The 56,040-nt window shown below is 44.2% G+C and carries 61 protein-coding genes and 2 pseudogenes; 39 read left to right on the forward strand and 24 right to left on the reverse strand.

Going from position 1 to position 56,040, the window contains the following annotated elements; translation table 11 throughout:
- Window positions 1–105: 105 nt before the first annotated feature.
- The gene (locus tag ACED53_RS12650; protein ID WP_016787092.1) at window positions 106–375 is read right to left on the reverse strand and encodes a helix-turn-helix transcriptional regulator; all 270 of its coding nucleotides are present in this window, start codon (window positions 373–375) and stop codon (window positions 106–108) included.
- A gap of 151 nt (window positions 376–526) precedes the next feature.
- On the opposite strand from ACED53_RS12650, the gene ACED53_RS12655 reads away from it, so the two are divergent.
- The 20 genes from ACED53_RS12655 to ACED53_RS12750 all read left to right on the forward strand — a co-directional run bounded on the left by ACED53_RS12655 (window position 527) and on the right by ACED53_RS12750 (window position 12,828).
- Window positions 527–1,123 (forward strand): hypothetical protein, encoded by a 597-nt coding sequence (locus ACED53_RS12655; RefSeq protein WP_102579973.1) that lies wholly within the window; start codon window positions 527–529, stop codon window positions 1,121–1,123.
- Window positions 1,124–1,653: 530 nt separating this feature from the next.
- Window positions 1,654–1,893, forward strand: a complete 240-nt coding sequence (locus ACED53_RS12660) for a hypothetical protein (RefSeq protein WP_102562117.1) — start codon at window positions 1,654–1,656, stop codon at window positions 1,891–1,893.
- The gene (locus ACED53_RS12665; RefSeq protein ID WP_102562116.1) at window positions 1,883–2,350 is read left to right on the forward strand and encodes a hypothetical protein; all 468 of its coding nucleotides are present in this window, start codon (window positions 1,883–1,885) and stop codon (window positions 2,348–2,350) included. Before ACED53_RS12660 ends, ACED53_RS12665 begins: the two co-directional genes overlap by 11 nt.
- Window positions 2,340–2,828 (forward strand): hypothetical protein, encoded by a 489-nt coding sequence (locus ACED53_RS12670; RefSeq protein WP_102579972.1) that lies wholly within the window; start codon window positions 2,340–2,342, stop codon window positions 2,826–2,828. Before ACED53_RS12665 ends, ACED53_RS12670 begins: the two co-directional genes overlap by 11 nt.
- Window positions 2,797–3,516: a type IV secretory system conjugative DNA transfer family protein gene (locus tag ACED53_RS12675; protein ID WP_242441557.1), complete on the forward strand. Its 720-nt coding sequence runs from the start codon at window positions 2,797–2,799 to the stop codon at window positions 3,514–3,516. The genes ACED53_RS12670 and ACED53_RS12675 overlap by 32 nt, the downstream gene beginning before the upstream one ends.
- A 105-nt stretch (window positions 3,517–3,621) precedes the next feature.
- On the forward strand, window positions 3,622–3,753 hold the full coding sequence (locus ACED53_RS12680) for a hypothetical protein (protein WP_016787086.1): 132 nt from the start codon (window positions 3,622–3,624) through the stop codon (window positions 3,751–3,753).
- Between the two features lie 11 nt (window positions 3,754–3,764).
- Window positions 3,765–4,586, forward strand: a complete 822-nt coding sequence (locus ACED53_RS12685; protein ID WP_017100413.1) for a major capsid protein P2 — start codon at window positions 3,765–3,767, stop codon at window positions 4,584–4,586.
- A gap of 9 nt (window positions 4,587–4,595) precedes the next feature.
- The gene (locus tag ACED53_RS12690) at window positions 4,596–4,865 is read left to right on the forward strand and encodes a hypothetical protein (protein WP_017100412.1); all 270 of its coding nucleotides are present in this window, start codon (window positions 4,596–4,598) and stop codon (window positions 4,863–4,865) included.
- Between the two features lie 147 nt (window positions 4,866–5,012).
- A complete protein-coding gene (locus ACED53_RS12695; protein ID WP_016787082.1) occupies window positions 5,013–5,219 on the forward strand; it encodes a hypothetical protein in 207 nt (68 codons plus the stop codon).
- 127 nt (window positions 5,220–5,346) lie between these two features.
- Window positions 5,347–6,144, forward strand: coding sequence for a hypothetical protein (locus tag ACED53_RS12700; protein ID WP_241797662.1), 798 nt, complete (start codon window positions 5,347–5,349; stop codon window positions 6,142–6,144).
- Entirely contained in the window at window positions 6,141–7,040 is a 900-nt protein-coding gene (locus ACED53_RS12705; RefSeq protein WP_102579970.1) for a hypothetical protein, read from the forward strand. Before ACED53_RS12700 ends, ACED53_RS12705 begins: the two co-directional genes overlap by 4 nt.
- Window positions 7,037–7,480 (forward strand): hypothetical protein, encoded by a 444-nt coding sequence (locus ACED53_RS12710; RefSeq protein WP_102579969.1) that lies wholly within the window; start codon window positions 7,037–7,039, stop codon window positions 7,478–7,480. The genes ACED53_RS12705 and ACED53_RS12710 overlap by 4 nt, the downstream gene beginning before the upstream one ends.
- 47 nt (window positions 7,481–7,527) lie before the next feature.
- Window positions 7,528–7,956, forward strand: coding sequence for a M15 family metallopeptidase (locus ACED53_RS12715; RefSeq protein WP_048666316.1), 429 nt, complete (start codon window positions 7,528–7,530; stop codon window positions 7,954–7,956).
- Window positions 7,953–8,363: a hypothetical protein gene (locus ACED53_RS12720; RefSeq protein ID WP_102579968.1), complete on the forward strand. Its 411-nt coding sequence runs from the start codon at window positions 7,953–7,955 to the stop codon at window positions 8,361–8,363. The genes ACED53_RS12715 and ACED53_RS12720 overlap by 4 nt, the downstream gene beginning before the upstream one ends.
- Entirely contained in the window at window positions 8,363–8,557 is a 195-nt protein-coding gene (locus tag ACED53_RS12725) for a hypothetical protein (protein ID WP_102421148.1), read from the forward strand. Before ACED53_RS12720 ends, ACED53_RS12725 begins: the two co-directional genes overlap by 1 nt.
- A gap of 301 nt (window positions 8,558–8,858) precedes the next feature.
- Window positions 8,859–9,602 carry a hypothetical protein gene (locus ACED53_RS12730; RefSeq protein WP_133153732.1) on the forward strand — a complete coding sequence of 248 codons (744 nt, stop codon included), beginning with the start codon at window positions 8,859–8,861 and terminating at the stop codon, window positions 9,600–9,602.
- 12 nt (window positions 9,603–9,614) lie between these two features.
- Window positions 9,615–10,091, forward strand: a complete 477-nt coding sequence (locus ACED53_RS12735) for a hypothetical protein (protein ID WP_102579966.1) — start codon at window positions 9,615–9,617, stop codon at window positions 10,089–10,091.
- A 146-nt stretch (window positions 10,092–10,237) separates the two neighbouring features.
- Window positions 10,238–11,272: a DUF4062 domain-containing protein gene (locus tag ACED53_RS12740; RefSeq protein ID WP_102579965.1), complete on the forward strand. Its 1,035-nt coding sequence runs from the start codon at window positions 10,238–10,240 to the stop codon at window positions 11,270–11,272.
- Between the two features lie 132 nt (window positions 11,273–11,404).
- Complete coding sequence (locus ACED53_RS12745; protein WP_102579964.1) at window positions 11,405–12,355, forward strand: hypothetical protein; 951 nt, start codon at window positions 11,405–11,407, stop codon at window positions 12,353–12,355.
- Entirely contained in the window at window positions 12,352–12,828 is a 477-nt protein-coding gene (locus ACED53_RS12750; RefSeq protein ID WP_102579963.1) for a Panacea domain-containing protein, read from the forward strand. Before ACED53_RS12745 ends, ACED53_RS12750 begins: the two co-directional genes overlap by 4 nt.
- Before the next feature lie 24 nt (window positions 12,829–12,852).
- On the opposite strand, the gene ACED53_RS12755 is transcribed toward ACED53_RS12750, so the two are convergent.
- The 7 genes from ACED53_RS12755 to ACED53_RS12785 all read right to left on the reverse strand — a co-directional run bounded on the left by ACED53_RS12755 (window position 12,853) and on the right by ACED53_RS12785 (window position 17,968).
- Complete coding sequence (locus ACED53_RS12755) at window positions 12,853–13,155, reverse strand: type II toxin-antitoxin system RelE/ParE family toxin (protein ID WP_102579962.1); 303 nt, start codon at window positions 13,153–13,155, stop codon at window positions 12,853–12,855.
- Complete coding sequence (locus ACED53_RS12760) at window positions 13,152–13,394, reverse strand: type II toxin-antitoxin system ParD family antitoxin (protein WP_102579961.1); 243 nt, start codon at window positions 13,392–13,394, stop codon at window positions 13,152–13,154. The genes ACED53_RS12755 and ACED53_RS12760 overlap by 4 nt, the downstream gene beginning before the upstream one ends.
- A gap of 113 nt (window positions 13,395–13,507) precedes the next feature.
- Window positions 13,508–13,684 (reverse strand): hypothetical protein, encoded by a 177-nt coding sequence (locus ACED53_RS12765; protein WP_116927997.1) that lies wholly within the window; start codon window positions 13,682–13,684, stop codon window positions 13,508–13,510.
- Between the two features lie 25 nt (window positions 13,685–13,709).
- On the reverse strand, window positions 13,710–14,132 hold the full coding sequence (locus tag ACED53_RS12770) for a phage protein (RefSeq protein WP_016787066.1): 423 nt from the start codon (window positions 14,130–14,132) through the stop codon (window positions 13,710–13,712).
- Between the two features lie 446 nt (window positions 14,133–14,578).
- A complete protein-coding gene (locus ACED53_RS12775; RefSeq protein WP_009846704.1) occupies window positions 14,579–16,303 on the reverse strand; it encodes an ATP-binding protein in 1,725 nt (574 codons plus the stop codon).
- The gene (locus ACED53_RS12780) at window positions 16,303–17,487 is read right to left on the reverse strand and encodes an FIST signal transduction protein (RefSeq protein WP_017100384.1); all 1,185 of its coding nucleotides are present in this window, start codon (window positions 17,485–17,487) and stop codon (window positions 16,303–16,305) included. Before ACED53_RS12780 ends, ACED53_RS12775 begins: the two co-directional genes overlap by 1 nt.
- A 115-nt stretch (window positions 17,488–17,602) precedes the next feature.
- The gene (locus ACED53_RS12785) at window positions 17,603–17,968 is read right to left on the reverse strand and encodes a hypothetical protein (protein ID WP_009846706.1); all 366 of its coding nucleotides are present in this window, start codon (window positions 17,966–17,968) and stop codon (window positions 17,603–17,605) included.
- Between the two features lie 252 nt (window positions 17,969–18,220).
- On the opposite strand from ACED53_RS12785, the gene ccoN reads away from it, so the two are divergent.
- The 10 genes from ccoN to uspE all read left to right on the forward strand — a co-directional run bounded on the left by ccoN (window position 18,221) and on the right by uspE (window position 27,205).
- Window positions 18,221–19,654 carry a cytochrome-c oxidase, cbb3-type subunit I gene (ccoN, locus tag ACED53_RS12790; protein ID WP_009846707.1) on the forward strand — a complete coding sequence of 478 codons (1,434 nt, stop codon included), beginning with the start codon at window positions 18,221–18,223 and terminating at the stop codon, window positions 19,652–19,654.
- A gap of 11 nt (window positions 19,655–19,665) precedes the next feature.
- Window positions 19,666–20,286 (forward strand): cytochrome-c oxidase, cbb3-type subunit II, encoded by a 621-nt coding sequence (ccoO, locus tag ACED53_RS12795; protein WP_004742292.1) that lies wholly within the window; start codon window positions 19,666–19,668, stop codon window positions 20,284–20,286.
- A gap of 9 nt (window positions 20,287–20,295) precedes the next feature.
- Window positions 20,296–20,472 (forward strand): CcoQ/FixQ family Cbb3-type cytochrome c oxidase assembly chaperone, encoded by a 177-nt coding sequence (locus ACED53_RS12800; RefSeq protein WP_009846708.1) that lies wholly within the window; start codon window positions 20,296–20,298, stop codon window positions 20,470–20,472.
- Entirely contained in the window at window positions 20,472–21,446 is a 975-nt protein-coding gene (gene ccoP / locus ACED53_RS12805) for a cytochrome-c oxidase, cbb3-type subunit III (RefSeq protein WP_009846709.1), read from the forward strand. The genes ACED53_RS12800 and ccoP overlap by 1 nt, the downstream gene beginning before the upstream one ends.
- Before the next feature lie 85 nt (window positions 21,447–21,531).
- Complete coding sequence (locus ACED53_RS12810) at window positions 21,532–22,011, forward strand: FixH family protein (RefSeq protein WP_009846710.1); 480 nt, start codon at window positions 21,532–21,534, stop codon at window positions 22,009–22,011.
- Window positions 22,012–22,016: 5 nt separating this feature from the next.
- A complete protein-coding gene (locus ACED53_RS12815; RefSeq protein ID WP_017100383.1) occupies window positions 22,017–24,389 on the forward strand; it encodes a heavy metal translocating P-type ATPase metal-binding domain-containing protein in 2,373 nt (790 codons plus the stop codon).
- A complete protein-coding gene (gene ccoS / locus ACED53_RS12820) occupies window positions 24,389–24,625 on the forward strand; it encodes a cbb3-type cytochrome oxidase assembly protein CcoS (protein WP_009846712.1) in 237 nt (78 codons plus the stop codon). The genes ACED53_RS12815 and ccoS overlap by 1 nt, the downstream gene beginning before the upstream one ends.
- On the forward strand, window positions 24,615–25,289 hold the full coding sequence (locus tag ACED53_RS12825) for a sulfite exporter TauE/SafE family protein (RefSeq protein WP_009846713.1): 675 nt from the start codon (window positions 24,615–24,617) through the stop codon (window positions 25,287–25,289). Before ccoS ends, ACED53_RS12825 begins: the two co-directional genes overlap by 11 nt.
- An 86-nt stretch (window positions 25,290–25,375) precedes the next feature.
- Window positions 25,376–26,122, forward strand: coding sequence for an FNR family transcription factor (locus ACED53_RS12830; protein ID WP_009846714.1), 747 nt, complete (start codon window positions 25,376–25,378; stop codon window positions 26,120–26,122).
- 132 nt (window positions 26,123–26,254) lie between these two features.
- Window positions 26,255–27,205 carry a universal stress protein UspE gene (gene uspE, locus ACED53_RS12835; RefSeq protein WP_017097864.1) on the forward strand — a complete coding sequence of 317 codons (951 nt, stop codon included), beginning with the start codon at window positions 26,255–26,257 and terminating at the stop codon, window positions 27,203–27,205.
- Window positions 27,206–27,310: 105 nt separating this feature from the next.
- On the opposite strand, the gene ttcA is transcribed toward uspE, so the two are convergent.
- The 4 genes from ttcA to ACED53_RS12855 all read right to left on the reverse strand — a co-directional run bounded on the left by ttcA (window position 27,311) and on the right by ACED53_RS12855 (window position 30,975).
- Entirely contained in the window at window positions 27,311–28,204 is an 894-nt protein-coding gene (gene ttcA / locus ACED53_RS12840; protein WP_009846716.1) for a tRNA 2-thiocytidine(32) synthetase TtcA, read from the reverse strand.
- A 289-nt stretch (window positions 28,205–28,493) separates the two neighbouring features.
- Complete coding sequence (locus ACED53_RS12845; protein ID WP_017097863.1) at window positions 28,494–29,144, reverse strand: DUF2987 domain-containing protein; 651 nt, start codon at window positions 29,142–29,144, stop codon at window positions 28,494–28,496.
- A 123-nt stretch (window positions 29,145–29,267) separates the two neighbouring features.
- Complete coding sequence (locus ACED53_RS12850) at window positions 29,268–30,116, reverse strand: glucosaminidase domain-containing protein (protein ID WP_029225442.1); 849 nt, start codon at window positions 30,114–30,116, stop codon at window positions 29,268–29,270.
- Window positions 30,109–30,975, reverse strand: coding sequence for a membrane protein (locus ACED53_RS12855; protein ID WP_017100634.1), 867 nt, complete (start codon window positions 30,973–30,975; stop codon window positions 30,109–30,111). Before ACED53_RS12855 ends, ACED53_RS12850 begins: the two co-directional genes overlap by 8 nt.
- A 329-nt stretch (window positions 30,976–31,304) precedes the next feature.
- Between ACED53_RS12855 and potA the strand changes: the two genes are divergently transcribed.
- From potA to ACED53_RS12885, 6 genes are all read left to right on the forward strand, one after another.
- The gene (gene potA, locus ACED53_RS12860) at window positions 31,305–32,420 is read left to right on the forward strand and encodes a spermidine/putrescine ABC transporter ATP-binding protein PotA (protein ID WP_009846720.1); all 1,116 of its coding nucleotides are present in this window, start codon (window positions 31,305–31,307) and stop codon (window positions 32,418–32,420) included.
- A complete protein-coding gene (gene potB, locus ACED53_RS12865) occupies window positions 32,404–33,261 on the forward strand; it encodes a spermidine/putrescine ABC transporter permease PotB (protein ID WP_012603924.1) in 858 nt (285 codons plus the stop codon). Before potA ends, potB begins: the two co-directional genes overlap by 17 nt.
- The gene (gene potC / locus ACED53_RS12870) at window positions 33,261–34,031 is read left to right on the forward strand and encodes a spermidine/putrescine ABC transporter permease PotC (protein ID WP_017100633.1); all 771 of its coding nucleotides are present in this window, start codon (window positions 33,261–33,263) and stop codon (window positions 34,029–34,031) included. The genes potB and potC overlap by 1 nt, the downstream gene beginning before the upstream one ends.
- A 137-nt stretch (window positions 34,032–34,168) precedes the next feature.
- Complete coding sequence (locus ACED53_RS12875) at window positions 34,169–35,206, forward strand: extracellular solute-binding protein (protein WP_017100632.1); 1,038 nt, start codon at window positions 34,169–34,171, stop codon at window positions 35,204–35,206.
- Between the two features lie 227 nt (window positions 35,207–35,433).
- Window positions 35,434–36,471 (forward strand): extracellular solute-binding protein, encoded by a 1,038-nt coding sequence (locus ACED53_RS12880; protein WP_029222954.1) that lies wholly within the window; start codon window positions 35,434–35,436, stop codon window positions 36,469–36,471.
- A 102-nt stretch (window positions 36,472–36,573) separates the two neighbouring features.
- Window positions 36,574–37,440 carry a GGDEF domain-containing protein gene (locus ACED53_RS12885; protein WP_017100631.1) on the forward strand — a complete coding sequence of 289 codons (867 nt, stop codon included), beginning with the start codon at window positions 36,574–36,576 and terminating at the stop codon, window positions 37,438–37,440.
- A gap of 109 nt (window positions 37,441–37,549) precedes the next feature.
- On the opposite strand, the gene cobB is transcribed toward ACED53_RS12885, so the two are convergent.
- From cobB to ACED53_RS12940, 11 genes are all read right to left on the reverse strand, one after another.
- Window positions 37,550–38,284, reverse strand: coding sequence for a Sir2 family NAD+-dependent deacetylase (cobB, locus tag ACED53_RS12890; RefSeq protein WP_017100630.1), 735 nt, complete (start codon window positions 38,282–38,284; stop codon window positions 37,550–37,552).
- A 204-nt stretch (window positions 38,285–38,488) separates the two neighbouring features.
- Entirely contained in the window at window positions 38,489–39,709 is a 1,221-nt protein-coding gene (locus ACED53_RS12895) for an ammonium transporter (protein WP_029225441.1), read from the reverse strand.
- A 410-nt stretch (window positions 39,710–40,119) separates the two neighbouring features.
- Complete coding sequence (locus tag ACED53_RS12900; RefSeq protein ID WP_010440849.1) at window positions 40,120–40,536, reverse strand: hypothetical protein; 417 nt, start codon at window positions 40,534–40,536, stop codon at window positions 40,120–40,122.
- Complete coding sequence (locus ACED53_RS12905; protein ID WP_017100628.1) at window positions 40,520–41,593, reverse strand: formate dehydrogenase subunit gamma; 1,074 nt, start codon at window positions 41,591–41,593, stop codon at window positions 40,520–40,522. The genes ACED53_RS12900 and ACED53_RS12905 overlap by 17 nt, the downstream gene beginning before the upstream one ends.
- Before the next feature lie 13 nt (window positions 41,594–41,606).
- On the reverse strand, window positions 41,607–42,215 hold the full coding sequence (gene fdh3B, locus ACED53_RS12910) for a formate dehydrogenase FDH3 subunit beta (protein WP_010440854.1): 609 nt from the start codon (window positions 42,213–42,215) through the stop codon (window positions 41,607–41,609).
- Between the two features lie 11 nt (window positions 42,216–42,226).
- Window positions 42,227–45,082 carry a formate dehydrogenase subunit alpha gene (locus tag ACED53_RS12915; protein WP_009846730.1) on the reverse strand — a complete coding sequence of 952 codons (2,856 nt, stop codon included), beginning with the start codon at window positions 45,080–45,082 and terminating at the stop codon, window positions 42,227–42,229.
- A gap of 10 nt (window positions 45,083–45,092) precedes the next feature.
- A complete protein-coding gene (locus ACED53_RS12920) occupies window positions 45,093–45,293 on the reverse strand; it encodes a twin-arginine translocation signal domain-containing protein (protein WP_029225440.1) in 201 nt (66 codons plus the stop codon).
- Between the two features lie 76 nt (window positions 45,294–45,369).
- Entirely contained in the window at window positions 45,370–46,038 is a 669-nt protein-coding gene (locus tag ACED53_RS12925) for a molecular chaperone (protein WP_029225439.1), read from the reverse strand.
- Between the two features lie 9 nt (window positions 46,039–46,047).
- Window positions 46,048–47,709, reverse strand: a complete 1,662-nt coding sequence (locus ACED53_RS12930; protein WP_017100625.1) for a 4Fe-4S dicluster domain-containing protein — start codon at window positions 47,707–47,709, stop codon at window positions 46,048–46,050.
- A 302-nt stretch (window positions 47,710–48,011) separates the two neighbouring features.
- Entirely contained in the window at window positions 48,012–48,713 is a 702-nt protein-coding gene (locus ACED53_RS12935; protein WP_017100624.1) for a DUF3306 domain-containing protein, read from the reverse strand.
- Entirely contained in the window at window positions 48,703–49,167 is a 465-nt protein-coding gene (locus tag ACED53_RS12940) for a DUF3305 domain-containing protein (RefSeq protein WP_017100623.1), read from the reverse strand. The genes ACED53_RS12935 and ACED53_RS12940 overlap by 11 nt, the downstream gene beginning before the upstream one ends.
- A 372-nt stretch (window positions 49,168–49,539) precedes the next feature.
- Here ACED53_RS12940 and fdhD point away from each other — a divergent pair, with 372 nt between their 5' ends.
- Window positions 49,540–50,361, forward strand: a complete 822-nt coding sequence (fdhD, locus tag ACED53_RS12945; RefSeq protein ID WP_009846735.1) for a formate dehydrogenase accessory sulfurtransferase FdhD — start codon at window positions 49,540–49,542, stop codon at window positions 50,359–50,361.
- A gap of 243 nt (window positions 50,362–50,604) precedes the next feature.
- On the opposite strand, the gene ACED53_RS12950 is transcribed toward fdhD, so the two are convergent.
- Entirely contained in the window at window positions 50,605–52,188 is a 1,584-nt protein-coding gene (locus ACED53_RS12950; protein ID WP_017100622.1) for an ABC-F family ATPase, read from the reverse strand.
- 451 nt (window positions 52,189–52,639) lie between these two features.
- On the opposite strand from ACED53_RS12950, the pseudogene ACED53_RS12955 reads away from it, so the two are divergent.
- Both ACED53_RS12955 and ACED53_RS12960 read left to right on the forward strand, forming a co-directional pair.
- Window positions 52,640–54,983, forward strand: a pseudogene (locus ACED53_RS12955) (ATP-binding protein).
- A 1-nt stretch (window position 54,984) separates the two neighbouring features.
- Window positions 54,985–55,872: pseudogene (locus ACED53_RS12960) on the forward strand (mechanosensitive ion channel family protein).
- The last annotated feature ends 168 nt before the right edge of the window (window positions 55,873–56,040 follow it).

Genomic DNA, 56,040 nt, shown 5'->3' on the forward strand with positions numbered 1-56,040 from the left:
AAAAAAGAGACATTTTAACTTTGCTAAAAAGTGACATTACAACTTTGCGCCTACAATCACACTACGTATTATATATATGCGGGTAAATACATAATACGTTAATTTTCAAGGTCTTGAATCCTCTAAGACCTTAATAACTCTCTCATTTTTTATCTTGTGGGCGATGAGACCCCAGACCAAATTTTGATCACTTTCATGGAGCAAGCCTGCGATATGGAAAGCTATCTTCCAGTCTATAGAATTCCGACCATTCCGCCAGTTTCTTACGGTTGATTGGTCGACATTCAGCTTTTTTGCTAGTTGGTACTCTGAGGTGAGACCGAACTTAGCTTTAGTACGATTCAAAAGCGCATTTTCGTATGTAAAGCGTTCCATTATGATCCCTCATATTTCGTTCATTGTAGGGGTGGATTTAGCTTCAAAGCCATACGGGGCATGCTTGCCAGTAGCAAATAAATTCCAGTAGAGTGATTTATGTCAAAGGTTTAATACTCTAGGAAGGCAACGATAGTTTGCTACCACTTTAATGAATGTCAGTCATCGATCACCTATCAAAAGTTTCAAACGAAGTGCGCGTCCATTGGCCGCACTTAATCGTGATCGTTGGAGAAAGCTGTTGGAGAACCCGTCCCAATATGACTATCTGCTGTCTCGTTCGGGCAAGTCGACGCAACGCCAATACTTAACCGATATTGGCCGAGTGATGGACTACTTGGTGAGTGAGTTGGAGTTTCGTACTTGTAAGGTAGGAGTAGCGACCGCGAACGGGTTCTTGCTTCGTACTTGGGCGAATGCAGCCAAAGGTACCGGCTTACCAGAGTGGCGGGTGAAACAGTGCGTGAGTTACGCAAAAGATCGAGGCTGGATCACCTCAAAGCAACCTCGAGAGAACATCAATGGCGACTGGTATGGATTGGCATCCATTAAGCGCATCACCGACAAGTATTTCCGCGATCTCGGTTTGAACCTGGCTTACGAGAACGCCAAACAAGCCGCAACTAAGAACCTCAAGAAAATGGCCGCCTCAACCGGCGTACACATCCGTTATCTTTTAACCCCCATCACTTTGTTACGTAAGTTTGCGCGTCGCAGTACTCAGCGCCACAACAGCACTGTGCCTTAAGATCAAAGCTCAAACTGTGCCTAGATCCGCCTGAACCCCGATTTTTCGGGGTTTTTTGTCTCTATTCCTATCCAATCTCATCGATTTAGGACCGTGAATTCCTCGTTGTGGATAACCGTTTCATTAACCGGTGTTTTACTGCGTTAACTACTCCATGAATTCAGTCCTTGAGATCACAACGCATAGTCTAAAGACTAATGATCTATCTAAAGATAGATGTAAGGGAGAGTTACTGTTACCCCGTGAAAAACGGGGATAACTTGATAAAGGAAGCGGCTCATCGAGCTCGCCAGCGAGCTGGAGCCTTATGACGCGAGACGTTCGATAGCATGGCGATAAGCACGGTATGCGCGTGTGCTGCAACGGCCAGTGAGTCGCTGCGCGACGGTCTATTAGGAAAGCAAATGCGAAATCGAAGTGCACAGTTTAATTACTTAAACCTATTAAGTTTCACATTTTAATTGTTATAATCTATTGGTTAACGTCGAGAGACAGGGACACACCAACGTCGTGAGACAGAGGACAACACCATGACAATGCATCAACAAAGCTACCAACAATTGGTCAGCGAGCTTGAGCTCGTTGAACAAACGCTGACCCAAGCGGCGCCAGACTGGAACACCGTTCCCACCTTCAAGAAACCCCTTGTCGCTATCCAAGCGGCCGAAGAAGCCAGCCAACAGGTGGCGACGACCATCCATTTGCTGAAATCCCTCATGAACAACTTCCACCTTCGCTTGAGCGAACTGGAGGCGACGCATGGCCAGTAAGAACCCCGTCAAAGGTTACATCGCGTGCCCAACGCATGGGTGTGATGAGATCTGCACCGTGCACGCCGTTGGCGAGCATAAGCTCATCGAAGGCGGTGAGCCGCCTAAAAATAAGCGCCGCCTCGGTCAGCTCTATACCATTTGCCCCAGTTGCAAAACCAACCAAAGCGCGGGTAAACCGTTTCAAGATTGGTTACACAACCACATGGTATCGAGTCCAGATAAAGCGACCGCTGGTTATAAAAACAGTATCAATGAGAAGCCTCACCCAACTAAGCCCCCAAAATCGAACGAAACCAAGCCCGATAAGGGCTCAAGCAATCCCGACAAACCCAAAGATAACCAACCCGCGCCGGTTACTACCCGATTAGGCTGGTCATTCTTGTTGCTGTTAAGCACCTGCGCGTTGTTGTGGTTTGGTTTAACGAAGAAAAAAGGAGTCACGCATGAGCAATGAAGCCCCATTCACGCCCGTGGAGAACGAACTGGATGAACGTGATCAACAAGCCGTTGAAGCGGTAGAAACCTTACGTGAAGCCCGAGAGCACGACGAGGCCGAGCCGTCAGAGACGCAAGACGCTTCGCCGGAGCCATTGGGTTTCGGGGAAGAAGATGCGCGCATGATGCTCTCTTACGGCTTAGGTGTTGTGGAGATGACCGTCGGCACCGTGTTTGATGTGCCGTTTGAAATCGACACCCGAGCCGGTAACCAGTGGTTAGACGCTGCATCACCCATGCTGCAGAAGTACGGACCCGCCGGTTTGAAATGGTTCGGCCAATACCAAGGCGAGTTTGTGTTTGCCATGGCGTCGATGACCTTGATTGGCGGTTGCGCCAAACAAGTGCGCCAACTCAAACAAGCTCAAGAGACGAAAGAGCCTGAGACACCGCAGGAGGTGGACAGTGAAGCTTCCCAATCCAGTGAACAAGAATAACGCCCACAATGCGGAGCACGTTTGTTACATGGGTACCACGGGCAGCTGCAAAACCACCGCCATTCGTCAGCTCAATTTCATTGAGCGTTCGTCTCAAGTAGTGATGTTCGATCCGTACAGTGAGCACATCGAGGCGCCGCTCAAAGGTGCCCGCGTGCAAGCGTGTCACAGCTTTGATGAGTTCTACCACAAGGCGTGGTTTGCCCGAAAGAAAAAGGCCGCGTTTCGGTTGGCTCTGGTCGAGCAAGCGCGAACCCGAGAGAACCTGGAGCTGTTTGCCAACATGGTGTGGTCATTGGGCGATGGCCAGCATCCGAAAAAGCTGCATTGCGTGATTGAAGAGTTGGCCAAGTTCACCAACACGCCCTCAAAGCTCGATGGGTTAGCCGGCGAACTCTGGACGGGCGGTCGTGGCTTTGGCTTGGTGATGCACGCAACGTTTCAGCGTGGACAAGAAGTGCCTAAGACGGTGCTCGATGAATCCAAATATGTGTACGTTGGCGCGGTCAGCTCACGGCGCAATGCCAAGTACATTGCGGAGTATTTTGATATTCCCATGGAGGCCATTTTGGGGCTGCAAAGCTGCGTCGATAGGGAGCATTTAGGGCGTAAAAAATTCGCGGATTACATCCTCAAATCACCGGGTTTAGGCAAGTGGGAGCAAGGAAAAATCTACCCCAAGCGATGACGGTAACCTAATAGGTTTAACTCTTAACCTAACAGGTTAAAGACACTGGTCATTTTCGTCTGAATACACCACGTTATCAGCATCAATCACTCTAAAGGAACTCCCATGAGATTGAACGTGAAAAATGTGGCGATTGTCGCCGGAATTGCCGCGGTAACGACGGGTGCGATCGTCTTTGCCGTGAATAATAAAGTCGGTGGCCTCGATAAGTTGTTGGGTCGCTCGGGCTGGTTTTAGAGGGGAATACGATGTCAGTCAAACCAATCAAATTGAACTCAATGGTTGGCGCGTCGTGGGGACAAAAAGGCACATTGCCTATCCCTAATGGCCCGACGTACCACGAGTTGGTACTGGAAACCAACGCCAGCGCCGCGGACATGCAGCGCATTGCGATAACGCTTAACGCCGAAGAGATTTACGTCTTAACCGGTGAAGAGCTCGTGATGCTTGAGCGCTATAAGCAGCGAGACGCCACGGCGGGGCATTTTGTGATCCCATTCAGTGACATCGTAGCGCGCACCAAAAATGGGGTGCGTTACACCGGTTTGGTCACCGAACTGGGTGACAATATTCACCTCGATATTCAATTCAAAGGCAAGGCGGCCAACGCGACGCCACTGTCTATCCAAGTGCATGCGTGGGTGAGCAACTCTCAAGCGATGCGTGTCTTGGTGCCGATGATCAAACGCGAAACCATGCCAGCCAATGCACAGGGCGAGAACGAGTTCACCAACTTGGTGACGAGTCCGCTCATCAGCATTCGTCGCATGCATTTCATGCACGATAAGATCAGCAAATTGGAAATTGAGCGCGACTTTGTCAAAGAGTACGAAGCCAACACCTTCATTTCAGAAGCCAATGCGAAACGCAATGAGCGCACGCCACAAGACGGTTATTTTCATTTTGACCCGATTGTTCGTGGGTTCTCCATTGACGAACTGTTTCCGACGCAGCACAGCTCCAACTTGAAATTCTCAGTGACCACCACCGATGTCCCAGGCTCAATCCCGATCTTGGTGGAGTCAGTGAAAGTCACGCGACCGGAAATGTTGCAGAGCGGCGCGGCCTAAGGAGCGCCAATGAACGCTTTTTTTGATGATCTGTTGGAGTTTGGCGCGGGCGCATTGGATTCGGTCGGGGAAAACGCCGACTGGCTGTTTCCCACTCATGACCAATCCACGAACCCTGATAAGACGCAGCAACCCAATCATCCTCAAGTGGATAACAAGGGGAATACGGTGACCACGCCGCAAGCTCAACCTCAGAAAGACAACACGATGTTGTACGTCGGAGGTGGGGTTGGTGTGCTGCTGGTCTTGATATTGGGCGCGCTGGCGTTTCGACGATAAGGAGACGGTGATGCCGTTACTGTTTTGGGGATTGGGTGGATTTGGGGTCGGCAGCCTGTTTGGGCTGAGTGCCGGCAAAGGACTCAATAAAGTGTTGCTTGTGGTGCTGTTGGTCGGGTCACTGATGTGGCTCAAAGGAGGGCGCTGATGCTTGGATCATTGACATCATTAACCGGTGGCGGTGGCCTTCAAGGGGGCGCAGCAGGACCCGCTACGTCCGGCACCTCGGGTAACACCACGAATAACAGTGGGTTTGAAGGCGGGCACATCAGCCTCGGTGAGCAACGCGGTATGCCGTGGTGGTTCATTGTGTTGATGGCGCTGTTTGCCTTGTATGCGTTATCTAAACGATAGCTTACAGCCAGCAAAGTGGGCGCACGTCCATCAACGGCTAAAACCAGCACTGAGAGACTATTACCAACACGCACAAACCCAAGTCACAAAAGGCTTAGAGGCAACGTATCAAATAAGTGACACTGTCATGTTGTTGCGTGGTGAAAGGCTGAAAAACCACACCAAAGAGCTGGTTGTGGTGGGGTTAGCGGGCGACATGGCCACCGGCACATTGGCCGCCGTCGAGCATGCGAAACAGCATGGCTTTGATTCGGTGCGAGCGCATTTTTATCGTGAGGGTGCCAAGCGATTCATTGCAAGACGATTGAAGTTACCGGTTCAGGAAATTGAACGCCACGGCGATGAACGGGTTTTACAAATAAGGTTAGCGGATATGGGTGGAAGAAGTTCTTCGAAAAGTCGTCAAAGCAACACCACGACGACCACAAACACCAGCAGCAGTGCGGCGGTCGGTGGCGACAATACCGGTGTGATGCTGTCGGGCGTCAGTGACTCGGACATCAATTTGACCATGACCGATCATGGCGCGATGGCCATTGCGGGACGTACCGCCGAAGAAGCGTTTGATTTTGGTACCCAAGCGTTAAGAGTCAATGAATCGGTGGTCGGAGATTCCTTGAACATGGTCGATAACTCGTTGCGTGTGGTCGATAACACCGTCGATGAAGCCTTTGGCTTTGGGACGTCAGCCCTAGAAGAGCAATCCGAAGTCAGTCAATACGCCATTGATTCGATCAAATCGATGGCCGGTCAACAAACCGAAACCACCAAAGCGGCGATTGCCTTAGCCAACAACGCGAAAGCGCGAGAGCAAACGGGCAGCAATGAATCCGACAATTCCACGTTGAAAAAATTATCCCTCATCCTTGGGATCATCGGCACGATGGTCACCATTGGGGTGGTCATGACAAGGCGCGCATCATGAAACAGACCCACACACTCGAGCCCAGCCAAACGCTGACGTTTAACGCCGGTCAATCCGGAAAGTACCTTATCTTGCGTGATACCACGCACTCGTTACTGCTGCAGGGCGATACCATGCGTCCAGTTGAGATCTTTGGTGGTGACACCGTTGATGTGTCCGCCTTTGACAAGCTCGAGCTGAACAATCATCAGTCAGTGGCGGTGACGTTTGAATACCAAGTATCAGATTTACTCATAATGACCAAGGCGCAGAAAATCAGCGTCAATAACGCGCTGTTGGTCAGTGAAATTGAAAAACCGGTGGACGTGAGAAAAGTGCAGGATCCCGTGCAGGTGAGTGAAGTGCAAGCGCCAGTGAGTGTGGCACAGATTGAAACGCCAGTATCGGTTCAAAAAGTACAAGAAGCGGTTAAGGTTAGTGACATTGTCACTCCAGTTAAAGTCTCAGAAATACAAACACCTACCAAGATTAGTGAGGTTCAAACACCGGTTAATGTCAATCGAGTGGCCGAGCCGGTGACGGTCGACCAAATCACACAGCCGTTGACCGTTGAACGTATTCAACAACCGGTGAATGTCGAGGTTGGGAATGCGTCACTGGACGTGCAAGCGACCATCACCAACACCGAATTGAAAGTGATGTCGGATCCGGAGCGGGTGACGTTCGCCCAAATCGGCAATGGAACTCTGTCATTGACGGGGCGAACACAGACCATTCGCAGCAAAACCGCGAGAAAGGCGCTCATTTTACAAGCCGCTTCGACCAACAAAGCGTCGGTCATGGTGCAAGGGTTTTTGGAGTTACGCCCGGGTGGGCATTTGATGCTCAACACCAATCAAGCGGTGACGCTGAAAGGGGCTTCGAATGACGTCGTTCGATTAGGAGAAGCGCTATGATGCTGTCATTAACCAATCCTGAGATTGTCAGCGCTAATGATGGCGTGTTGAACGTGGAAGCGAAACACGACAATCAGATAAAATTCATTGTCGGCTCAAATCGAAAGGCGACGTTCCCACTTTCCAACCAGGTCGAATTGTTAGACTTGAGTATTGAGCGCTTTTTGCAAGCGCAAGCAACACCGCACAATCAGCGCCGCAGTGGGCCGCCCTTACTTCCGGCAAGAGCAGGTATCGTTCATATTCAATTTACCGCAGCCAATAATACGAGGGTGTCCTCTCGTGTACTGCATCTGTATTTTGCTTTGAATTTCTTTTATAGCTATCCAATATTTCTTATCAAACCGAAAGCCGCGACCAAGCTTGAGATCACCGTCTCCAACATTGATGCCAGCGTTACGCTGCATTCGAGACTCCTTGTGAAATCGGAGGGCGAATGAGATGGCTAGTGTTACTCGCCAGTGGCTTACTGGCCGGAGTGTACCTTATGAATAAGAAAACCATCGATGAGACGGTCAGCAACTTTGTGCTGTCCGCTCGTAGCGAAACCCGCATGCTCGGCGTGCATGGCGACTTAAAGAAAGTCGTGCGTCGAGCGCTCGAACTGTCCCCGTATGATTTTGGCATCACGGAAGGCCTACGCACCGCAAAACGCCAATACCAACTCTATCAGGAGGGCTTGAGCCAGCTCGATGGGGCTAAACGTCTCAGCCGGCACCAATCTGGCCATGCGATCGATTTCGTGGCTTACGATGAGAACAACAAGGTGACGTGGGACTTTAAGTACTACGACGCCATCAGTAAAGCCTTTAAACAAGCGGCGCGAGAGCTGAATGTCGCCATTGTTTGGGGTGGTGACTGGAAGAGCCTTAAAGACGGTCCGCACATTGAATTAAGTCGTCGGGTGTACACATGATTGGCGCGCTTGTTAATCTCGTGACCGGTGGTGTGTCTGCCTATAAGCAACACAATCAAAACCGAGCCGAAGCGCTTAAGCGAAAAGACGAACTCGAGAGCGAGAAGCATCAGGCGAGGGTGCGTCGACTGCAGAAAGGCGAAGAGCAGGCCAGCAGCCTCGATGAAGTCAGCATTCGAGAGCGGGGGTTGAAAGACGAGTTCATTCTCTTGGTGGTGTTTGTGCCGCTTATCCTGTCTTTCATCCCCAATTATGCGCCCTATGTTGAGCAAGGCTTCAACGCGCTGCAGGGCATCCCGAATCCGTATTGGTTTGTAGTGGGTGCAGTCGTCGTGGATACGCTCGGGATGCGCGCGATGGTTCGCTATCTCCTCGAGTTTTACGTCTCGAGATGGAAGGAAAAATGATGGGGTTTCTGGACACACTGATTATTGCGTTCATGACAGGCGGAGTCTCAAGCCTTGGCACGATTGCGGCTCTGAAAACGGACATCAATTGGATAAAGCGAGTGCAGCAAGACCAAGAGCAACGGATACGAAAACTGGAGATACCGAATGAAAGGACACAAGTGCAAAGGCCGCCGACCAAACGGCCAACTTAAGAAAGGTTACACGCTCAAGAACGGGCGCGTAGTGCGGGCGAACACCACACGAAAACGATATAAAAAACGCCGATAAAACCAACCTATTAAAAGAGCCATTTTCTGATAAAAGTGGCTCTTTTTGTATTCCCTCTATAAGAGATTGTGCTATCAGCATCTAGTTTTACAGCTAATGATTTAAATCACTGTTATAGATAGGCTTAATGGTTATAATCCCTTTCCATAAATAGACTAGGTAGGAATCTCCATATATTTGAGTTCCGGGTTTCCTACTTACTAATTGTTATGCGTTTTGTGAGGAATGATGGGTAGCACCAAAGAACATTGGTTTGAGCTTCAAGAACAATTGATGATTGATTGGATTCAGAATTACCTTAGTGACCCTGAAGCAGATGAAAATACGGAAGGTTGGGAGGCGGCTATCTCTTTGTATGCTGGTATACAAGAGGAGATGGCAGGGCGGGCTGAGCTAGAGGCGGAATATCAATGGCATTGGGAAACTTCTTACTTAAAGTATTTTGAGATGTTTTTGAGTGAAATAGAAAATACTAAGCAGATCTTAAATGGAGTCGAAAGCTCGAATCAAGCGATGTTAAAAATGGTATGTAGCCACTCAATAACGGTACTTGAATCATACTTAGGGGACTACATAAAGTGCCTGATAATTAAGGTGCCTGAGTATCTGAACAATTTTATTGAGAATGATGACTTAGCTAAAGCTAAGTACTCCTTGAGAGATTTTCATAAAGAAGAACATGGTGTTGTCGGCCTAGTTCTTAAGAGCTTCAATAAAACTAGTTTCCACAATGTAAAACAGGTCGTGAACATATTCAATGCAATGTTTGCTTGTAAATTGGATATGGATATTTCAGATATATCTAAAGCTATAGACTTGAGGCATGATCTTATTCATCGAAATGGGAAGTCAATCAATGGCCATGAGATAGTTCTGAATGTAAATATAGCCACAGAATTTATTAAGATTGTCGAGGATTTTGCAAGGGAACTACAGTCTAAAGTGACTGACGAAATTAATTCACAATAAGGAGTTGTAGGTATGCATGAGCATCAAGATCCAATGACTGGTATTCGAATATTAGAAGAACAGTTGGCGGAAGGTTTCGTAATGAAAAGAGTTCCATTTACAGATGAAATCTACATGATAAAAGACTATCCATTTGGCGGTTTAAGATATACGTATGCAAAGTTGGATAATAAAAAGGTAGCTCATTTAGTAAGCTTTGACATGAATGAACCATTAAATGGTAAGCCGTGCTTTTGTCTATTTTATGGTACGAAAGAGCATCTACGAGGCAAGGGGCTAACATCTAAATTTGTAGCACAAACTATAGAATTGTTTAAAAAAGATCTACCAAAGAAATCTAAACCTTTTTATCTTGAGGCTCTTGTAGAACAAGATATAAAAGCATCCCTCGGTGTAGCATCGCGCCTATTTGGTAATAAAACCACATCAGGTACATGCGAGCTTACAGGTGCTAAAACGGACATTTGGCAAATAGAGTACGCTGGTTAATCATATAAGGCGCGTAAGAAAAATTATCTACTTGGTTTTCTATACGTTGAGTCCAAGTTGACAGTGAAGCAGTCAAGGCTTTGATGATAGCGCTAGTCATATCTGAAGGCAGCGTTAGCACACAGAGACTAAAAAGTTAGGTGGTTATGGAAAAGAAGTATCAAGTATTCGTAAGTTCTACATATGTCGACTTAATCGATGAACGTAAAGAAGTTATTCAAGCATTATTAGAATTAGACTGTATTCCAATTGGTATGGAACTTTTTCCTGCTGCTGACGAAGACCAGTGGGAGTTCATTAAATCTGTTATAGACGACTGTGATTATTATGTTCTCATCCTCGCTGGTCGTTACGGCTCTTGCGCTGAAAATGGCATTGGTTACACCGAGATGGAATATCAATATGCTCTAGAAACCAATAAGCCAATTATTTCATTTATTCACTCGAACCCAGGTAATATTCCAGCAAGTAAAATTGACACTGAACCAGCTTTGGTTAAAAAGCTAGCAGACTTTAAAGAACTTGCTCAAAAGAAACTCTGCAGGTACTGGGAATCACCTACAGAGTTAGGCGGAGTGTTAGGTCGGAGTATTGTGCAATTAAAGAAACGCTCGCCTGCACTAGGGTGGGTCAAAGCTAGTAATGTTCCAAGTGAAGGGGCGACTCAAGAAATCTTGCGATTAAAAAATCAAATTGACGAATTAAAGGAAAAGTTAAAGCAATCCGAATCAAATAGTGGTGGTATAGAGCCTAGTGAATTGGCCCAAGGTGAAGATCTTCTCAAAGTAACAGTGACAGCGACTGCTTCTGAAGCTGATAGGCCTTGGATTAATACAGACCAAACATACACAACTGAAGTTACGTGGAATCAGCTCTTTTCAGAATTAGCTCCCATACTGATCGATGAAACCAACGAAAATGATATCTATTCTCGAGTTAATGCATTTTTTGTTTCACATGATGTGCAAAAAATTAGTCAATTTGAAATTTTTCAAGGTTATGATCGTTACTCATGCTCTATATCTAGACAAGATTTTGAAACAATCATTGTTCAGTTTAGAGCTCTCGGTTTAATTCAAAAAGGCAGAAGAAATCGCAGTGTTAAAGACAGACAAACATACTGGTGTTTGACGGATCACGGAGATCAAGTAATGGTTGGACTGCGTGCTATAAAAAAATAATTTTGCTCGTTGAATAATGCTAATGAGTTTGAAGATTGACACTCATTGGCACTTTTAGATTTCACTCAGTTCATAAAGCAGCAAATGTGCCTTGCCTGCACGTTTATTATACAGTTATTGGTTTGGTTTTTAATGAAAGAAAATTTTTTGAATTTTATAAAGCAACGTAATGCAAATTTCTATACAGCAACTGGTGGTTTTTTATTGTCATTAGGTTGTGCCTACGTCGGTAATTACAACTTTACAACAGAGTCCGAAAAGATCATATCTGCTGATACACTTATCGCATTTATCCTAACAAATCCACACTTCGGTATTATTTTAGGTGGTTTATTTATGGCGTTAGGTGCAAGTTCTAATCATTTACTGCAAGGTGAATTAAATACAGAAAATGAACGTTTGAAAAGTAGGAATTTGAAGTTTGAACAGGAGTTATCAGAAGTTCCGTTGTTAAAGCAAAGAATAAGCAAGTCTCAAGAAGATGGTCTCCAATTAAAAGTTGAAAACTATAAGCTCCATGAGAAGCAAGTAGAAACATGGCTCAAAGGTATCTGTAAGCATATAGAACTAGATTATGAGTCTCGAGTATCCATTTATTACAAGGATGGTTCGGTATTTAAACTACTTGCGAGAAATTCTTCAAATCCGTTACTAAAACAGTTTAGTCGTAAAGATTACCCTTTGGATTTAGGGATTGTAAGTAAAGCTTGGCAATACGGGAAATACGAAGATAAAGAAATCCCAGAAGATGAAGATGCATACTTAGAGTACATGCAAAAAAAGTATCAATACTCCGAGGATATTTTATATAGCATTCGAATGAAAAGTAGAACGATGCTTGGTTTGTCGATTGTTGATGCCGACGATAGCATAGGTGTGATACTCTTTGAAAGTAAGATTAAGAATGCTTTTGATAGAGACACAATCGATGCTATGGAACGCTATTGTAAAGATTTTCAGAGTTACTTAGCTGGTTTTGTACGAGATTGTAAGGTTTATGAAAAGCGAGCAAGACCAGAAAGAACCATTGAAAATGCTCAGACACATAAGAATATCCTTGAGGAACTAGGAGGTAAAATATGAATGAACTTTCTAATATTGTTGCATATTTATGCCATACATATCCTCATAAGCATGAGTTAAGTAAGGCTCGGCTAACTAAATTAGTATACTTGGCAGACTGGTACAGTGCGTTAGTTGACGATCAACAAATTACTGATATTAGGTGGCATTTTAACCATTATGGTCCATATGTTGATGATGTAACAACCAGCATATCCGGTAACCCAGATTTCGCTATATTAAACGAACAAACAATGTATGGTTCTACAAAGTACTTAATCAAATATGTTGGTAACTTAAACATAAACGTACTTTCAGAAAGAACTAGGCAAATACTTGACGCTGTGATTAATAATACAAAACAGCTGTACTTTAATGACTTTATTGATTATGTATACTCAACCTATCCGGTAGAGTCTAAAGAAAGATATTCGGATTTTGATTTAGTTACTCTGGCAAGAGAATATAAACATAATCAACCTCAGCATCAATAAGGTTTTCATTTGTATTTCAGTAGTTTATGACATGTCAAAGATTGAGCTAACATCCATACTTTTATGTAAAATTCGGATGATTAGGGTAGGTTGGTTATTCGTTTTCTGGTAAAAAATGACGTGACTGACCAGCGGGAATTTTCGGTAACTCGGTCTGATTTCATCGCAAGTTTTTCCTAGCTCCGGATTTTCCGCCAAGCGCCCAAATGTGGCATCGAACTGTCTGATATAGACATTTCGTTGCTTGCGACCCCAGCGACGCTCAGTAAACAAGGCAATGTCTCTAAGATCGGCCTTTGCCTTATTCGTGAGCTGAAAAGGCGTCATTTTCTCTCTTCGCTATCAAGTTCATGAATGAAAGCATCGAGGTCGTAATCCGCGATCCCACTGTTTTCACCTTCCACGAGCAGCTGTCGTAACGTATTCATTTTCGTCTCTTGGGTTTCGAGTAGACGCAACGCCGAGCGGATCACCTCGCTGGCCGAGCCATAACGACCGCTTTGGATCTGATTCGTAATAAACCCATCAAAGTGTTCACCCAAAGTGATGCTTGTATTTCTCGCCATGATTATCTCTCCAAATACCAAATAATACCTAATTATGGTATCAGATAAACGTTCGCGCAAGCGTGACATTTGTCTCCGTGCTAACACTAAATCGATAAAAGCGGGCAGGCGAGTCACTTCTTTTTCTGACCACTCTGTACGAGCCTCAGTGAGCCAAGGGATTTGGTTTCCATGAATTGACCCATGGTCGCCCAATGGGCGATGGTTTGGGATGGCGTCAGTCCAGAACTTTTGGCGGCTTTGCGCGCTTGGTTGAACAGCACTTGATCGATATAGACACTCACTTTCATCGCTAATCCTTTTTATCTTGCTTCTTTATTTGAATTTGCTGGGTACCCAAGGTTTGGCGGGCATTCGACGACCGCCACGAAACGGCAATGGATGCTCCTTAGGTGGGTAATATTTCGGTGAATCAATCTTGCCGTGGCGCTCAACCAGTTGACGATGCTCATCACGCCAGTAGGCAAAACTGAGCAATTCTTTGGGATTAAATTCGCGTCTTTCTGGTGTGATCAAGGTGGCACGGTCGACGTTGATTTTAAATCCGTCCCAACGGTGATCCAGTGGCAAATAACCCCGAGCATGCACATTCATGAGTTTCTCGGCGATCGGGTTGATCGAGCATTGACCCGATAACCAACGCCGCATGGTTGGCACCGTCACATGAAAAAACGCCGCAGCGTCTTTCAAAGAATCAAAATGTTGGTTCACCAACTCAGCAAATGGCGGGGTTCTCATGTGATCGACCTCATAAAATATTAGTGGTTAATGATAGTTTATTCCTATTTTACTTTGGTATTTTGATAGTTAGTGGCTATCAAAACGCAGCAGTTTCTTGAAAATTAAATATTGCGTTTGGAACACTATAGCGAAGCCGAGCGTCCAAAAAAGTAATTAATAGGATAATTTCAGGGTAAAGATTAAGGAAAACAAGGCAGTTAGACGCCCAGATAAGCAAAAATAGACCAAGGGTAAGAACTTGAAAAGATTATAATTTATCACTATATTAGTGCGTATTATGTATATTATGTTAAATTGAGTTTGGTGTTTATAAGGCAGGTATCTTTGTGTGATGCCCTGCCTCTTGTTTGACTACCAAACAGACGTTCTATTTAACAGTGAATCTATTTACCATAAAATACCTAATAAACATATTTCCTAATCTTCGATTAAGAATACGTTTATTAGACTTCAAGCATTAACCTATCAATTGCTTCAATGATCTCTTTGGTTCTTACAGGTTTGGTAATGAAATCATTCATACCGACATCTAAACAAGAAAATTTATCTTCTACTGATGTGTGTGCCGTTAGCGCGACGATTGGTGTTTTGATGTTTGCGTCTCTCATGTATTTGGTTGTGGTTATTCCGTCCATAACTGGCATCGACACATCCATCAAGATAATGTCTATCGGATCATTACCTCTTTCTACAAAGCCAATGGCTTCTTCACCGTTGCTTGCGATGAAAACTTCGTGGCCTTGCCGCGCAAGGATCAATTGAATCACCATCTGATTCGTTGGGTTGTCTTCAACAACTAACACTGAATAACGGGTTCTTGGAACTTGCGAGTATTTATCTTCTGCAGCATGATCTTGATTGTTCGTCACTCTCGTTAAAACTGGTAACCGCACTTCAAATTTCGAGCCTTTTCCTGGCTCACTCTCGACCGATATACGCCCGCGCATCAGTTCTACTAGTCGTTTTGTTATTGCTAAACCTAAGCCGGTGCCACCAAATCTACGTGTGATTGTGCTATCGGCTTGCACGAATGGACTGAATAACGACGAAAGTTGCTGTGAGCTGATGCCAATTCCGGTGTCTTCTACGCTAATACGGAATGAACTGTGCTGGTATGTAATAGAAACATGTACATGCCCGTGTTCAGTGAACTTTATTGCGTTACCAATGAGATTAAAAAGGATCTGTGCTAAGCGACTTGGGTCGATGTAATGTAGTTCACCTTCTGGAATGTCGCTGGTTAGGGTTAACGACAACCCTTTATCGTCTGCTATCTTCTTTTGTTCAGATAAAACAAAAGTTACAGTGTCTCTTGCGTTACTCCATTGAGGAGCCAACGAGAAGCATCCAGATTCAATCTTTGAAAAGTCCAAAACATCACTGATGATCGCCAATAGGAGTTCAGATGATGTACTCATATTTAACAATATAGACTGTTGTTCATCATTCAGCGGTGTGGACTTTAGCGTGTCGATTAAGCCTATGGTAGCGTTTAGCGGCGTTCTTAACTCATGACTCATCATTGCTAAGAATTCAGATTTGGCTTTGTTGGCTCTTTCTGCGTCTTTTCTTGCTGCTACGAGTTCTGCTGTACGTTCTCGGACTGTCGCTTCAAGTTTTTCTTTGTTTTCAATATCGAAAACAGCACGCTCAATCAGCGGTCGAAATCGGTTTAGAGTGGCTTTGGTTTCAATACTAAAGTGTTTGGTATTGGAATGGATAAAGATGATAACGGATTGTGTTAGCCCGCTATCAATACCAGTAATCAGTACAGAGTTAATTTGGTCTAGGATAATGGGATGCAAAGTGCTGAATTCACCCAGAGATTTGGGTTCAAAAAGAATCGCACATTCTCCATTAATGACTCGCGATAGCTTGCCACAATCTGTCCAATTCATTTGTTCAAATACTTTGTTATTGGTTAACAGGGTTTTGAAACTACCCTCATTCCCTACTCTTGATACCACAATAAAATCATCAAACTTAATGTATTTTTTGAGTGCAAATTCGAGACTAGAAAATATTTCAGATATGTTACTCGCCTTACTGATCGCAGAGATAGTCGATAGGATCACCCTATTCTCTTCAGCTAATTTACGTTCACGGACCTTTAGTTTTTGGAGTTCAATACGAGCTTCTTGCAGCGCTTCTTGGTCTTCAGTATCCATTACTTTTTCAGCCTATAAAACGTTGCAGACGATACCATTAAATTTCCGTGCGCATTCTCACCACCAGAGAGTCTACCTTGCTCACCAAACGTAAATGGACATATGTATGGAAGCCCACCAAGTGCGTGATTGATTTGGTCACAAACCTCATCCATATCTTGTTTTAGGTGCAGCATTGGTCCTGCACAGAATATGTTGATCGCCCCTAATTTTTCTTCAAGATCCATATCATTATAGTAAGACGAATGAATGATGTTAGCGGCACGACTTATAAGTTGTTGCTTAGAGCCTTGCATCAAATAGATGGTGTCACCTTCATTTATATCAGTGAACAACTCGATACCGTTACACTCAGTTTCTCTGATCGAATGCGATAACTTGAAATATGGGTAGTCGTAAGAAGAGCCGACCTTTCGGCCTAATGGATAAACTGTCGACTTTTCAAAAATATACCCATCATCACTGCCACCTAAATGAAAATCAGTCCATTCATTATAAACGGTGGTCGCAGGCCTATGGTCGATCTCTAACAATATTCTATTTCTTACTTTGGTGACGGTGCCTGAATACTGGGTGGGTGTATGACCGGCGCTAAAAGATGAATAGATGGATTGTGACGCAAAAAACACTGTTAAAGAGACGCCATTAATAGCAAGAGCTTCTTCGGTAAAGATACTCCAATTTCCAGACACTTGATTGTCTGCTGCGCTTCCACCAATAATCGGCACCTCTGTGCCAAATTTGTTATCGATGGCCGCCATCACCTTCTCTTCATTTCCCGGGGTGGAATGGAGCAAGATAAGATCGGGTATTTCACCTTCTCGGTTGGCGTTCTTTAATGCTTTATCGATGGCGCTGAATGTACTACGGTCTATGGAGTCGCCAAAGTGACTGATGCCGGTACCGTAGGCATTGATCCCGGAATCATAGATGATGAGTATCCCAATCACAGGGCCTGAATGGAACCCTGTTTCGGTCATAATACCGTGACAAGTGGTGCAGCCATGTATTGGTGTATTCGGGAGCGCATCTACGAAATATCTCTGCACAGCAAGTGTGGAGTACTCTTCGGTGCAGTAGCAGATAAGACAGGCAATATCGTCAGGGTTTGCCACCCCACTGAGCAGTTCATCTACTGCGATTTTATCGTCTAGGGAATAAGAGACTTTTGATAGAAATTTCATAGATCTCGGAAGATTTTATTAATGCTCTCTTTATAACACTTTTATACAATCTATTTCACTGACTTAGTACATATTTCTATCAAAAGAATTGAGGCGAGACTAACTTGTTACTGTGTTATTCCTTAGAAAGGTTTACAGAAAGTGTGGCTATCTGTTGTGGAAATGTAACCGTTATTGAGGAGTTCTGAGCGTTCGTTCGTAACAGCCAAATTGATGCCCCTTTTTCTTCTAGAGTTCCGCTCTCGTTATAGTTAATGATAAATTTACCAGTTTTAGATGTTTCGATCGAATACCCTAGGTTATCACCCGAAATTAAAACATTATGTTTATCAATAGTAATTTGGCAAGGTTTAGAAATTATACAGTTTACTGTTTCGTCATTGTCGTATGTCACTGTTCTCCAAGTAAATGCAGCTATTAAAATAACCAACATGACGATAATTTGAACAAGCCTGCCCTTTGTTAGCTTTTGTGCCGCCATTATAATCTTTACTCCTTGTTACAAAGTTCAAAGTTTTTAAATAAAAATCCAATTCCAGACCAAGCGTAAGGTTACTACTCTGTCATTGATTTGTTAATTCAAGTATAGTGTCGCGTTGAAAATGCCACTTTTTTTTAAAATCAGCAAGTGGAAATAAAGCTCTGAATAGGCTGAATTTCCTTTTCTAATTTGGGTGGCATTACGACGTGAGTCGTGTTGGAAGTAAAGTGTAGTAAATAAGAAATTGGAAGCATGCAAATGAGCCAAGAAAAGCAGCTTGAACAAAACTACAACTATACGGTCGTCCGTCAATTTACCCTCGTTACAATTTTGTGGGGTATTGTCGGTATGGGCGTTGGTGTTTTGATTGCCGCTCAATTAGTTTGGCCACAGCTAAACTTTGATACGCCGTGGCTGACGTACAGTCGTTTACGTCCCCTGCATACTAATGCGGTTATTTTTGCGTTCGGTACAAGTGCGCTGTTTGCAACATCATATTATGTTGTGCAACGTACCTGTCAGACGCGTCTCTTTGGTGGCCCTCTCGTAGCCTTTACCTTTTGGGGTTGGCAAGCGATTATCCTGTCCGCTGCAATTACTTTACCGTTAGGTTTAACCTCTGGTAAAGAATACGCAGAACTTGAATGGCCAATCGATATTGCTATTACGCTTGTGTGGGTAGCTTATGCGGTCGTGTTCTTCGGAACCATGATTAAACGTAAGACATCGCACATTTATGTAGCTAACTGGTTCTTCGGAGCCTTCATCATCACGGTTGCCGTGTTGCACATCGTTAACAGCCTGGCTGTTCCTGTATCTGCGTTTAAATCGTACTCGATTTATTCCGGAGCGATCGATGCAATGGTGCAATGGTGGTACGGACACAATGCGGTAGGCTTCCTATTGACAGCTGGTTTCCTAGGTATGATGTATTACTTCGTTCCTAAACAAGCTGGTCGCCCTGTTTACTCTTACCGTTTGTCGATTGTTCACTTCTGGGCTCTTGTGTCTCTGTATATTTGGGCTGGTCCTCACCACCTACACTACACTGCACTTCCAGACTGGACTCAGTCTCTAGGTATGGTTATGTCTTTGGTTCTGTTTGCTCCATCTTGGGGTGGCATGATCAACGGTATTATGACTCTATCTGGTGCGTGGCATAAGCTACGCTACGACCCTATCCTACGTTTCCTTATCGTTTCTCTATCATTCTACGGCATGTCGACTTTCGAAGGCCCAATGATGGCAATCAAAACGGTTAACGCACTATCTCACTACACGGACTGGACTATCGGTCACGTTCACTCTGGTGCGCTAGGTTGGGTAGCGATGGTTTCTATCGGTTCGGTTTACCACTTAGTTCCTAAACTATTTGGTCAAGAGCGTATGTACTCTGTATCTCTAATCAATGTTCACTTCTGGTTAGCAACGATTGGTACGGTTTTCTACATTGTTGCAATGTGGATCTCTGGTGTGATGCAAGGTCTTATGTGGCGTGCAGTTAACTCTGACGGTACATTAACTTACAGCTTCGTTGAATCTGTAGAAGCATCTTACCCGTTCTACTTTGTACGTTTCTTAGGGGGCTTCATCTTCCTATCTGGTATGTTCTTAATGGCATACAACACGTACAAAACTGTTTCTGCACCTAAAGATAGCCTTAAAGCTATCCCTCAACCGGCTTAAGGAGATTTAGAATGAGCTCAAATTCAAATAATCGCCATGAGTTGGTAGAGAAGAACGTTGGCCTACTGGCGATCTTGATCGTTATTGCTATCAGTTTTGGTGCTTTAGTAGAAATTACCCCTCTTATTTTCCAAAAGCAGACGACTGAACCTGTAGAAAACCTACGCGTCTACTCTGCTCTGGAAATGGAAGGTCGTGATATTTATATCCGCGAAGGTTGTAACGTATGTCACAGCCAAATGATTCGTCCTTTCCGCTCTGAAACTGAACGTTACGGTCACTACTCTGTAGCGGGCGAAAGCGTTTGGGAACACCCATTCCTATGGGGTTCTAAGCGTACTGGTCCAGATCTAGCGCGTGTTGGTGATCGTTATTCTGATGAGTGGCACCGTGTTCATCTTATCGACCCTCGTGAACTTGTTCCTGAATCAAACATGCCTGGTTTCCCATGGCTTGCTGAGAATGTACTTGATGGCAAATTGACTCAACAGAAGCTTGAACTCTTCCGTAATCAATTTGGTGTTCCTTACACAGACGAACAAATTGCTAACGCTAAACAAGATGTTGAAGGAAAAACAGAGATGGATGCAATCATCGCTTACCTTCAATCGCTTGGCCACGCAATGAAATAAGGAATAATTATGGACATTATTACATTTCAAAGTGTTTGGACTGTTACTGTTTTTGCTTGCTTCATCGGCATCGTTTGGTGGGCATACGGCAAGAATCGTAAATCACGTTTCGACGAAGATGCGAACCTAGTGTTTGCAGACGACGAGCCGGCAACAAGTTCTAAAAATCAAGGAGTGACAAAGTAATGAGTACATTCTGGAGTATCTGGGTTAGTGCGATTACGATTGGTACCCTAATTGGTTGTGCTGTCTTGCTTCGTTGGTGTTTTAAAGATCGAACTGGCGTAGAAGAAGGTCATGATATGGGCCATGAATACGATGGTATTCGTGAGCTTAATAACCCACTACCAAAATGGTGGACATACCTTTTCATCAGTACGATTGTGTTTGCAGCGGTTTACCTTGCTCTTTACCCTGGCCTTGGCAATTTTAAAGGTCTACTAGGGTGGACAAGTTCAAACCAAGAAGTTCGTAGTATTGAAGAGTCTCGCTCTTCGATTGCTGCGGCTCAAGCGAACAAGCAGTTAGACGAGTACGCGAAAGAGCTTGATGACGCCAACACCTATTTTGGTGAAGCATTCAAAAAGCTAGCTCACGACGAAAATGGTTTACGTTCTGTCCCTGACATTGCATCAGATGCTGACGCAATTAAAGTGGGCCAACGTTTATTCTTGCAAAACTGTTCTCAGTGTCACGGCTCTGATGCTCGTGGTCAAAAAGGTTTTCCTAACCTAACTGATGACGCATGGCTATATGGTGGTGAACCACAAGCTATCGTGACAACAATCATGCATGGTCGTGTTGGCCAAATGCCTGGCTGGAAAGATGCACTCGGTGAGCAAGGCGTTAAAGAAGTGGTTAGCTACACGCTTAGCCTTTCTGGACGTAGTGTGAATGCTCGTGAAGCTGAAGCTGGTAAAGCACGCTTTGTTGTATGTGCTGCATGTCACGGTACAGATGGTAAAGGTAACCCTGCTGTAGGTGCACCTGACCTGACCGACCGCGACTGGTTGTTTGGCGACTCTCGCGCTGCTGTGACGGAAACAGTAATGTACGGACGCTCTGGCGTGATGCCTGCTTGGAAAGACATTCTAGGCGAGGATAAAGTACAACTGATTTCATCATACGTGTGGAGCTTAAGCAACTCGGATAATAAGTAACATTTCAATAACAGCCTCTTTCTAAGAGGCTGTCTTTCCTTTATTTTATAACCCCTTCTTTTTATTCTTTTTTGAGATCTTTTTTATGGTAAAGCCTTGGTATAAACAGTTTTGGCCGTGGTTCTTAATCGCGTTGCCAGCGACAGTAGTTATTTGGACCATCATGACGGTTATTGTGTTCACTCAGAACTCTGTAGACCTAGTGACTGAGGATTACTATAAAAAAGGAAAAGGCATTAATGTCGACATTTCAAAAGTAAATATTGCAAAGGAACTCGGCCTTTCAGCTTCAGTTAACGAGAAAGGTAACTCCGTTATCATTACTCTTGAGAAAGGTAAACTCGATCACTTCCCTGCGATTAACGCAATGTTTGTTCACAGAACACTGCCTGACCGCGATTTTACTCAACTACTGACAGCGGATGCGAAAGGCAACTACACCATGACTTTGGATCACGAAATGCAAGGACCATGGTTTATTGAGCTTTCTCCGCATGATTCTGAATGGTTAGTGCAAGGTCGCATGAACTTCCCTATTGATACTCCTACTCAACTAACGAATTAAAGCTTATGTGTGAATCCTGTTATCACTGCGGTGAAGATGTACCAGCGGAAACGGATTTTAAAGTAGAAATTTTAGGATCGGTTCGTCCGATGTGTTGTCCGGGTTGCGAAACCGTAGCCCAGACAATCATAGATAGCGGTTTGGTCTCTTATTACCAATACCGTACTGCTCCGGCTGAAAAAGCCGATCTGGTGCCAGAGCAACTTCTGGCTCTCAGTCACTATGACAATGAAGATGTTCAATTGGAGTTCGTCCGTAACTCCGAAAACGTCTCTGAGGTGACATTGTCACTAGATGGTGTCTCTTGTGCGGCTTGTGCTTGGCTTATTGAGAAGCAAGTTTCTTCAAAGCTTGGCGTTGTGAGTATTCGTGTTAATACCACGACTAACCGTGCCCTGCTTAGCTGGGACAACACTCAGGCCAAACTGAGCGAGTTGCTATCCGCGATTCATAGGTTGGGCTACAAAGCCGCACCATTCGAGGCTGACCAACAAGAAGCTGCTTATCATCGTTCGATGAAAAACTACCTTTATCGTCTTGGTGTCGCGGGTTTAGCGACCATGCAAGTTATGATGCTAGCCGTGGCGCTTTATCTCGAAGTTTTTGGCAGCCTTGAGCCGGAATTCAAAAGCTACTTTCGTTGGGTGAGTTTGATCTTCGCAACGCCTGTACTGCTCTACTCTGCATTACCGTTCTATATTAACGCTTGGCGTAGTATTAAAGGCCGAACCTTGGGCATGGATGTTCCTGTGTCGATCGCTCTATTGTTTGCCTATGTTGCGAGTTTAGTTGCAACGGTGACAGAGCAAGGCGAAGTGTTCTTTGAATCTATCTCGATGTTCACCTTCTTCTTGTTGCTTGGTCGTTTCCTTGAGATGCGCGCGCGTCGTAAAGCAGCAGCCGCGAGTGGTAACCTGCTTAAGTTGGTTCCTGCGATGGCGACAACTTTAGACGGTGAGCAAGTTCCGGTAAAAACCTTGAAGGTTGGCGATCAGATTCGGGTTCTACCCGGTGAGCATATCCCTGCGGATGGTAAAGTACTGTCTGGTAGAGTTCATATTGATGAATCGATGCTGACTGGCGAATCGATTCATGTGGTTAAGAATGAAGGCGATACCGTCTTTGCTGGTACATTGAATGGTGATGAATCGTTTGAATTGGAAGTGATGACGTCTAAAGCGGATTCCGTGATTTCCAATATCGTTCGCCTTCAGGATGAAGCGCAACTGTCTAAGCCTCGCATCGCAGAGATTGCCGATGTGGTTGCTCGATACTTTGTTGCTGTGATTCTGGTTATCTCGTTCGGCACTTGGTTTTACTGGCACCAAACACGTCCAGAAGATGCTTTCTGGATTATGCTCTCGGTACTTGTTGCGACATGTCCTTGTGCTCTATCGCTTGCAACACCGACAGCCATCACCTGCTCAACTTCTCGTATGGGTAATTTCGGTATCTTGCTGCGCAAAGGCCATGTGTTTGAAACTTTGTGCAAAGTGAATCACTTGATCATAGATAAAACAGGCACGTTGACCGAGGGTGATATTCGTATCAGCCAAGTTGAAACCTTCGCAGAACTTGATAAAGACACCTGTTTGAAAGTAGCGGCGAGCCTAGAGCAACATGCTAACCACCCTATCGCGAAAGCGTTCAAGACTCATCTTTCTGATGATATCGAAGTAGAGTCTGTCAATAACGTAATTGGCTCTGGTATCACTGGTGAGTGGAATGGACAAGAAGTCGCTATCGGCAGCAGTGAATTCATTCTTGGTGATGCACAAACATCGAAAAGCAATGGTATTTACTTGTCGATGTCTGGTCGACATACCGCAACATTCACTTATGAAGACCCGATTCGTAAAGAAAGTATTGAGTTCATTAAGCAATTCAAAGAAGCGGGAATCAAAACCACGCTGCTGACTGGCGATTCTTTGATTAACGCGAAACCTGTTGCTGAAGAGATCGGCATTACTGACATTGTTGCTAACGCGAAGCCGGAAGATAAACTGGCTTATTTAAACTCTAGAGACGCTAGTGACATCACCATGATGGTTGGTGACGGTATTAACGATGCGCCTATTCTGGCGGGTGCTCACCTTTCTGTCGCAATGGGCGGCGGTACCGACGTGGCGAAAGCCTCAGCGGATATGGTGTTATTGGGTGACAAACTCGATAGATTACTTAAATCACGAACATTAGCGCTTAAAACGCGTAAGATAATCCGTGAAAACTTAGCGTGGTCGTTGGGGTATAACTTACTTATTCTTCCATTGGCTGTTGCTGGTTTGGTTGCTCCATACATTGCCGTTGTTGGCATGTCTGCTAGCTCTATTATTGTTGTGTCTAACTCGTTAAGGCTTTTAAAAGAGCAAGGTAAATAATGGAAAGTTTATACATACTTATTCCAATTGCGATCGTACTTGTGTGCATCGCTGTCGGTATATTTCTGTGGGCAGTTAAGAGTGAGCAGTTTGAAGACCTTGAGCGTCAAGGCCACAACATTCTGTTTGATGAAGACACTAATGCTCTTCACCATTCTGATAGTAAACCTGTTAAGAACGAGAAAGCTAACGTAGAAAGCCAAACTAACTTAGACAAAAAGAACGATGACGCCTGATTGGATCGGAGCCTTTGTTGTTGGGTTGATCGGCGCAGGTCACTGCATGGGAATGTGTGGTGGCATTGCGTCGCTTCTTTCAATTGGAAACAGTAAACCTTCCCCTGTCATTCCCCTACTTTATAACCTAGGACGCTTGCTAAGCTATGCCGTGATTGGCGGTGTGATTGGCGGTGCAATTTCTTCTATAGGTCAGCTAAGCGATTTTAACGCTCTGCTAGGTTGGCTGCGATTATTTGCTGCTGGCTTTATGATCGTCTTAGGTTTGTATATTGGCAAATGGTGGTTCGGCTTGTTGTTTTTTGAAAAAGTCGGACAAAAACTATGGCGCTATATCTCTCCTGTCGGTAAATCATTTCTACCATTGAAGCATCCTAGTCACGCTCTACCATTTGGTTTCATTTGGGGGTGGTTACCATGTGGCCTTGTATATTCTATGCTTACATGGGCGGCCGTATCAGGAAGTTGGTATAACGGAGCGGGTATCATGCTTGCTTTCGGTTTAGGAACCCTCCCTGCGATGCTCACGGTTGGAATGGGGGCAAATTTCCTCAAAAAACTGCAACAAGCTGACTTATTTCGTCAGTTTGGTGCAATTTTAATCCTCATTTACGGCTTCTATACCGGTTATATGGCGCTACAGCTTATTATTTATACCGTATAGCGGCGTCTTTAATCCGGTTTTTTTACTACCCTTTAGGATTAAGGAATGCTAAAATATTGACGTATATCAAATAGTGAAAGATTGTTATGATTTCTGAAAAGCCTGTGACGAAACGTGTTCAGTCTGGTGGCTGTGCGATCCATTGCCAGGATTGTAGTATTAGCCAGCTCTGTATTCCGTTTACTTTGAATGAATCTGAACTCGATCAACTTGATCAGATCATTGAGAGAAAAAAGCCTATTCAAAAAGGCCAAGAGTTATTTAAAGCCGGTGACGAGCTTAAATCTCTATACGCTATTCGCTCTGGAACGATCAAGAGCTACACGATTACCGAGCAAGGTGATGAGCAGATTACTGCATTCCACCTAGCGGGCGATCTTGTTGGCTTCGATGCGATTACTGGTGACATGCACCCTAGTTTCGCACAAGCGTTAGAAACTTCTATGGTCTGTGAAATTCCATACGAAATTCTAGACGACCTATCAGGCAAAATGCCTAAATTGCGTCAGCAAATTATGCGTCTGATGAGTAATGAGATTAAAGGTGACCAAGAAATGATTCTGCTTCTTTCTAAGAAGAACGCGGAAGAGCGTCTTGCTGCATTCCTTTACAACCTTTCTACTCGTTTCTCTCAACGTGGCTTCAGCCCACGTGAGTTTCGCCTAACGATGACTCGTGGCGATATTGGTAACTACCTTGGTTTGACTGTTGAAACAATTAGCCGTCTTTTAGGTCGCTTCCAAAAAGCAGACATCTTGAGCGTTAAAGGCAAATATATCACTATCGAAGATCACGATGCGTTGATGGAACTTGCTGGCGTTTCAAAAGAATAGTCTAGATATCAATGATGTAGTTCAATAATGAGCTACATCATGTTTCTCTCTTAAAACCTCTTATATTTCTCTTATTCTCTCCATAACTACGCTACATTATTTATATGTTCGGTCTGAAAAGTAGGCTTAGTTATGAGTATCTATAACAAAATTTTAGTTGTCGCAGACATTAATCACGATGAGCAACCTGCTCTAGTTCGTGCTATCCAACTTGCCAAGAAAAGCACATCAACAAGCCACATCACTTTCTTTTTATCGATCTACGATTTCTCGTATGACATGACATCTATGCTCTCTGTCGATGAAAGAGACGCAATGCGTAAAGGCGTAATTCATCAACGTGAAATTTGGATGAATAAAGTGGCGGCTCCTTACCTTGATGATTCCATTGAATTTAACGTTCAAGTGGTTTGGCATAACCGCCCGTATGAAGCGATCATTGCAGAGGTTTACAGTGGCGAGCATGACATCCTAATCAAAGGTACGCGTAAGCACGATACCTTAGAATCTGTCATCTTTACTCCTACTGACTGGCACTTATTGAGAAAATGCCCTAGCCCAGTGCTATTGGTTAAAAATGATTTTTGGCCAGAACACGCGAAGATTTACGCTTCAGTTCATGTAGGCTCTGAAACCGAAGCTCACTTAGAGCTCAATGATACGATGGTCGACAGGTTACTTGAAATCACAGGTCGTTTAGATGCTGAGCCGCTATTGGTAAACGCCTACCCGGTGACACCTGCTAATATCACAATCGAGCTGCCAGAGTTTGACCCAACCTCTTATACTGACGCGGTTCGTGGTCATCACTTAACAGCGATGAAAGCGTTGCGCCAGAAACACGGTATGAGTGAAGAGCAAACTGTTGTTGAGCAAGGCTTGCCAGAAGATGTTATTCCTCGTGTCGCGTCTGAAAACAACGCTGCTATGGTGATTCTTGGTACAACCGGCCGTACTGGATTGTCTGCCGTGTTTATTGGTAATACTGCGGAACATGTAATCGACAAGATTAACTGTGACGTACTTGCTCTTAAACCGTCGGGTTACGTCAGTCCACTTGATCCCAATTTGTCTATAGGTTAACCTTATAGCTGATTTAAAATCATAAAAAAACGCCTCAAGCATTGCTTGAGGCGTTTTTGTTTGTCTGTTGTAGGCGCATCTATTGCTCTACAACGATTATTCTTATTATACGTTCGTTACGTCGATGAACATTGACTCATCGATGTTAGAAGATGAAATTTCAGCTTCTTCGAATTCGTACGCTTTGCGGTCTTCACTACGGTCTAGTGGAAGGTTTACGAAATCAAACAGTTCTCGGTCAGCCAGTTGGCTTGGACTTACGTTCTGAATTGACTTGAAGATCTTCTCAACACGACCTGGCGTTTTCTTATCCCAATCAATCAACATTGCTTTAATGTTCTGGCGCTGTAGGTTCTCTTGAGAGCCACACAGGTTACAAGGAATGATTGGGAAATCTAGGTGCTCTGCGTATTGGATTAAGTCCGTTTCACGACAATAAGTCAGTGGACGAATAACAACGTTACGGCCATCATCAGAACGCAATTTTGGCGGCATTGCTTTCAAGCGTGCACCGTGGAACATGTTCAGGAACATCGTCTCAACAATATCGTCTAGGTGGTGGCCAAGAGCAATCTTAGTCGCCCCAATTTTCTCTGCAAACGAGTACAAAGTACCACGACGAAGACGAGAACATAGACCACAAGTTGTTTTACCCTCTGGCACTTTCTCTTTAACTACGGAGTACGTATCTTTATCTACGATGTAGTAAGGAATGTTCAGAGTTTCGAAGTACTCAGGAAGAATGTGCTCAGGAAAGCCAGGTTGTTTTTGGTCTAGGTTTACGGCAACAACATCGAATTTGATAGGTGCAGCTTCACGTAAACGTAGCAAAATATCTAGCATCGCAAATGAATCTTTACCGCCACTAATGCACGCCATTACTACGTCATTCTCTTCGATCATGTTGTAGTCAACGATGGCATTTCCAACATTTCGTCTCAGGCGTTTCTGAAGCTTGTTGAATTCAAGTGTTTCTTTTTTATTTTCGTTTTGGTTCATTGCGACTCTCACACCGTCGTATTACCGACTGTAGATTGCTAGTGGGACTGTTTTAGGGCGTGGATTATACGGATTTTTATTTGATGTTGAAATAGTAACGGCAGGATTAACAAGCTGAGTATTGGAAAGATTCCGCTTCTTTTGTGCTTTAAGCTCTCTAAACGGTTAGATAAACGCGTCTTAACAAATTCGAGGTTTGCATAGTAGACAAAGAAAAGCAGCCTTCTCTAAAAGATCAGGCTGCTTTAGAACTACTTCCTCAAAGCGTAGGGAGTGCTTCTAGCTAGACTTATTGCGCGGGAATGTACGGTAATACGCGAACCGTTGGCTCTGGTAAAGTGATGCTGTCACTTCCATTCAGCTCTTCTAAGGTGAATTTAGCACGCCCTTCTTTAATTGGGATCTGTTTACCGTTAGATAGAGCAATGTTGCCTTCAAGCTTGTCATTGAACTCCAACGTTAACCCTTGGATATCAGGGGTGAACCAGCTAGAGAACATGCCGCTGACGTCTTCTAGCATTGCCTGCATCTGTGGTAACAGGCTTTCTAGCTGTGCAACTTCAACATTGCCAGCTAAAGGCTCTTGAGTCATTACAACGAGCGAATATGCACACTCTTGCTCTTGGGTTTGTACAAAGATAAGAGGATTTGCCGAGCGCAGGTTTTGATCTACAGGTAGAAGCAGCTCATTCGCAGGAGACACTTTTAGCTCTTCGTAGTGCTCTTCTTTCTCCATCCAAGCTTTGCTGATGTGACAGGTTTTCTGTGCTTGTTGGTCAACAAAGAACACCGCAACTTTGACATCATCGTGCCCTTCTTTGGTGTTGTTTTTCAGCTGAGTATAGAGTTTAGAATACGTGAACATGTATTCTTGCGCCGAAGCTGGAAGAGAAACCCCAAAACTTAAAGTGGCTAATAAAGCGAGTGCTGTCTTTTTCATTATTATAATCTTGTTGAAGTTGAGCGTTTATAAATAGAAAGAGCAGCCAATGAGCTGCTCTTTTGCGATATTGCTTGATGTCAAATTGACTAAAGAAGTCAATCAAACGGATATCCAAATGAGTTACTTTTCCCAGTATACCTTGTTGTGACGGATCATAGCTTGTAAATCAGTCACATAGTCTGAACCTCGCTCAGAATATTTTAACAAGCCATTGGTCAATTCGGTCGCCGTTTCTTTGGTTAACAGATCATTACCATTTGCTGTCAGTTGCGCACGAATGGCTCTTAAATCTGAATAGGCACGGTTACGATTAAGGTTCATGAAGTAACGGTGTACGGATTCTTGGCTTGAAGAAAATGTTGCTACTTCATGCGAGCTGCCTTCGTTACGTTGTAGCGGCACAAGGCCACAACCTTTGCTGTAACACCAATGTCCGAAATAGTTGTTTGCTTTGGTTGCGAAACGTGATGTCCCCCAAGCTGATTCATTAGCAGCCTGTGTCAGTACCAGCGCCTCTGGCAGTACGTTGACTCGGTTAAGCATTTCCGCCAACCATGTCTGTTCTATACCTGTGCTAGGTAGCGGTAAGCTGTACAACTTCCCTAACCTTTTCGCATAAGAAATGTCTTCAGAATCAATACTACTTAAACCTGATTCAGAGAGCTTAGTTAAAAACGCACGTTCTTTGGTGATACGTTTGTTTTCAATCTTGATGCTTGGGCGTAGGAACGAGAAAAACGCGTCTTTTTTCTCGTTTACATCCTTAATAGCCGCAAAGTTTGGTGCGCTTGAAGCAACAGTCAAATCATCAAATTGGTCTGCTGAAGTAGAGCTCTGTTCTGTCGTACGTCGGCGTTCTTCTTCTTGGTAAAGGTATGGGCCAATCAGTGAGATAGAACCCACGATTGCTAGTGTTGTTACCTTGAGCGCGAGAGATTTACTCGCGCTGCCTTTGTCGTTATTACGCATCGAAGACCTGCGGGTTTTTGTTCTTGTTACCATGGCTACTGTTGTTGCCGTTATTGTTACCGCCATCGCCATCGCCATCGCCATCGCTATCGTCATCGCTCATTGGGCGGTCTGATGCAATTATCTTCAGCTTGATGCCAAACATCTCACGGTAAACGATACCTTTCACGTGGAAGAAGAATGGAAGAACGAAGATCAAGCCAATGCCGTACATCATCGCAGCAACGATGAACATCAGCATAACCATTAGGTATATAGACGCGACTACGAAGATCTTCTTATTTACTGCTCTTAGAGAAAGTAACAGCGATTGCATCGGTGGAACTTTTTTATCACAAATCAGCAGAATTGAGTTGCTGAACGCAAGTGAGAAGTAGATAGACAGAAATGGCAGAATCATACCAGCGATGCCTTGAAGCATTAGGCTGAACAAAGTCACTAGAATAACGGGGATCGTAAACTGCAAACCTTTGCCTATGTGGCGCACTTTAGTTTGAAGACCTGCAGCATGGCTCATTGCCATTAAACAGATGCCGGCATAGATAGGTGCACTGACGACTTCATAGCTAAAATTCGCAATGAAAATCGATTCAACGATCTGGGGTGTAAAGGCCTCAGGGTCGATTACCGCATCTAAGATCACTGCAGGGTCACCAAGTTGCAGTTTTAGCGCGATATAAAAGATAGCCAATTGTACGAACATCAGCGCAACAATCGCAGGGGAAAACGAAAGAAAGTGACTTATCGTATGTTTCCAAGCCTCTTGGAATACAGCCGTTGCTTTGAGCTCATAATCGCCGGAAAGTGCACGGTCGATACTACCGCCCAAATTAAAATCTTTTTCGATGTCGTTGTTCATATTGATACCTAGGTGCGCCAACTAAACGAAGGCACCTAACTTATTGATAAAAAATTACCTTCATTATACCCATATGTCGGATGCAAACTAAAATGTGAATCTGTAGCAAGGCTTGCTTTTACGTCTTAATGGTTAATAATTAGACACTTGTTAGGGTGTGAACCCAACAAATAACAGTATGGTAAAGGATGTTTACTTTTACCTGCGAATTTTTTTGTCTTCGAAAGATAAAAAATGCTTTGAATTCACGTTTTTGGTGATTATGATGCGCGCCTTAGAGGTGTATAGCAACAGGTCTCAAATAGAACCAAGGTGGAGAAAAACAGACGTTGAACGCTAAAAAATCAGTAGGGAAGCCAGTAGTACAGCTAACTGGCATCAGTAAAAGTTTCGATGGTAAGGAAGTCATCGGCAATCTGGATTTAAACGTAAATCATGGTGAGTTTCTCACGATTTTAGGCCCATCAGGTTGTGGTAAAACAACCGTGCTAAGAATGATTGCGGGTTTTGAAACGGCGGATAGTGGTGAAATACTATTAGCTGGACAGAACGTAACCCAAGTTCCTGCTGAACAAAGGCATGTAAACACTGTTTTCCAAAGCTATGCCCTATTCCCGCATATGACCGTTTTCGATAATGTGGCATTTGGCTTACGCATGCAGAAAGTTCCAAGCAGCGAGATTGAACCTCGTGTAATGGATGCTTTGAAAATGGTGCGCTTAGAGCAAATGGCACAACGAAAGCCACACCAGCTATCTGGCGGCCAACAGCAACGTATCGCAATCGCTCGTGCTGTCGTTAATAAGCCTAAAGTTCTCTTGTTGGATGAATCTCTATCTGCTCTTGATTACAAACTACGTAAACAGATGCAAATCGAGCTGAAACAACTGCAACGCCAACTTGGTATCACGTTCATTTTTGTAACGCATGACCAAGAAGAAGCACTCTCTATGTCCGACCGCATTATTGTTATGCGTGATGGCGTGATTGAACAAGACGGAACACCAAGAGAGATCTACGAAGAGCCTAAGAACCTATTCGTAGCGCGTTTCATTGGTGAAATTAACGTATTCGAAGCGACAGCTAAATCTCGTCAAGATGAAAAGCGCATTGTTGCGACAATCGAAGGTGAAGAGTCCATTATCTATCACGATAAAGACGTAACACCGGGTCAAAAACTGCAAGTATTGCTTCGCCCTGAAGATCTTCGTATCGAAGAAATCAAAGAATCTGAGCAACGCGGTATTGTTGGTCACATTGTCGAGCGAACCTATAAAGGCATGACATTAGATTCAGTCGTAGAACTTGAGTCGGGTATGCGTGTCATGGTTAGCGAATTCTTCAACGAAGATGACCCTGATGTTGATCACTCACTGGGCCAAAAAGTTGCAGTAACTTGGGTTGAGAGCTGGGAAGTGGTATTAGAAGATGAGCAAGAAGTTTAATTTACAAAACGCAATTGTTGCTTTAATCACAGGTTGGTTGGTGCTGTTCGTGATGATTCCAAACATCATGATCATCGGTACTAGCTTCTTAACTCGTGATGAAGCTAACTTGATTGAGATGACTTTTACTCTCGATAACTATGTGCGTTTGGCTGACCCGCTGTATTTTAAAGTGCTGATGCACTCTTTCTATATGGCAATCGTTGCTACCCTGCTTTGTTTAATTATTGGTTACCCGTTCGCCTATATCGTGGCAAAAATGCCAGCGAAGTGGCGTCCAATCATGTTGTTCCTCGTGATTGTACCATTTTGGACTAACTCACTGATTCGTACTTACGGATTGAAAGTGGTTTTGGGTACTCAAGGGGTTCTGAACAAAGGTTTGTTAGCGTTAGATATTATCGATAAGCCGCTACGCATCATGTACTCAGAAACCGCAGTAATGATTGGTTTGGTGTATATCCTACTTCCATTCATGATTCTGCCGCTGTATTCAGCGATTGAAAAACTGGACGATACGTACCTAGAAGCGGCTAAAGATTTAGGTGCGAACAAACTGCAAACGCTATTGAAAGTCGTGTTACCACTGACTATGCCAGGTATTGTCGGTGGTTGTTTATTAGTGTTATTACCTGCATTAGGTATGTTCTACATCTCTGACCTATTAGGCGGAGCAAAGAACCTGCTGATTGGTAACGTGATTAAGAGCCAAGTACTTAATGCTCGGGACTGGCCGTTTGGCGCTGCGACGAGTATTGCACTGACCGTGGCAATGGCTGTGATGCTTTATGCCTACTACCGTGCAGGCAAGTTATTGAATAAGAAAGTGGAGCTAGACTAATGGGTCGCACAGTTAAGTTCAGCTTTATGGCGCTGGTATACGCTTTTCTATACCTACCTATTATCGTATTGATTACAAACTCATTTAATGCCAATAAATTCGGCATGAAATGGGGTGGTTTTACCACCAAGTGGTATGACGCACTGATTAACAACGACAGCCTAATGCAGGCTGCGTGGCATTCGATCAACGTAGCGGTGTTCTCAGCGACTGCCGCAACGATTGTCGGAAGCCTGACAGCCGTTGCCCTATTCCGTTACCAATTTAAAGGTAAAGGCATCGTCAATGGCATGTTGTTCATCGTGATGATGTCACCAGATATCGTAATGGCGATTTCGCTTCTTGCGCTATTCTTGGTTATGGGTGTACAACTTGGGTTCTTTACCCTACTTGCAGCGCACATTACTTTCTGTTTACCGTTCGTTGTTGTCACGGTCTACAGCCGCTTGAATGGCTTTGATGTGAAGATGCTAGAAGCAGCAAAAGACTTAGGTGCAAGTGAGTGGACGATTCTAAAGCAGATCATTCTACCTCTTGCTAAGCCAGCGGTTGCTGCGGGTTGGTTATTGAGCTTCACTCTGTCTTTGGACGATGTGATCATCAGCTCTTTCGTAACAGGTCCAACTTACGAAATCTTGCCACTGAAGATTTACTCGATGGTTAAAGTCGGTATATCTCCAGAGGTCAACGCCCTAGCAACAGTGATGTTAGTGGTGTCGTTAATACTGGTGATTATTTCTCAGTTGTTAGCGAGAGAGAAAATCAAGTAAGTCTCCTACTCTTTACTGAGACGGACTTGATAAGATTCAAGTTTAACAAAAGTGTTATTCATAAACAGAATGGTAAATTGCCATTCTGTTTTTCTATCTACTGCCTTTAGGCAACGTTTAGTTTGGAGCTAACGTCAATGAAAAAATGGGCTACTCTATTAGCTGGTAGTGCATGTGCGCTTTCAATGTTATCTGCATCATCATTTGCAAAAGATAACAAAGAATTGGTATTCATGAACTGGGGACCTTACATCAATAGTGAGATTCTAGAACAGTTCACTGATGAAACTGGAATCAAGGTTATCTACTCAACTTACGAGTCGAATGAAACCTTGTACGCAAAGCTAAAAACACACAACAAAGGCTACGACCTAGTTGTGCCGTCGACTTACTTCGTTTCTAAGATGCGTGACGAAGGTATGCTACAAAAAATCGACAAAACTAAGCTGTACAACTTCAAGAACCTAGATACTAACTACTTAGATAAGCCGTACGACCCAAGCAACGACTACTCTATTCCACACGTAGTTGCGATTACAGGTCTTGCTGTTAACACTGAAATATACGATCCGGAAGACTTCCAAAGCTGGGCTGATCTATGGAAGCCAGAGCTTGAAGGCCAACTGATGATGATGGACGACACGCGTGAAGTGTTCCACATCGCACTGCGTAAGTTAGGTTACTCTGGTAACACAACCAACGAGAAAGAGATCGACGAAGCTTACGCTGAACTACAAAAGCTAATGCCGAACGTTCTAGTCTTTAACTCAGATAACCCTGGTGCGCCATACATGTCTGGTGAAGTGGGTCTTGGTATGCTTTGGAATGGTTCTGCTGCTGCTGCTGCGCAAAACGAAGGTCTACCAATCAAACTTGTTTTCCCTAAAGAAGGCGGTATCGGTTGGGTTGATAACTTTGCGATTAGCTCTGGTGCGGTAAACGTAGATGCAGCTCATAAGATGATCGACTTCCTACTTCGCCCAGAAATTGCAGAGCAAATCTCTCGTGACACAGGCTACCTAACGGCAGTTAAAGCGTCTAACGAGAAGTTCAAAGACAGCCCTGCGCTGTTCCCGTCACAAGAAGACCTTGACCGTGTGGAATGGCAAGCTGCGGTTGGCGATAAGACAGTGAAGTATGAAGATTACTTCATGAAGCTTAAAGCCGGTCAGTAAGCGAGTTTGTTATCTAATTGCTCCGGTCAAAAGAGGCTAATAAGTAACTGGTTTACTTAACAAGCCTAGTTAGGTAATCAACAAACTAAAAATAAGAATATCAATGAATAGGCAGCTTAGGCTGCCTATTTTGTTATATCACTGCTATAATTTAGCGCGATTTTTAGAAATCCATTTACTTTGGGTTCAATACCCAGCTCCAAATCAAACAAATGAACGGAACAGTAATGAAAAAAACACTGTATACCGGCGCATTGTGTGCTGCTACTTTACTTTCTACACCCTCTTTCGCAGCTGACCAAGAACTGTATTTTTACAACTGGTCTGAATATATTCCAAATGAAGTACTAGAAGACTTCACCGAAGAGACTGGCATTAAAGTCTATTACTCAACTTATGAGTCTAACGAAAGCATGTACGCTAAGTTAAAAACTCAAGGTACGGGTTACGACTTGGTCGTTCCTTCTACTTACTTCGTTTCTAAGATGCGTAAAGAAGGCATGCTTCAAGAGCTTGATAAAACTAAGCTAAGCCACTTTGCAGATTTGGATCCAAATTATTTAGATAAGCCATTTGACCCAAACAACAACTACTCGATCCCATACATCTGGGGCGCAACGGGTATTGGTATCAACTCAGATATGCTAGACAAGTCTTCAGTTAAAAACTGGGGCGATCTGTGGGATACACAGTGGGAAGGTCAACTGATGATGATGGATGACTCTCGTGAAGTTTTCCATATCGCACTGTCTAAACTGGGTTACTCTCCAAACACGACTAATCCTGAAGAAATCAAAGAAGCGTACGAAGAACTTCGTAAGCTGATGCCAAACGTATTGGTATTTAACTCAGATTTCCCTGCGAACCCTTACCTAGCGGGTGAAGTGTCTCTTGGTATGCTTTGGAATGGCTCTGCTTACATGGCACGTCAAGAAGGCGCAACGATTGACATTATCTGGCCAGAGAAAGGCGCTATCTTCTGGATGGACAGCCTAGCGATTCCAGCAGGTGCTAAGAACACTGAAGCGGCACATAAGATGATCGACTTCCTACTTCGCCCAGAGAACGCTGCGAAAATTGCTCTAGAGATCGGTTACCCAACACCCGTTAAAACTGCTTACCCTCTTCTTCCGAAAGAATTTTCTGAAGATAAGAACGTTTTCCCGCCACAATCAGTGATGGATAATGGTGTTTGGCAAGACGAAGTTGGCGAAGCGAGCGTTATTTATGACGAGTACTTTCAAAAACTTAAAGTAGACAACTAATTTGTTAGCAAAAATTTAATTGTTGCTAGTAAGTTAAATAAAGCGGCGTAAGCCGCTTTATTTTTATTCAGAATTTATATAGGATTGAGCAAACAATACGAAGTGCGATTACATATGCAAGCAAACCCTATCCTGTTAGTTGTGACTTTTATGCTGTTAGCATCACTGTTGATGCTTGGCTTGAGTTCATTTATTCATATTGATTCAAACTATGATTTGTTTTTCGAAACAAATACCCTCGTGATCACTATGTACATCTATTATGTTGCGCGTCATTCAATTCGTCCCCACAAAGTTCTTCGCTACGGCGCTCTATTACTCATTTTTAACCTATTTTATGACGTATCAACCGAGCTTAAACATCTTGATGAGTGGGCTGACCAAAATGAACTAATAGATACCTTCTTGGAAGACGGGTTGCTACAAATCGCATTTCTATTGATCGCTTACGGCATTACAGAATTAACTGGAAAAATCAAAGACCAAGGTAAACGCGACGAGCTTACTGGTTTGTATAATCGCAAGAAGTTTGACGCGATCAAACTTGCAGAGTTTGAGCTCATTTACTTCGACTTAGATGGACTAAAAGAGGCAAACGACCTTAAAGGCCACAAAGTTGGAGATTTAATGATTGTTCGTTTCTCTCAGGCTCTGGGGCAAACTGCTTTGGAAGATGAAATGGTGTTTAGAGTGGGTGGTGATGAGTTTGTTGCAACGGCTCAACTCGGTCGTGGTGGTGAGTTTGTCAGCCAAGTCAATAACTTACTGCATGGTGAGAACATCAGTTTTTCTTACGGTATCGAAGTGACCAGCCGAGATAATTTTAAACAGGCATTGGTTGAATCCGATAAGGCGATGTACGAAATGAAAAAAGCTCAACGACCTGTTCAAAACTCTTGGTGCACGTCTTGTCCTAATCTAGAGACAAATTGCCTGAATATAGAAACAACAAGGCAAACCGATGACTAGAGCCTCATCTGAATAAATGTCAGTTTGCCACTGATAAATGATAACTGTTGCTGATAACGAGCTCTCAAGTTCCAACCTTAAGCGGGTCAATCAATTTATTGGCACAAGGTCAGGCCGTTAGAGACCCCTTCTCTGACAGCAATAGCTCACCGACTAGCTTAGGTACCTCGATACTCGCCTTACCGTAACGTTTCTCTTCAAATTCACTCTCTACCGCACTGGGTTCGAGGTTTATCTCGATCGTATGTGCTCCATGCATTTTAGCATCATGTACAAAACCTGCGGCTGGATAAACCACACCTGACGTGCCGATCGAGATGAACAAATCAGCTTCTTCTAACGCTGAATAAATGTCGCCCATCCTCAATGGCATTTCGCCAAACCACACAATATGAGGGCGCATTTGAGCTGGTATCTGGCAACAATGGCACAATTCACCAGTATGAATGTCGTCTTTGTGCTCTAGAACTTGGTTTGACTCGCTACAACGTGCCTTAAGAAGCTCACCGTGCATGTGGATAATGTTGTTGCTACCGCCTCTCTCGTGCAGGTTGTCGATGTTCTGAGTGATGATAGTTACTTTGCCATCGAGCTTATCTTCAAGCTCTCCTAGCGCCTTGTGGGCTGAATTTGGAAAGATATTTTCACTCTGTAATCCATGACGACGCTTGTTGTAAAACGCTTGTACAAGGTCAGGATCTTTTGCAAAACCTTCAGGTGTCGCAACATCCTCGATTTTATGGTTTTCCCATAATCCGTCTTGTGCTCGGAATGTTTGTATCCCCGACTCTGCAGAGATACCGGCGCCAGTAAGAATTACGATATTTCGATATGGGAAATGCATATAACGTCCTTTTCAATATGTCACTTGGTAACAGCTTAGCACTGTTCAAATTCCAACAATAGTTTTAGGGATTAGACCATAGTCTTAGCCAACTGAATTCATTGGCTATTTGTGACATAACTCGCTTGATCTCTGCTATTCAGAAATGAAATAGGCACAAAAAAAGCGGCCGAAGCCGCTTGATGTTTATCTATTGAACCGTGATCAGTCTTCGTTGATTGATGAGATCTTATGGATAGAAAGATCCGCGCCATTAAACTCATCTTCTTCACTTAACCTTAGGCCAGTTACTTTGCTCAACACACCGTAGACAACCAATGCACCGATTAAAGCTACCGTAATGCCTGCTAGTGTACCAATCACCTGAGCAGTAAAGCTTACGCCCCCTAGCCCCCAGAATGTTTGCGAACCGAAGATACCTGCTGCTATGCCACCCCAAGCACCACATACGCCGTGTAGAGGCCACACACCCAGTACATCATCTATCTGTGTTTTGTTTTGCATGTAAGTAAATAGGTAAACAAACAGCGCGCCTGCCACGCCGCCAGTCACCAAAGCGCCAAGTGGGTGCATTAAATCTGAACCCGCACAAATAGCGACGAGACCAGCTAAAGGTCCATTGTGAATGAAGCCTGGGTCATTTTTACCTGCAATTAGAGCCGCAAGAATACCGCCGACCATTGCCATGAGTGAGTTCATCGCCACGAGTCCACTAATGCCATTGATTGCTTGAGCAGACATCACGTTGAAGCCAAACCAACCCACACATAAGATCCAAGAACCTAGTGCTAAGAATGGGATGTTTGATGGTGCGAAGTTAGTGTGTTTGCCGGCTCGGACACGGCCTTTGCGCATGCCAAGGAAGTAAACCGCGACCAATGCAATCCAGCCGCCAACACCATGAACTACAACAGAGCCCGCGAAGTCATGGAAGCCATAACCGAATTGCGCCTCAAGCCAATATTGGAAACCAAAATTACCGTTCCAGATGATGCCTTCAAAGAATGGATAAACAAAGCCTACGGTGAACAGTGTTGCGATGAGTATTGGATAGAAACGTGCACGTTCTGCAATACCACCGGATACAATCGCAGGGATTGCTGCGGCAAAGGTCATTAGGAAGAAAAACTTAACTAGCTCGTATCCATTCCCTTGCGATAGCGTTTCTGCGTCGGCAAAAAAGTGCGCGCCGTAAGCGACCCAATAACCGATAAAGAAGTAAGCAATGGCGGAGACTCCAAAGTCCGAGAGGATCTTGACCAACGCATTAACTTGGTTCTTCTTTCTAACTGTACCGACTTCCAAAAATGCAAAACCAGCATGCATTAAGAAGACCATGATCGCGCCTAATAATAAAAACAGAGTATCCGAACTCTGCGTCAAGCTCTGTACTGCGCTATGAACTTGGTTAACCGTTTGACTCATTAAAGCTCTCTCCCTTAGCTTTGTCTCAATTGCACTAGAACCGTGCGAATTGATGTCGTAATTAATTAAAGACTCAACAGTAAACGCAAGATGCGTTCCAACTTGGTTACGCAAAAAACGTGCAACAGAGTTTGGTTTTAAGTTATTGATTCTTTGTGGTTAATTTCTTAGGTGCACTTTATTGGTTCTCAGAGAGAGACAATATTCGATAACTGATTGCACCAATTGAGGGAATTGCACCATATTGATGCGGTCAATATAAGGTTTTAGATCAGTTATCTAGCGCCCAAACGACAAAAAGCCCAGTGAAATGAATCACTGGGCTTTTAAGGTCTTTCTCTGATTACAGTTAACTCATCGCAAAGAGTTACTATCGAGTTTGGTAACCCAAACGGCTTACATTTAAACGCTTAAAGGTTTGGACCTGTTGTCGGGTTTTGCGGTAGGTTTTGACTTAAACGCTGCATGCCTTGATACATACGAATAAACCAAACCACAATCGCCACACCACCAAATAACATGCCTACATATGGAATGTAGTAAGCGATGTCATCGATAATATGGTTTTGATACCAGTAATCGTTCACACCGATCAACACGCCGTTAGATGTCGCTACCGTGACGATAAGCACAACAAAAAACGTCAGGTTCAAGAAGAACGAGCGAATCAAGCCGTAGTAATGGGTATCCACTACTTCGCCGTCTTCGCCTTTATCTAAACGATAGCCCGCGTAGATAATGGCAATCACACCAGAGAGAAGACAAGTAAATGGTGTAAAGCAGCTTAGGATGTAAGCAACCCAAATACCCTTATGAGGTTTGTTCATTCTTATTCACCCCTTCCATTTTCTCTGTTGCTACGTTAGCGCTTTGTTCAACGCCGTTTTTCTCTTGTTCCATCACTTCTTTGTACCAAAGGTCATGGTGTTCTTTAGCCCAAGTTTCATCGACTTCGCCTGTTACCATACCCTCTAGTGCGCCTTCCATACCGAACAGGCCGATGTAGATGTGGAACACGAAACCACAGATAAGGATCAAAGCAGCCAACATGTGGACTAGGTTTGAAAGCTCCATATCACGACGCGTTTGACCGAAGATTGGGAAGTCTAAAACCAAGCCACTGATCGCAGCGACACTACCCATTACAATCAATAGCCAGAACAGCGCTTTTTCACCCGCGTTCGAAAACTCTGCCGATGGATGAGAACCTTTGTGTTTCCCTACCATGCCGCCTAGTTTGATGAACCACTGAATATCGACCATTTTGAAGATCGACTTGCGCCACCACTTGATAAGAACAGCCATCAATAGCACATAGAAAATCGGGCCGATGTAGTTGTGGTATTGCTTCGCCAATAGAACGATAAAGCCCCAAAGGTCAGTTGGAATATACGGCTTCAAAAAGTGCTTGCCGTAAACCAACATCAAACCACTGAACACGAGCGTTAAGAAAGTAAACGCCATGCTCCAGTGCAACGCACGATCCAGTCGAGACCAACGCTTGATCTTACGGCCAGTTCTTGGCGCACTCAGCATTAATGGGCCAATCACAACGTACATTAGAGTAACGAAAGCAATACTGCCAAAGATAGCGACGGCACCGGCTGGCGACATCCACTTCTCTTTCAATATGTACCACGTTTGCCCGGGCGTACTGATTAACACACCGTGCTCAGCAGATTGAGATGTGGTGTAACCTTCCTCACCGTTTCTTACTTGTCGCCAAAAATCAGCGCCAGCAAGTTGTGTGATTTCTCTTTCAGCAGAGCTCGATTGAGTTTGTGATGAGTTCGTCTCAGATGCATGACTCAAAGGAGACAGCATTGTTAGTGCTGCCAACATCGGCAGCACAACAAGGAAGAGACGCTTAAACATTGTAAGCATATGTCTCTCCTAACTAGCTCTTCATCGCATCGTAAGAAAGGTCGTTGCCGTCTGTCCAACCAGCACCTTTCGCACCGCGTTCTACAACACGCTGACGGAAGATATCAGAGACTTGCTCAGCATCACCTGCAAGCAGCGCTTTTGTTGAACAAAGCGAAGCACACATTGGTAGCTTACCTTCAGCAATACGGTTCGCACCGTACTTCTGACGCTCTTCCACAGAACCAGGTTCTGTTTCAGGGCCGCCAGCACAGAAGGTACATTTGTCCATTTTACCGCGCTCACCAAAGGCTTCCTGTTTAGGGAATTGAGGTGCGCCAAACGGACAAGCAAACAAGCAGTAACCACAACCGATACATAGATCTTTATTGTGAAGTACGATGCCGTCTTCTGTATGTTCAAAACAGTCTGCTGGGCAAACTGCCATACAAGGGGCATCAGTACAGTGCATACATGCGACTGAGATAGAGTTTTCACCCGGTTCACCATCGTTCAGTGTCACAACGCGGCGGCGTTGAATACCCCACTCCAGAGCATCATCATTTTCGTTCTTACATGCAGTGACACAACCGTTACATTCGATACAACGTTTGGTGTCACAAAGAAATTTCATTCTAGCCATTTTAAGACTCCTTACGCTTTACGAATATTACAAAGGGTTACTTTCGTTTCCTGCATCAACGTGACAGGGTCGTAACCATATGTGGTTGCTGTATTGGCAGCTTCGCCAATAACGTAAGGATCAGAGCCTTCTGGGTATTTAGAACGTAAGTCTTCACCTTCAAACTTACCACCGAAGTGGAACGGCAAGAACGCTAAACCCGGTTTAACACGACGAGTAACCATCGCTTTCACCTTGATGCGGCCTTTCTCAGCACCTTCAACCCAAACATCATCGCCATCTTTGAAGCCAATGTCGTTTGCGTCTTTCGGGTTCACTTCAACAAACATCTCTTGTTGTAGTTCCGCTAGCCATGGGTTTGAACGTGTTTCTTCACCACCACCTTCGTACTCAACCAGACGACCAGAAGTCAGAATGATTGGGTATTCAGCAGACTTGTCTTGGTCTTGAATTGATTTGTACAACGTAGGAACACGGAAGATTGCTTCCTTGTCATCCCATGTTGGGTAGTCTGCAACAAGATCACGACGTGGCGTGTAAAGTGGTTCACGGTGCAGTGGTACGCGGTCTGGGAATGTCCAAACAATCGCACGTGCTTTCGCATTACCAAACGGGATACAACCATGTTTGATAGCCACACGCTGGATACCACCAGAAACGTCAGTCTTCCAGTTCTTACCTTCCGCTGAAGCTTTCTCTTCTGCGGTTAGATCGTCCCACCAACCCAGTTGTTTCAGCAGTTTGTCACTGAATTCTGGGTAACCATCTTTGATTTCGCTGCCTTTTGAGTAGCTGTCTTCAGCCAATAGACTTTGACCTTCAAATTCGACACCGAAACGAGTACGGAAGTTACCGCCGCCCTCAGCAACAGGTTTAGACGTATCGTAAAGGATATGCGTACCTGGGTGTTTCATCTCTGGGTTGCCCCAGCATGGCCAAGGAAGACCGTAAGTCTCGCCATTCGCTGGGCCGCCTTCTGCAGCAAGCGTTGTTTTGTGGAACGTGTGCCAGTTTTGTTGGTGTTCTTTCAAACGTTCTGGGCTTTGACCTGTATAGCCGATCGTCCACATACCTTTGTTGAATTCACGAGTGATGTCTTCAATCAATGGTTGGTTGTTCTCAACACGGATGTTTTTGAACAGTTGATCAGAGAAACCAAGTTTCTTAGAAAGAAGGTACATGATTTCGTGATCAGGCTTAGATTCGAACAGAGGATCAACAACCTTGTCGCGCCACTGTAGAGAACGGTTTGATGCCGTTACACTGCCGTAGGTTTCAAATTGAGTGGTTGCTGGAAGCAAGTAAACGCCATCTGTGCGATCGTTCATTACTGCTGCAACTGTTGGGTATGGGTCAACGATAACCATCATATCCAGCTTTTGCATCGCCTTCTTCATCTCTGGACCACGAGTCTGAGAGTTCACCGCGTGACCCCAGTAGAACATCGCGCGGATGTTTTCGCGCTGACGGATCTTGTCTTTGTCTTCAAGTACGCCATCAACCCAACGAGATACAGGAATACCTGCACTGTTCATTGGTTTTTGACCGCCGTATGCGTTGTCGTCGAAACGTCCTTTCACCCAGTCAAAGTCGATGTCCCAAACTTTAGACCAGTGGCGCCAAGAACCTTCAGATAAGCCGTAGTAACCTGGAAGTGTGTCAGACAGTACGCCAAGGTCAGTTGCGCCTTGTACATTATCGTGACCACGGAAGATGTTTGCACCGCCGCCTGATTTACCGATGTTACCCAGCGCGAGCTCAAGTACACAGTAAGCTCGTGTGTTGTTGTTACCCGTCGTGTGTTGAGTACCACCCATACACCAAACGATACAACCTGGACGGTTCTCAGAAAGCAGTTTTGCTGTGTGGTAAACGTCTTCTTCGCTTACGCCTGTCACGCGTTCAACTTCTGCTGGACTCCACTTCGCGACTTCTTCACGGATCTCGTCCATGCCAAATACACGTTGGCGGATGAATTCTTTGTCTTCCCACTTATTGGCAAAGACATGCCATAGCACACCCCAGATAAACGCAACGTCTGACCCCGGGCGTAGAGAAACATAGTGATCAGATTTCGCAGCCGTACGCGTACGACGAGGATCTGCCACAACGATCTTACAGTTGTTCTTCTCTTTCGCGATTAGGATGTGCTGCATTGCTACTGGGTGAGCTTCTGCAGGGTTTGAACCAATGAACAGCATCGATTTACAGTTGTGCATGTCATTGAACGAGTTTGTCATCGCACCGTAACCCCAAGTGTTTGCTACACCGGCTACTGTGGTTGAGTGACAAATACGCGCTTGGTGGTCAACGTTGTTTGTTCCCCACAAAGACGCCATCTTACGGAATGCATAAGCTTGCTCGTTACTGTGTTTTGCACTACCTAGGAAGTAAACCGAATCAGGGCCAGATTCTTTACGAAGTTCTAGCGCCTTGTTACCGATCTCTTCAATCGCTTGTTCCCAAGAAAGCTTCTTCCACTTACCGCCTTCCAATTTCATTGGGTACTTAAGACGACGTTCACCGTGGCCGTGCTCACGCAGTGCTGCACCTTTCGCGCAGTGTCCACCAGCATTAAATGGGTGATCGAATGCAGGTTCTTGACCTGTCCATACGCCATTTTGAACTTCAGCGTAGATACCACAACCCACAGAACAGTGAGAACAGATTGTACGTTTCACTTCTGTTTTCGCTTCTGGATCGACAGATTTAGCCTGTGCTTTCTTCATCATGCCTGGTGCGAATAGACTTGCGCCTACAACCGCGCCACCAGCAGCAAGTGAAGTGTTTTTCATGAAGGCGCGACGAGACACACCTAGCTGATTGGTTTCTTTGCTCACACTATCGGAGCGTTTGACAAGTTTCATCCGTTATCTCCTAAAGTGTGTCGTAGTAATCGCGAATATGTTGCGTTTCACGATAGCCCGTCTTCTTCACGTCTTCTTTCGGCATTTCAACCGTTTCTGAAGCAGTTGCCACTTTCGTTGTACCAGCGACAACGGCACCAGCAACGGCTGCAGTCGTTAAACTTTTGAGTAAGTCTCTACGGCTTGTATCTATTTCTTTGTTATCTTTCATCATTGCTTCCTTACCTTGCGGTAGATCTTTTTGGAGGCTTCATGCCCCTCTATCGATATAATCGCGTACTGCTCGATTACTCGTAATCAGTGACGTTTTTCACATCAATCTTTAATTTGTGTTTACTGCTTTTTGTATTCACGCTGAAACGAACCTGCTCCAACGTTAAGAATGCTTCACATAGCTGTGCTGCTGATTTGTAGAAGTTCGCACTTTCTGCACTTTCAAGCTGACGTGTAAAAGAGTTAAACCAAGGCCCGATATGTTTATTGAAAACGGCTTGTTGTAGCGCGTCTTCTTCATCGGTTAGCATCGCCATTACTTCACAAAGAGCCGCGATATGATCTTCAGGCTCTTTAACCTGCTCATCACGTTCAATGCCAAGCAATTCAAGATCGTGACGGATCTCAGCTAATGGTTTTTCCATCATCGATCCTGTTCTGTGCCAAGATCCAAATGGAACAATCTCCCCACGACCAATGCCAATGAAAAGATTCTGATATTCATCTTCTAGTGCTTCGCGGTTTGATTCAGTTGCTGCTTGTTGAATCGCAATCCAAGCCTTTTGCATCGCACTTTCAGACGCTTCAATGTCTAGTGTCTTTAGAAAGTCGATCACCTCTTCAGAAGGTGCGCTACGAAACAATGCAGAAAGAACCAGATAGATTTCAGTTCTTAGTGTCTGTTCTTGCTTTAATTCTTTTGCGAGCTCAGGCTCTTGTGCCTGATCCAAATTAGTATCCAAGGCCAACTCCTAGTATTTCAATTGTTTCAATGGGTCTTGAGCCATTGAATCGAACATGTCTACCACACGGCAGTCTTCACACATCGCAATACGATTAATTGCTGTCTCATCTGAGAAATGAGAGTGACCGCGTAACTTATTTTGTAACATGTCAATCATAGACTGCGGTGCGAATGGTTTATGACAACGTAAACATTCCGCTGCTTTCTCTTCATGAATCACAACAGCCTTCTGACGTTCTTCTTTCACCCAATTCATACGAGGAGTCAGAGTCAGAACATTCTCAGGACATGCCTTTTCACACAGACCACATTGAATACAGTCTTGCTCTACAAACTTAAGTGATGGAGAGGCACCATCGGTATGCAGCGCACGTGTTGGACACACAGCCACACAGCTCATACACAAAGTACAATCTTTGCTTTCACACGAAACCGTGCCGTATGGCGCATTCGAAGGGAGCTCTACAATGTTTTCAACAGGAATACGAGATGAAGACATCGCGTCAAGTGCTGTGAATAGGCGTTGACGTTTATTGCCTTGAAGATCGCCAAGTGCAAGATCGAATGAATCAACACACAGTGTTGGAGGACCTTCACATAGAGATTCTAAATACAGTATATCGATGGTTTCTTTTGGAACACCGATTTGGTCTAGTAACTCTTGAGCGATCCCTACTTCGTTATTTAGGACACGAATGATCGTCTCTGGCATAAAGCGAGAAGCAGCAAACAGAACCTGAGTTGCGCCATTCACTAACGCTGCAAACCAAGTATCAATACCAATAGAAGGCAATTCTTCAACAACGATTGGAATCACGTTATCTGGTAGCGCTTTAAGAGCCATCACGTTGTAAGTTTCATGACGTGAGCTACAGATAAGTACGATTGGGTCCAGACCGCCTGCATGTTCATAGTTAGCTAGCGTACGTTCAATGAACTTTTGCGTATCGTCAGGATTTGGAAGCGCATAGGTAATCGCTTCTGTAGGACAGCTTGTTGCACAAGTCCCAACGCCCTGACATAGGTAAGGGTTAATCTCGATCTTGTGACCTGTCTTGTCTGACCCTTCACTTGATAGCGCGCCAGCAGGACAAGCATCAACACAACGTTCGCACCCTTTTACGCCACGAGAACTGTGCGCACAAAGGTCAGTGTCTAAACGGAAGAACTTAGGCTTATCAAATGTGCCCATTAGCGTTGGAATCTCTTCCAGTGCTTCGGCCAGTTTTGGATAGCCTCGGCCCACTGGGTAATAACCCGGTACAGGCACTTCTTCTGTCATGCAGCTATTCAGACAAAGGTCTAAAACCACATCGAAACAATCGTGATTAATAGCCACTTTTGCCAAGTTGCTTGATGTGCCTTTACTCTCAATCACGACTTCAAACGTGCCAAGGAAACCGGATACTTGAACCGAATTTGCGAAGTACAGTTCTGGGTTTGTGCCCTTTTCGCCGTCTGTTGACAATAAGGTTAAGCTCGTTAATTGAGGTAATTGCGCCGCAGCACTTTCAATGATCGCAGTTGGACCAATAACAAGTGTATTACCGCCGCTTTCGTAGCTAACAGTAGGTGGAATCAGATTTGTTAACTCTACTGTATTTTCAAATGCATACAGTCTTGCTTTAGCGTTATTTGAAGTTGCTTGTTCTAATAATTGTTTAAGCATTGCTCAGTTCCATCTATGGACATGGATAATCTGTTCAACCTTCATTGTAGTAAGCGATAGAGAACTTGCTGAGTAATCCGTTAACAACTAACTCTTTAGCTAGTGTGCCATTCGTTAGACCATGAACTCGTCTATCTACAAAAAAGTTGATAATGAACGTTATTTAGCAAATGCCATGCCAATTTAATAATCCTTATGTATCAGTACTTTAATGCTTTGTAGCGTTTATTGTACGTATAAAAAAACCGCTTGGGACATTTTGTCGCAAGCGGTTCATTGAGTGTTTAGTCAAAATGTACCTATTATTTGTGTGGTATATTTTGTCCCACCTCTGTCAGGTCAGCTTCGTCTGACATTGTAGCTTTATTATCGGTCACTGTGTTTTTATACAGTCCTTTTTCTTCACCCGCAATTTCGTCACTTTCACTGAATTCTGACTCGGTCTCTTCGGCTTCATTAATAGAGTTATCAACCTCATCAATCAAAGTTTCTTCTTCATTATCAGCGACTTGTTCAGGTTCGTTTACTGTGTCTTCTTCTGTCTTGTCTTTTACCCAATCGCGAAGAGTTTCTGCAACTCCTTCAGACAGAGACTTCAAATTGCTGTAATCGTCGTCGTAATCATCTAAACCATCACGAACGTTGAACTCTTCTGAGAGGAATAGTTTACGCAATGCGGCTTTTTTTACGCTTTCAGAGGCTTCTGATACCAATAATTGGGCAACAGACAAATCTTCAGTGGCTTCTGGTGCGGGATCTTGAACGTCAGCAACATGAACTTCTTCATTGGTTTCTAAAGTTTCAGTCTCTAAAGACTGAGGCGCTGCTGCTTCCATTTCAGACGAAAGATCAGCAGACGAAAGCTCAGCAGGCGAAATCTCAGAAGATGAAGAATCAGAAGAAGTAAGTTCTGGTGCTTCCAGTGTTTGCTCTACTTCCAAAGGTTCGTCAGTGGATTCATCAAGCTTTCGTTGAGACCAACGGCTAAAGAAGTTAGTTGCCATTTGATCTTCCCGCGCCTTTGCGTTTCTTACGTCTTGTTTCTAATAACTCGCCATGACGACCGATGAACGCTTCCATCCAAGCTTGTACTGGTAATGGAATGTCGTAGGAAAGTACTTGGTTGTCACCGTCCATGTATTGCCCTGCAACGGTTTGTGAGGCAGTAAGTAACTGAATGACGGGCTTAACATCAGAATCGACATTATCCATTACTAAGAAAAGCTTAGGTTGCTGAGAGCTTAGGTTGAATCGATAGTCTGTACGTTCATCTTTATGTAATTGAAGTAAACAAACGTCTGGGGCGTCATCTTCTGGTGACAGTTCAAACCCCGTCAATTCCCATTGAGTGGTTACCCAGATACCTGTTTTGATCTCTTTCTCTATTCTTTGGACACCTATTGGCCAAGCTGCTTCTGTTTTTTCATATTGTTCTTTGAATTCTTTTATCTCAGACATACTTCACCCAATTGATTTTCTTTGGCCTGAATGTGCTTAGGACATTTTGTACTTAGCTCAATCCTATAAGCGCTATAAAGCAATAAACACGCCAATACACGTTAACTTTTACCATCTTACATGATGACTTTCGTTATTGAGTCGTATCTATAACGGTAGTCGATACACGTAAATTCAGACAACTCCACTCGGTGAACTCCCATATTTTGCGCTATTTTAATCAAATGCTTCATGTTTTCCTGAATACCCGTTATTTTGGAATAAGATTTGCTTTAAGCATGAGTTAAAGAATCGATGAACAAGATCGGCGTTAGACCCTCTTGTTAACTTCTTATCTCTTTAAATCGCTATCTCATTAAGTAGGACGTGACTGTGGTAAAACCAAACATAATAAAAACTAGTGAAAACCCACTTCAAACAATCGAAGTTGAAGTGTTTGATGAATATGGTGAGAAGCTAACCAAACAGATCGCTTGTGAACGCCCTCTTACCGTCATGTTGAACTGGAAAGAGATCGTAACCCTGATGACGCTCGGCTCGCGTCCTGAATCTTTAGTCTTGGGTTATTTGAAGAACCAAAGCTTCCTTTCTGACCCTGAAGCAGTTGAATCTATCATCATCGATTGGGAAACCAGCTCTGCAGCGGTCATTACCAATGAAGATACGAGCCAGCTTGAGCAAGCGCTTAAGAAGAAGACGGTGACCTCTGGCTGTGGTCAGGGCACCATGTTTGGTAACGTGATGAAGCAGTTGGAAGATTACCAAGTGCCTCAGACCAAAATTAAGCAATCTGAAATTTACACGGCTTTAGAAGCACTGACTCATTACAACGACACGTACAAGAAAGCTGGCGCGGTACATGGTTGCGCGGTTTGCAAAGACGACAAGGTTCTATCGTTTGTTGAAGATGTTGGCCGTCACAATGCGGTAGATACGTTGGCCGGTGAGATGTGGCTTAACAAAGAGTCTGGTGAAGATAAGATTTTTTACACTACTGGCCGCCTGACTTCTGAAATGGTCATCAAAGTGGCGCAGATGGGTATTCCTGTTCTGTTATCACGTTCAGGCGTAACGCAAATGGGTTTAGACTTGGCTCAGCAATTTGGTATCACGACCATTGCTCGCGCTAAAGGCCTGCGTTTCCAAGTGTTCACTGGCGCAGAGAAGATTGAATTTGATGTGAAAGGTGAATAATCAGCAGTCGGAAAAAAGCGTAGGTTCGATTGGAGATTCACTAACCGCTTCTAATTGTAAAGTTCTGATGTAAAGAGTTAGTGACCCTTCAAGGATAGATACATAGAAACTTAGCTAGATACAAGATACAAAAACGCCGTCATGCTTTTCAGTATGACGGCGTTTTTAATTTTTAATTTTCAGTTTATAGCTTATGCCTGAATTTCCAACGCATTGAGTTGAAAACTAAGGCTAACTTAAAGCTTAGCCGCGTGCTTTCAAGAACTCAGCGTAAGTACCGCGGAAATCGTTGATCTTGCCATCTTTGATTTCAAGGATACGAGTTGCAAGCGAGTCTACGAATACACGGTCGTGAGATACGAAGAACAATGTGCCTTTGTAGTTCTCAAGAGCCAAGTTAAGCGCTTCGATAGATTCCATATCCATGTGGTTCGTTGGTTCATCCATAAGCAGGATGTTTGGCTTGTGCATCATGATCTTACCAAGAAGCATACGACCTTGTTCACCACCAGAGATAACCTTTACAGATTTCTTAATGTCGTCTTGACCAAATAGCATACGACCTAGGAAACCACGAACAACTTGCTCGTCTTCGCCTTCTTGGCGCCATTGGCTCATCCAATCAAACAAGTTCATGTCTATCTCGAAATCGTGTGCGTGATCTTGAGCGTAGTAACCGATGTTTGAGTTTTCAGACCACTTGTACTCACCAGTACGTGGCTCAAGAGCGCCAGCTAGTGTGTTCAGTAGCGTTGTTTTACCCACACCGTTCTCACCGATGATAGCAACACGCTCACCTACTTCGAAAATACCGTCGAACTTGTTGTATAGGTCTTCTTCAAAACCTTGAGATAGGTTTTCAACCACAAGTGCGTTACGGAATAGCTCTTTAGACTGTTCGAAACGGATGAATGGGTTTTGACGGCTAGATGCTTTAACTTCGTCTAGTTGAATCTTATCGATCTGCTTAGCACGAGACGTTGCTTGCTTCGCTTTAGATGCGTTAGCAGAGAAACGAGATACGAACGTTTGAAGTTCAGCAATTTGTGCTTTCTTCTTAGCGTTGTCAGACAGTAGACGCTCACGAGCTTGTGTCGCAGCTGTCATGTACTCATCGTAGTTACCAGGGAATAGACGAAGTTCGCCGTAATCAAGGTCAGCCATGTGTGTACAAACAGAGTTTAGGAAGTGACGGTCGTGCGAAATGATGATCATTGTGCAGTTACGTTGGTTTAGCGTATCTTCCAACCACTTGATGGTGTCCATGTCCAGGTTGTTCGTTGGTTCGTCAAGAAGCATGATATGCGGGTCTGCAAACAGTACTTGAGACAATAGAACACGAAGTTTCCAACCTGGTGCTACTTCGCTCATTAGACCGAAGTGCATAGATTCTTCAATACCTACCGCAAGAAGAAGTTCACCCGCTTTCGCTTCTGCCATGTAACCGTCCATTTCAGCGAACTGAACTTCAAGATCAGCTACCTTCATGCCGTCTTCTTCGCTCATTTCAGGCAAAGAGTAAATGCGGTCACGCTCTTGCTTAATAGCCCAAAGCTCTTTGTGACCCATGATAACCGTGTCGATTACCGTGAATTCTTCGTAAGCAAATTGGTCTTGGTTTAGTTTAGCTACGCGCTCGTTTGGATCGTAGCTTACGTTACCAGCACTTGGCTCAAGTTCACCAGATAGGATCTTCATGAACGTCGATTTACCACAGCCATTCGCGCCGATTAAACCGTAGCGGTTGCCTTCGCCGAACTTAACTGAAATATTTTCGAAAAGTGGCTTAGCGCCGAATTGTTGGGTGATATTTGCTGTGGAGATCAATGCCGTTACCTTTTTAATGTGAAAAACGCCGCAACGTTACTTGTTCGGGGCTTTAACTGCAAGTCTTGATTGCAATTACCCGCTATTAAGTGAGTGATAACCCAACCAAATCATAGTTTGAGCTGACTCACACTTTTGATTTTCTATTTATCGACGAAAAGCCGCTGATTTTCAGGGAAAACAAAATATCAAACGGCGGCCTAAAATGGGAGAGATATAACATCCCAAATCATGCCGACCATTGGATATATCGTATGCTGATTAGTTACAGTAAAACCAACCCGATCAAAGCAGGCACAGACATAGCCAAGACTAGCCTAATCCCTGACAATTTCATGACAAAATCGATCGAAACAGGAATAAAGTACTCGCCCCCGATACGGGGTTGGATTTCACAAAGTAAGATTATCTAACTATAGTAATCCTAACCTCATAATTCTAAGAGACTTTTATGCGTTCACTATCGCGCTTCTTACTCCTCACTTTAGCCATTCTCTCATGGCCTAGTCATGCCAACTTGGAATATGACTTACAATCTCAGCCGCAGGTATCCGATTCTGCTGTTGACCTCGATGCTCGAATTGATTCGTTACCCGATCCCCTCTTTATGGAGCCGTCGGACCGACGCCAAGTCAATATCTTGTTAGCTGAAGTTCTGCGAGTTCAAAAGCAGGAAATCAAAATCTTCGAGCAACAGATAAAAGCTTATAGAGATAACAACGACGTCGATCAATGGTTTGAGGTTCAAACCAGTTACGTCACTTTGAATAGCTTAAACGTAAGTAAACAACATCTTCTAGAACAGACGAACTCTGCGAACAAAGAGCGCTTAACCGGTTTTGGCCCTTATGGTGTTACCCAGTTTAAGCAAGAATGGGAATTAACTAAGCTCAATATTGAGTATCTTGCATACTTCCAAATCCGAAGCTTCAAGGCGTTAGTTAACGATATCTTTATTTCGCCCGTTCCTGTGATTGGTGCGTCGTTAAAAGTGTTGTTCATCTATTTCGTTAGTGTGGTGGCTTGCTAACAGCACTCGCTTGATTGAGTTGTTTCGAATTAACTTTCTTGAAGCGAAGACGAATCCTCCTTTCTTGGTTCGTGTCATTTGGTACATCAGCCGCGCTGAAAGTGCGATTGCTTGGCTAATTGCCATCACATTGTCATTGAGAGTGCTTTCTAGTATCCCTAGTCTGCAACATTTGATTTTCCTGGAGATCTTCACGTGGTGGATTCTAGGCGGTTCGATTGCCATCAGCTTTATTTTGGAATTTGCCTACCGTTTGGGTCGTACATCCAACCAAGAAGTGATCGCGCTGCGCCTATCGACTATCCGCCGTTACGTGTGGAGCTTCATTGTGGCGGGGGTGATTCTGCAAATATCAAGTATTACGCTAGGCAAAGGCACGATTTATAGTTGGATATATAGTGCTCTGTTTTTCTGGTTTGTATTGGTTACGGTTTCAGTACTCCGATTATGGAGAGCGAAGGTCTTCGATACACTTCAACACATCTCTGATCGTCCGGTTTGGGTGAATTGGGCAGTAAACCGTAAGGATACGTTGTTACTTAATATATTGGCGACAGCCATTGGTATCGTGTGGCTGAGCGTTTACAACTTCCAACACCGAATTATGGCCCTTCTGTCTAACTACACGCTGTTTAGCCAAGCTTTGGCGTATCTGTTTAGAATCGAAGTGGCTAAGCAGTCAGATCTCGATAAGAATCAGCAAAACTTGGTTCGAATCAAAGGCGATCAAACCTATGAATACATTCTGCCAGGTAATATAGACAGTACGTTAATTGACTATGCCGGTGACGAGGTTAAGCAACTGTCTCGCTACTTGATGTCAGACAGCCCGGCTATCTGTATTGTTTCAGGTGAGCGTGGTGTGGGCGCGACAACGCTGCTTTATACCTTGCTGCACAAAGTATCTAACGCTGAGCCCGTATATGTAAGCTGCCCTTACGCGGGTTACCAAGAGCTGTTGGCACATCTAGCCGTGAGCATCGGCTTGGAAGAAGAAGCGACTGAAATTCAAATATTAGCGCACCTTCGTAAGAGCTATACCACTTACCTTATCGCGATAGATAACGCTCAACGACTGGTGAAACCAATGGTTGGCGGTCTGTCTGATTTGATTCGTTTGACCAACCTTCTGCGTCGTTCTAAAAAGAACCACCGTGTCGTGATATCGATCGCCAAATCAAGTTGGCGATTTGTGGATAGAGCGCGTGGTGAGCGTCTGCTGTTTGATTTAGTGTGCTTCCTTCCGCGTTGGACAGAGAAACAAGTGGGTGAACTTCTAAATAGCCGTATCAATACGGAGCTTGAGAAGCCGTTGTCTTTTGATGGCTTAGTGGTCCCTAAGCAATGGGACCAAGATGATATGAGTGAAGAAGAACGTGCACGCCAAGGTTTCTATCGAATTTTGTGGCACTACTCTGATGGCAACCCTACCGTTGCGCTGCGTTTCTTCCGACTCTCTTTGAATCGAAACAAAGATACCGATCAAGCGGTAGTACGTTTATTCCATGTCCCTGAAGCGCAAGAACTAGAGAATATGCCTAAACCTATGTTGGCTGTACTTCGTTCTATTGTACAACTGGAAATCGCTTCTCCAGAAGTGTTGTCTGAATGTACACAGCTGAGCACGGCAGAGATAACGGGGATTCTGCGTTACTTTGAAAGCCGTGGTTATATTGGTTGGCATGAAGAAAAGGCTCGAATTTCCGAGCACTGGTTCCGCCACATTACTAACGTTCTTGATCGTCAACATCTACTGGTGAAGTAAAATGAAGAAGTTATTTATCCTACTATTTGTTGGCTTGGCAAGTGCTGTCAGTTTCCCGACCTTTGCGACGGAAGAGTTAGCTAACGTAGAAAACATCTCTAAGATAGCGAGCTTGGTGCGATGGAGCGGCGTGTTCTTCTCCATGGTCGTTATTGCCGCAATGTGGTTGTTGCTTAAGTTCATCAATTCGTTAGTGACCAGTTTTGGTAGTCAGTTCGTGCAATATCGAATGCTGCTACAAAAGCTGCAATCGTTTACTCAGTTCTTTATCTACGTGAGCACCGGTCTTATCGTGTTCATGATGAGCTTTAGAATCAACGACCAAATCTTAGCTTTGATTGGTGGTACGCTCGCCGTGTCGGTCGGCTTTGCGCTTAAAGACTTGGCAGCATCGTTTATCGCCGGCATCACTGTGATGATTGACAGACCGTTTCAGGTTGGTGACCGTGTCACGTTCGAAGGCAACTACGGCGACATCATCACCATTGGTTTACGTTCGGTACGAATGAGAACCCTGAACGATGACATCATTACTATTCCGAACAACAAGTTCTTAAATGAAGTGACCACCAGTGGTAACTATGGCGCATTGGACATGTAAGTGGTGATTCCGTTTTACGTCGGTATGAATGAAGACATCACCCTAGCCCGCGACCTGATTCAAGAAGCCGCGTCTTCAAGTCGTTACATACACTTGCCAAAGCCTGTAACGGTTCTGGTTAAACAGACGATTACCGACAACTACCTAGCGATACAGTTGACGTGTAAGGCTTATGTGGTGGACACCGCGTATGAGAAATTGTTTGAAACCGACATTACCCTGCGTGTGATGAAAGAGTTTAAGAAGCACAACATCAACCCACCGAAGATTTCAGTGGCAGCGCATTAGGCTTTTCATATTTTAGACGCTTGTAATTGTTCGACATGGCTTGTAATTGTTTGAAATAACGGGCCATAAATAAAAACACCTCCGAACTTATCTTAAGTGCGGAGGTGTTTTTCTAGGTTCATCGCGGCTTTCCGGGGAAAGCCGCTTTTATCTTCAAGAAGAAGTAGT

Source organism: Vibrio sp. 1F169 (assembly GCF_041439605.1).
Lineage (GTDB): Bacteria > Pseudomonadota > Gammaproteobacteria > Enterobacterales > Vibrionaceae > Vibrio > Vibrio tasmaniensis_A.

Excerpts from the sequence above, each read along its gene's own strand:
- ACED53_RS12930 (WP_017100625.1), bottom strand. The coding sequence starts at position 47,709 with ATGCTTAAACAATTATTAGAACAAGCAACTTCAAATAACGCTAAAGCA.
- fdh3B (WP_010440854.1), bottom strand. The coding sequence starts at position 42,215 with ATGGCTAGAATGAAATTTCTTTGTGACACCAAACGTTGTATCGAATGT.
- ACED53_RS12695 (WP_016787082.1), top strand. The coding sequence starts at position 5,013 with ATGCTTGGATCATTGACATCATTAACCGGTGGCGGTGGCCTTCAAGGG.
- ACED53_RS12780 (WP_017100384.1), bottom strand. The coding sequence starts at position 17,487 with ATGAAATTTCTATCAAAAGTCTCTTATTCCCTAGACGATAAAATCGCA.
- ACED53_RS12740 (WP_102579965.1), top strand. The coding sequence starts at position 10,238 with ATGGAAAAGAAGTATCAAGTATTCGTAAGTTCTACATATGTCGACTTA.
- ttcA (WP_009846716.1), bottom strand. The coding sequence starts at position 28,204 with ATGAACCAAAACGAAAATAAAAAAGAAACACTTGAATTCAACAAGCTT.
- ACED53_RS12650 (WP_016787092.1), bottom strand. The coding sequence starts at position 375 with ATGGAACGCTTTACATACGAAAATGCGCTTTTGAATCGTACTAAAGCT.
- ccoS (WP_009846712.1), top strand. The coding sequence starts at position 24,389 with ATGGAAAGTTTATACATACTTATTCCAATTGCGATCGTACTTGTGTGC.
- ACED53_RS12725 (WP_102421148.1), top strand. The coding sequence starts at position 8,363 with ATGGGGTTTCTGGACACACTGATTATTGCGTTCATGACAGGCGGAGTC.
- ACED53_RS12735 (WP_102579966.1), top strand. The coding sequence starts at position 9,615 with ATGCATGAGCATCAAGATCCAATGACTGGTATTCGAATATTAGAAGAA.
- ACED53_RS12670 (WP_102579972.1), top strand. The coding sequence starts at position 2,340 with ATGAGCAATGAAGCCCCATTCACGCCCGTGGAGAACGAACTGGATGAA.
- ACED53_RS12720 (WP_102579968.1), top strand. The coding sequence starts at position 7,953 with ATGATTGGCGCGCTTGTTAATCTCGTGACCGGTGGTGTGTCTGCCTAT.
- ACED53_RS12895 (WP_029225441.1), bottom strand. The coding sequence starts at position 39,709 with ATGAGTCAAACGGTTAACCAAGTTCATAGCGCAGTACAGAGCTTGACG.
- ACED53_RS12655 (WP_102579973.1), top strand. The coding sequence starts at position 527 with ATGAATGTCAGTCATCGATCACCTATCAAAAGTTTCAAACGAAGTGCG.
- ACED53_RS12755 (WP_102579962.1), bottom strand. The coding sequence starts at position 13,155 with ATGACGCCTTTTCAGCTCACGAATAAGGCAAAGGCCGATCTTAGAGAC.
- ACED53_RS12770 (WP_016787066.1), bottom strand. The coding sequence starts at position 14,132 with ATGAGAACCCCGCCATTTGCTGAGTTGGTGAACCAACATTTTGATTCT.
- ccoO (WP_004742292.1), top strand. The coding sequence starts at position 19,666 with ATGAGCTCAAATTCAAATAATCGCCATGAGTTGGTAGAGAAGAACGTT.
- ACED53_RS12775 (WP_009846704.1), bottom strand. The coding sequence starts at position 16,303 with ATGGATACTGAAGACCAAGAAGCGCTGCAAGAAGCTCGTATTGAACTC.
- ACED53_RS12680 (WP_016787086.1), top strand. The coding sequence starts at position 3,622 with ATGAGATTGAACGTGAAAAATGTGGCGATTGTCGCCGGAATTGCCGCG.
- ACED53_RS12900 (WP_010440849.1), bottom strand. The coding sequence starts at position 40,536 with ATGAACAAACCTCATAAGGGTATTTGGGTTGCTTACATCCTAAGCTGC.
- ACED53_RS12915 (WP_009846730.1), bottom strand. The coding sequence starts at position 45,082 with ATGAAACTTGTCAAACGCTCCGATAGTGTGAGCAAAGAAACCAATCAG.
- ACED53_RS12660 (WP_102562117.1), top strand. The coding sequence starts at position 1,654 with ATGACAATGCATCAACAAAGCTACCAACAATTGGTCAGCGAGCTTGAG.
- ACED53_RS12765 (WP_116927997.1), bottom strand. The coding sequence starts at position 13,684 with ATGAAAGTGAGTGTCTATATCGATCAAGTGCTGTTCAACCAAGCGCGC.
- ACED53_RS12920 (WP_029225440.1), bottom strand. The coding sequence starts at position 45,293 with ATGAAAGATAACAAAGAAATAGATACAAGCCGTAGAGACTTACTCAAA.
- potB (WP_012603924.1), top strand. The coding sequence starts at position 32,404 with ATGAGCAAGAAGTTTAATTTACAAAACGCAATTGTTGCTTTAATCACA.
- ACED53_RS12940 (WP_017100623.1), bottom strand. The coding sequence starts at position 49,167 with ATGTCTGAGATAAAAGAATTCAAAGAACAATATGAAAAAACAGAAGCA.
- ACED53_RS12705 (WP_102579970.1), top strand. The coding sequence starts at position 6,141 with ATGAAACAGACCCACACACTCGAGCCCAGCCAAACGCTGACGTTTAAC.
- ACED53_RS12825 (WP_009846713.1), top strand. The coding sequence starts at position 24,615 with ATGACGCCTGATTGGATCGGAGCCTTTGTTGTTGGGTTGATCGGCGCA.
- ACED53_RS12815 (WP_017100383.1), top strand. The coding sequence starts at position 22,017 with ATGTGTGAATCCTGTTATCACTGCGGTGAAGATGTACCAGCGGAAACG.
- ACED53_RS12685 (WP_017100413.1), top strand. The coding sequence starts at position 3,765 with ATGTCAGTCAAACCAATCAAATTGAACTCAATGGTTGGCGCGTCGTGG.
- ccoP (WP_009846709.1), top strand. The coding sequence starts at position 20,472 with ATGAGTACATTCTGGAGTATCTGGGTTAGTGCGATTACGATTGGTACC.
- ACED53_RS12905 (WP_017100628.1), bottom strand. The coding sequence starts at position 41,593 with ATGCTTACAATGTTTAAGCGTCTCTTCCTTGTTGTGCTGCCGATGTTG.
- ACED53_RS12730 (WP_133153732.1), top strand. The coding sequence starts at position 8,859 with ATGATGGGTAGCACCAAAGAACATTGGTTTGAGCTTCAAGAACAATTG.
- ACED53_RS12715 (WP_048666316.1), top strand. The coding sequence starts at position 7,528 with ATGAATAAGAAAACCATCGATGAGACGGTCAGCAACTTTGTGCTGTCC.
- ACED53_RS12845 (WP_017097863.1), bottom strand. The coding sequence starts at position 29,144 with ATGAAAAAGACAGCACTCGCTTTATTAGCCACTTTAAGTTTTGGGGTT.
- ACED53_RS12785 (WP_009846706.1), bottom strand. The coding sequence starts at position 17,968 with ATGGCGGCACAAAAGCTAACAAAGGGCAGGCTTGTTCAAATTATCGTC.
- uspE (WP_017097864.1), top strand. The coding sequence starts at position 26,255 with ATGAGTATCTATAACAAAATTTTAGTTGTCGCAGACATTAATCACGAT.
- ACED53_RS12810 (WP_009846710.1), top strand. The coding sequence starts at position 21,532 with ATGGTAAAGCCTTGGTATAAACAGTTTTGGCCGTGGTTCTTAATCGCG.
- ccoN (WP_009846707.1), top strand. The coding sequence starts at position 18,221 with ATGCAAATGAGCCAAGAAAAGCAGCTTGAACAAAACTACAACTATACG.
- ACED53_RS12830 (WP_009846714.1), top strand. The coding sequence starts at position 25,376 with ATGATTTCTGAAAAGCCTGTGACGAAACGTGTTCAGTCTGGTGGCTGT.
- ACED53_RS12745 (WP_102579964.1), top strand. The coding sequence starts at position 11,405 with ATGAAAGAAAATTTTTTGAATTTTATAAAGCAACGTAATGCAAATTTC.
- ACED53_RS12875 (WP_017100632.1), top strand. The coding sequence starts at position 34,169 with ATGAAAAAATGGGCTACTCTATTAGCTGGTAGTGCATGTGCGCTTTCA.
- ACED53_RS12700 (WP_241797662.1), top strand. The coding sequence starts at position 5,347 with ATGTTGTTGCGTGGTGAAAGGCTGAAAAACCACACCAAAGAGCTGGTT.
- ACED53_RS12750 (WP_102579963.1), top strand. The coding sequence starts at position 12,352 with ATGAATGAACTTTCTAATATTGTTGCATATTTATGCCATACATATCCT.
- ACED53_RS12880 (WP_029222954.1), top strand. The coding sequence starts at position 35,434 with ATGAAAAAAACACTGTATACCGGCGCATTGTGTGCTGCTACTTTACTT.
- ACED53_RS12855 (WP_017100634.1), bottom strand. The coding sequence starts at position 30,975 with ATGAACAACGACATCGAAAAAGATTTTAATTTGGGCGGTAGTATCGAC.
- ACED53_RS12690 (WP_017100412.1), top strand. The coding sequence starts at position 4,596 with ATGAACGCTTTTTTTGATGATCTGTTGGAGTTTGGCGCGGGCGCATTG.
- ACED53_RS12710 (WP_102579969.1), top strand. The coding sequence starts at position 7,037 with ATGATGCTGTCATTAACCAATCCTGAGATTGTCAGCGCTAATGATGGC.
- ACED53_RS12665 (WP_102562116.1), top strand. The coding sequence starts at position 1,883 with ATGGCCAGTAAGAACCCCGTCAAAGGTTACATCGCGTGCCCAACGCAT.
- cobB (WP_017100630.1), bottom strand. The coding sequence starts at position 38,284 with ATGCATTTCCCATATCGAAATATCGTAATTCTTACTGGCGCCGGTATC.
- ACED53_RS12850 (WP_029225442.1), bottom strand. The coding sequence starts at position 30,116 with ATGCGTAATAACGACAAAGGCAGCGCGAGTAAATCTCTCGCGCTCAAG.
- ACED53_RS12800 (WP_009846708.1), top strand. The coding sequence starts at position 20,296 with ATGGACATTATTACATTTCAAAGTGTTTGGACTGTTACTGTTTTTGCT.
- ACED53_RS12760 (WP_102579961.1), bottom strand. The coding sequence starts at position 13,394 with ATGGCGAGAAATACAAGCATCACTTTGGGTGAACACTTTGATGGGTTT.
- potC (WP_017100633.1), top strand. The coding sequence starts at position 33,261 with ATGGGTCGCACAGTTAAGTTCAGCTTTATGGCGCTGGTATACGCTTTT.
- ACED53_RS12935 (WP_017100624.1), bottom strand. The coding sequence starts at position 48,713 with ATGGCAACTAACTTCTTTAGCCGTTGGTCTCAACGAAAGCTTGATGAA.